This is a genomic window from Curtobacterium aurantiacum (assembly GCF_018598555.1).
Lineage (GTDB): Bacteria > Actinomycetota > Actinomycetes > Actinomycetales > Microbacteriaceae > Curtobacterium > Curtobacterium aurantiacum.
This window is the reverse complement of sequence record NZ_JAHEWN010000009.1, coordinates 114,331-154,722: the sequence shown is the minus strand read 5'-3', so window position 1 is coordinate 154,722 and position 40,392 is coordinate 114,331. Positions and strand designations below refer to the sequence as shown.

37 protein-coding genes and 1 tRNA gene (1 of these 38 only partly in view) are annotated in these 40,392 nt (G+C 73.2%); 22 read left to right on the top strand and 16 right to left on the bottom strand.

The features are described 5' to 3' along the window. The first annotated feature begins 540 nt into the window (after positions 1-540). The 3 genes from KK087_RS10145 (at position 541) to KK087_RS10135 (ending at position 6,147) form a co-directional block, all read left to right on the top strand. Positions 541-612, top strand: a tRNA-Arg gene (locus KK087_RS10145). Between the two features lie 295 nt (positions 613-907). Further along, a complete protein-coding gene (locus tag KK087_RS10140; protein WP_214565016.1) occupies positions 908-4,804 on the top strand; it encodes a Pls/PosA family non-ribosomal peptide synthetase in 3,897 nt (1,298 codons plus the stop codon). Positions 4,805-4,818: 14 nt separating this feature from the next. Beyond that, positions 4,819-6,147, top strand: a complete 1,329-nt coding sequence (locus tag KK087_RS10135; protein ID WP_307860035.1) for a M1 family metallopeptidase — start codon at positions 4,819-4,821, stop codon at positions 6,145-6,147. A gap of 46 nt (positions 6,148-6,193) precedes the next feature. On the opposite strand, the gene KK087_RS10130 is transcribed toward KK087_RS10135, so the two are convergent. After that, positions 6,194-6,463, bottom strand: a complete 270-nt coding sequence (locus tag KK087_RS10130) for a helix-turn-helix domain-containing protein (protein ID WP_027465796.1) — start codon at positions 6,461-6,463, stop codon at positions 6,194-6,196. Between the two features lie 32 nt (positions 6,464-6,495). Between KK087_RS10130 and map the strand changes: the two genes are divergently transcribed. Beyond that, positions 6,496-7,263 (top strand): type I methionyl aminopeptidase, encoded by a 768-nt coding sequence (gene map, locus KK087_RS10125; protein ID WP_214565015.1) that lies wholly within the window; start codon positions 6,496-6,498, stop codon positions 7,261-7,263. Here the strand turns inward: map and KK087_RS10120 are convergent. Beyond that, entirely contained in the window at positions 7,247-7,801 is a 555-nt protein-coding gene (locus KK087_RS10120) for a 4'-phosphopantetheinyl transferase family protein (protein ID WP_214565014.1), read from the bottom strand. The genes map and KK087_RS10120 overlap by 17 nt on opposite strands. A gap of 72 nt (positions 7,802-7,873) precedes the next feature. Continuing rightward, entirely contained in the window at positions 7,874-8,077 is a 204-nt protein-coding gene (locus tag KK087_RS10115) for a hypothetical protein (RefSeq protein ID WP_017885770.1), read from the bottom strand. A 284-nt stretch (positions 8,078-8,361) separates the two neighbouring features. Between KK087_RS10115 and KK087_RS10110 the strand changes: the two genes are divergently transcribed. The 5 genes from KK087_RS10110 to KK087_RS10090 all read left to right on the top strand — a co-directional run bounded on the left by KK087_RS10110 (position 8,362) and on the right by KK087_RS10090 (position 13,741). Beyond that, the gene (locus tag KK087_RS10110; RefSeq protein WP_214565013.1) at positions 8,362-10,215 is read left to right on the top strand and encodes a TPM domain-containing protein; all 1,854 of its coding nucleotides are present in this window, start codon (positions 8,362-8,364) and stop codon (positions 10,213-10,215) included. A 113-nt stretch (positions 10,216-10,328) separates the two neighbouring features. Then, positions 10,329-11,054 (top strand): PspA/IM30 family protein, encoded by a 726-nt coding sequence (locus KK087_RS10105; protein WP_214528541.1) that lies wholly within the window; start codon positions 10,329-10,331, stop codon positions 11,052-11,054. A 44-nt stretch (positions 11,055-11,098) separates the two neighbouring features. Continuing rightward, entirely contained in the window at positions 11,099-11,920 is an 822-nt protein-coding gene (locus tag KK087_RS10100) for an arginase family protein (RefSeq protein ID WP_214565012.1), read from the top strand. A gap of 55 nt (positions 11,921-11,975) precedes the next feature. After that, positions 11,976-13,379, top strand: a complete 1,404-nt coding sequence (locus tag KK087_RS10095) for a dihydrolipoyl dehydrogenase family protein (protein WP_214565011.1) — start codon at positions 11,976-11,978, stop codon at positions 13,377-13,379. 2 nt (positions 13,380-13,381) lie between these two features. After that, positions 13,382-13,741 carry a Fe-S oxidoreductase gene (locus KK087_RS10090; protein WP_214545581.1) on the top strand — a complete coding sequence of 120 codons (360 nt, stop codon included), beginning with the start codon at positions 13,382-13,384 and terminating at the stop codon, positions 13,739-13,741. Positions 13,742-13,897: 156 nt separating this feature from the next. Here KK087_RS10090 and KK087_RS10085 read toward each other — a convergent pair whose 3' ends face one another. Both KK087_RS10085 and KK087_RS10080 read right to left on the bottom strand, forming a co-directional pair. Next, a complete protein-coding gene (locus KK087_RS10085; protein WP_214528544.1) occupies positions 13,898-14,716 on the bottom strand; it encodes an ABC transporter ATP-binding protein in 819 nt (272 codons plus the stop codon). After that, on the bottom strand, positions 14,716-15,615 hold the full coding sequence (locus KK087_RS10080; protein ID WP_307860034.1) for a siderophore-interacting protein: 900 nt from the start codon (positions 15,613-15,615) through the stop codon (positions 14,716-14,718). Before KK087_RS10080 ends, KK087_RS10085 begins: the two co-directional genes overlap by 1 nt. A gap of 66 nt (positions 15,616-15,681) precedes the next feature. Between KK087_RS10080 and KK087_RS10075 the strand changes: the two genes are divergently transcribed. From KK087_RS10075 to KK087_RS17655, 7 genes are all read left to right on the top strand, one after another. Next, complete coding sequence (locus KK087_RS10075) at positions 15,682-16,629, top strand: alpha/beta fold hydrolase (protein WP_214545580.1); 948 nt, start codon at positions 15,682-15,684, stop codon at positions 16,627-16,629. 58 nt (positions 16,630-16,687) lie between these two features. Then, on the top strand, positions 16,688-18,232 hold the full coding sequence (locus KK087_RS10070) for an ABC transporter substrate-binding protein (protein ID WP_214565010.1): 1,545 nt from the start codon (positions 16,688-16,690) through the stop codon (positions 18,230-18,232). A gap of 46 nt (positions 18,233-18,278) precedes the next feature. Further along, the gene (locus KK087_RS10065) at positions 18,279-19,232 is read left to right on the top strand and encodes an ABC transporter permease (protein WP_214565009.1); all 954 of its coding nucleotides are present in this window, start codon (positions 18,279-18,281) and stop codon (positions 19,230-19,232) included. After that, positions 19,229-20,095, top strand: coding sequence for an ABC transporter permease (locus KK087_RS10060; protein ID WP_214545578.1), 867 nt, complete (start codon positions 19,229-19,231; stop codon positions 20,093-20,095). The genes KK087_RS10065 and KK087_RS10060 overlap by 4 nt, the downstream gene beginning before the upstream one ends. After that, entirely contained in the window at positions 20,092-20,886 is a 795-nt protein-coding gene (locus tag KK087_RS10055) for an ABC transporter ATP-binding protein (protein ID WP_214565008.1), read from the top strand. Before KK087_RS10060 ends, KK087_RS10055 begins: the two co-directional genes overlap by 4 nt. Next, entirely contained in the window at positions 20,883-21,668 is a 786-nt protein-coding gene (locus KK087_RS10050; protein WP_214528550.1) for an ABC transporter ATP-binding protein, read from the top strand. The genes KK087_RS10055 and KK087_RS10050 overlap by 4 nt, the downstream gene beginning before the upstream one ends. 231 nt (positions 21,669-21,899) lie before the next feature. Further along, complete coding sequence (locus KK087_RS17655; protein WP_214565007.1) at positions 21,900-23,378, top strand: aminotransferase class I/II-fold pyridoxal phosphate-dependent enzyme; 1,479 nt, start codon at positions 21,900-21,902, stop codon at positions 23,376-23,378. A gap of 16 nt (positions 23,379-23,394) precedes the next feature. Here KK087_RS17655 and KK087_RS10040 read toward each other — a convergent pair whose 3' ends face one another. Then, a complete protein-coding gene (locus KK087_RS10040) occupies positions 23,395-25,188 on the bottom strand; it encodes an N-acetylglutaminylglutamine amidotransferase (RefSeq protein WP_214565006.1) in 1,794 nt (597 codons plus the stop codon). A gap of 131 nt (positions 25,189-25,319) precedes the next feature. Continuing rightward, positions 25,320-26,765, bottom strand: a complete 1,446-nt coding sequence (locus KK087_RS10035; protein WP_214565005.1) for an amidase — start codon at positions 26,763-26,765, stop codon at positions 25,320-25,322. 40 nt (positions 26,766-26,805) lie between these two features. Here KK087_RS10035 and KK087_RS10030 point away from each other — a divergent pair, with 40 nt between their 5' ends. After that, positions 26,806-27,105: a hypothetical protein gene (locus tag KK087_RS10030; protein ID WP_307860033.1), complete on the top strand. Its 300-nt coding sequence runs from the start codon at positions 26,806-26,808 to the stop codon at positions 27,103-27,105. 36 nt (positions 27,106-27,141) lie between these two features. On the opposite strand, the gene KK087_RS10025 is transcribed toward KK087_RS10030, so the two are convergent. Beyond that, positions 27,142-27,558, bottom strand: coding sequence for an HIT domain-containing protein (locus KK087_RS10025; RefSeq protein WP_214565004.1), 417 nt, complete (start codon positions 27,556-27,558; stop codon positions 27,142-27,144). A gap of 52 nt (positions 27,559-27,610) precedes the next feature. On the opposite strand from KK087_RS10025, the gene KK087_RS10020 reads away from it, so the two are divergent. Together KK087_RS10020 and KK087_RS10015 are read left to right on the top strand one after the other, a co-directional pair. Then, on the top strand, positions 27,611-29,284 hold the full coding sequence (locus KK087_RS10020) for an ABC-F family ATP-binding cassette domain-containing protein (protein WP_214528556.1): 1,674 nt from the start codon (positions 27,611-27,613) through the stop codon (positions 29,282-29,284). Positions 29,285-29,313: 29 nt separating this feature from the next. After that, on the top strand, positions 29,314-30,237 hold the full coding sequence (locus tag KK087_RS10015; protein ID WP_214565003.1) for a L,D-transpeptidase: 924 nt from the start codon (positions 29,314-29,316) through the stop codon (positions 30,235-30,237). A gap of 39 nt (positions 30,238-30,276) precedes the next feature. On the opposite strand, the gene KK087_RS10010 is transcribed toward KK087_RS10015, so the two are convergent. Genes KK087_RS10010 through KK087_RS10000 form a run of 3 tightly spaced genes read right to left on the bottom strand, consistent with a single transcriptional unit; the run spans position 30,277 to position 33,800 of the window. Beyond that, positions 30,277-31,590, bottom strand: coding sequence for a cytochrome P450 (locus tag KK087_RS10010; RefSeq protein WP_214565002.1), 1,314 nt, complete (start codon positions 31,588-31,590; stop codon positions 30,277-30,279). 27 nt (positions 31,591-31,617) lie between these two features. Further along, entirely contained in the window at positions 31,618-32,220 is a 603-nt protein-coding gene (locus KK087_RS10005) for a gluconokinase (protein ID WP_214565001.1), read from the bottom strand. Further along, positions 32,217-33,800 (bottom strand): GntP family permease, encoded by a 1,584-nt coding sequence (locus tag KK087_RS10000; RefSeq protein ID WP_214565000.1) that lies wholly within the window; start codon positions 33,798-33,800, stop codon positions 32,217-32,219. The genes KK087_RS10005 and KK087_RS10000 overlap by 4 nt, the downstream gene beginning before the upstream one ends. A 206-nt stretch (positions 33,801-34,006) precedes the next feature. On the opposite strand from KK087_RS10000, the gene KK087_RS09995 reads away from it, so the two are divergent. Then, positions 34,007-34,705 carry a FadR/GntR family transcriptional regulator gene (locus KK087_RS09995; RefSeq protein WP_214564999.1) on the top strand — a complete coding sequence of 233 codons (699 nt, stop codon included), beginning with the start codon at positions 34,007-34,009 and terminating at the stop codon, positions 34,703-34,705. Between the two features lie 134 nt (positions 34,706-34,839). On the opposite strand, the gene KK087_RS09990 is transcribed toward KK087_RS09995, so the two are convergent. From KK087_RS09990 to KK087_RS09970, 5 genes are all read right to left on the bottom strand, one after another. Then, entirely contained in the window at positions 34,840-35,445 is a 606-nt protein-coding gene (locus KK087_RS09990) for a GNAT family N-acetyltransferase (protein WP_027465815.1), read from the bottom strand. 9 nt (positions 35,446-35,454) lie between these two features. Further along, a complete protein-coding gene (locus tag KK087_RS09985; protein ID WP_214564998.1) occupies positions 35,455-36,138 on the bottom strand; it encodes a uracil-DNA glycosylase in 684 nt (227 codons plus the stop codon). Between the two features lie 5 nt (positions 36,139-36,143). After that, positions 36,144-36,863, bottom strand: a complete 720-nt coding sequence (locus KK087_RS09980; protein WP_111056349.1) for a Type 1 glutamine amidotransferase-like domain-containing protein — start codon at positions 36,861-36,863, stop codon at positions 36,144-36,146. Continuing rightward, positions 36,860-37,387, bottom strand: a complete 528-nt coding sequence (locus KK087_RS09975; RefSeq protein ID WP_214564997.1) for a phosphoribosyltransferase — start codon at positions 37,385-37,387, stop codon at positions 36,860-36,862. The genes KK087_RS09980 and KK087_RS09975 overlap by 4 nt, the downstream gene beginning before the upstream one ends. A gap of 136 nt (positions 37,388-37,523) precedes the next feature. Then, the gene (locus KK087_RS09970) at positions 37,524-38,297 is read right to left on the bottom strand and encodes an SDR family oxidoreductase (protein ID WP_214545488.1); all 774 of its coding nucleotides are present in this window, start codon (positions 38,295-38,297) and stop codon (positions 37,524-37,526) included. A gap of 123 nt (positions 38,298-38,420) precedes the next feature. On the opposite strand from KK087_RS09970, the gene KK087_RS09965 reads away from it, so the two are divergent. After that, on the top strand, positions 38,421-39,512 hold the full coding sequence (locus KK087_RS09965) for an acyltransferase family protein (protein ID WP_214528565.1): 1,092 nt from the start codon (positions 38,421-38,423) through the stop codon (positions 39,510-39,512). A gap of 309 nt (positions 39,513-39,821) precedes the next feature. Then, positions 39,822-40,392 carry the 5' end (the start) of a bifunctional o-acetylhomoserine/o-acetylserine sulfhydrylase gene (locus tag KK087_RS09960; RefSeq protein WP_214564996.1) on the top strand. 761 nt of this gene lie beyond the right edge of the window, so the window shows 571 of its 1,332 coding nt (coding positions 1-571); it begins with the start codon at positions 39,822-39,824; the stop codon falls past the right edge of the window.

The following is a 40,392-nucleotide window of genomic DNA, read 5'->3' as shown; positions in this document are numbered from 1 at the left end:
CGGTGCGCGCCTGCTGCGCCGCACGCAACACGGAACCTCGCACCAGCTCGCGTCGCTCGCACCGTGCGGGTCGGCCGCCTGGTGCGAGGTTGCGCGCATGGTGCGCGACTGCAGCACCGCACGGAGCACGCAACCGGGCCCGCGACGCTCGCACCGTGCGGACGGGAGGCCCGTGGCGGGCCCCCACCGCGCCTCCAGGCCGGCGGCGGCCACGCACGGTGCCGGGTCCGCCGTCCGGTGCGAGGTTGCGCGCGCGGTGCGCGCCTGCTGCGCCGCACGCAACACGGAACCTCGCACCAGCTCGCGTCGCTCGCACCGTGCGGGTCGGCCGTCCGGTGCGAGGTTGCGCGCGCGGTGCGCGCCTGCTGCACCGCACGGAGCACGCAACCGTGCACGGGCCCGCGACGCTCGCACCGTGCGGACAGGAGGCCCGTGGCGAGCCCGCACCGCGCCTCCAGGCCGGCGGTTCCCCCGTCCACACCGCGACACGCGCTGTCCAGGACCACCCACCGGACCTGCTACGGTTGTTCACACCCCTTGGCCCCCATAGCTCAGGGGATAGAGCACTGCCCTCCGGAGGCAGGGGCGGAGGTTCGAATCCTCCTGGGGGCACTGTCACATTGCCGCGCGAGCAGTTGTCTTCGCTTCGCTCAGTCAGCTGCGCGCGATGTCGCCCGCGGCGACCTTCTCCCGTTGAGACTCCTCCGGGTTCGTCGCCGGTCTCGTGGTGATCGTCCTCGTCGAGTGAGCAGAAGACGACGGGTCGGCGTGGGGACCACGGCGTGTCCTGCTCACTTGGTGGCGGGCCCCCGCCGCCGCCCGCGCCACCCCGTGTTCCCGAGCAGGACACCTCGGTCCCCTAGGATCACGGGCCGGTCGTCCAGCACGCGACCGGGAAGAGGCTTCGATGACCACCGCCACCGGGAACGCGCAGCTCGAACTCGCCCGAGGCGGCGACGCACCCGCCCCACGGACCCTGTTCGACGTCCTCGCGGCGACCGCGGCGACGCACCCGGATGCGACCGCGCTCGAGGACCCCGCCGGCAGCGTCGACTACGCGGCCCTGCTCGTCCTCGTGCGCGCGCAGGCCGACGACCTCGCCCGCCGCGGTGTCCGACGCGGGGACCGGGTCGGGGTGCGCATCCCCTCCGGCGGACGTGACCTGTACCTGTCGATCCTCGCCGTGCTGGCCGCGGGAGCCGCCTACGTCCCGGTCGACGCCGATGACCCCGAGGAACGCGCGACCCTGGTGTTCGGCGAGGCCGGCGTCGTCGGGGTGATCGGCGCGGGCGGTGTCCTGCGCGACCGTGCCGGTGCCGAGTTGCCGGTGACGGACCCCGCGGCGAGCGCCGAGCTCCCCCGTGAGACCGACGACGCGTGGATCATCTTCACGTCCGGGTCGACCGGGGTGCCGAAGGGTGTGGCGGTCACCCACCGCAGTGCAGCGGCGTTCGTGGACGCCGAGGCGCGGATGTTCCTGCAGGCGGCGCCGATCGGTCCGGGCGACCGGGTGCTGGCGGGACTGAGCGTGGCGTTCGACGCGTCGTGCGAGGAGATGTGGTTGGCGTGGGGGCACGGTGCCGCGTTGGTGCCGGCGCCCCGGTCGTTGGTGCGGACGGGGGTGGACCTGGGCCCGTGGTTGATCGCGCACACGATCACGGTGGTGTCGACGGTGCCGACGCTCGCGGCGCTGTGGCCGGACGATGCCCTCGAGCAGGTGCGGCTGGTGATCTTCGGCGGTGAGGCGTGCCCGCCGGAGCTGGCGGCGCGCATCGCGAGTCGTGACCGTGAGGTGTGGAACACGTACGGGCCGACGGAGGCGACGGTGGTGGCGTGCGGGTCCCTGCTCGACGGGAGCCAGCCGATCCGGATCGGGTTGCCGTTGGACGGGTGGGACCTGGCGGTCGTCGATGCATCGGGCGCCCGTGTGGCGCCCGGAGGTGTCGGGGAGCTGGTGATCGGTGGGGTCGGGCTGGGGCGGTACCTCGACCCGGCGAAGGACGCGGAGAAGTACGCGCCGTTCCCGGAGCTCGGGTGGGAGCGGGCGTACCGGAGCGGGGACCTCGTGCGGTACGAGCCCGAGGGGCTGGTGTTCCAGGGGCGTGCGGACGACCAGGTGAAGCTCGGTGGCCGGCGGATCGAGCTCGGGGAGATCGACGCTGCGCTGCAGGCCCTGGACGACGTGGCGGGTGGTGCTGCTGTGGTGCAGCGGACGCCGGCGGGCAACCAGGTGCTGGTCGGCTACGTGGCACCGGTGGCGGGTGCGACGGTCGACGTCGCGGCGGCGAATGCCCGCCTGCGTCAGGAGCTGCCCGCGGCGCTGGTGCCGTTGGTGGCGGTGGTGGACTCCCTGCCGACGCGGACGTCGGGCAAGGTCGACCGCGCGGCGCTGCCGTGGCCGTTGCCCGGTGCGTCGGACGCGGCGATGCTGCCGGACACGGTGGCGTGGATCGCGGAGCGCTGGTCGGCGATCCTGGGGGTGCCGGTGGCGAGCGTCGACGACGACTTCTTCGCGCACGGCGGTGGGTCGCTGACGGCGGCGCAGCTCGTGTCGGCCATCCGCGAGCGGTTCCCGACGACGACGGTGGCGGACGTGTACGACCACCCGCGGATCGGGGCGTTGGCGGCGGCGCTGGACGAGTCCGGCCCGGTCGAGGCGTCATCGCGTGACGTCACGCCGGTGCCTCCGGCGACGGGGTTGCTGATGACCCTGCTGGGGCTGCCGGTGCAGGTGCTCCGGGGGTTGCGGGTGCTGACCTGGACGGCCCTGGTGGCTGCGGTGCTGCACGCCACGACGCTGCCGTTCCTGCCGGTGCTGCCCTGGCCGGCGCTGGTGCTGGCGCTCCTGGTGTTCGTGACGCCGATCGGCAAGATGGCGCTGACGGTGGTCCTCGCCAGGCTGCTGCTGGCCGGGGTGCGGCCGGGGTCGTACCCCCGTGGTGGGGCGGTGCACCTGCGGGTGTGGCTGGCCGAGCGGATCGCCGAGGCGGTCGACGGCCCCTCTACCGCGGGTGCCCCGTGGATCAGCTACTACGCCCGGGCGCTCGGTGCGCGGGTCGGCAGGGACGTCGACCTGCACACGCTGCCGCCGGTGACGGGGATGCTCACGATCGGCAAGCGTGCGTCGGTCGAGCCCGAGGTCGACCTGGCCGGGCACTGGCTCGACGGTGACGTGTTCCACCTGGGGCACGTGCGGATCGACGACGACGCGGTGGTGCGGAGCCGGACGACGCTGCTGCCGGGTGCGCACGTCGGTGCGGGTGCCGAGGTCACCGCGGGTTCCGCCGTCGGCGGCCCGGTCCCGGCGGGCGAGCGCTGGGCGGGGGCACCGGCGGAGCGCATCGGGTCGGCTCGCGACGACCGGGAGGCCCGCCCCGCGGCCCGTCGACGCTGGCTGCTCGCGTACGGGGCCGGGTCCCTGGCCGTGGCCGGGTTGCCGGTGGTCGGCGTCGCGGTCGGACTGCTGGTCACCCTCGCCCTGGTCGGGCGGGCGACGACCCTGGGCGAGGCGGTGCTCCGTGCGCTGGTGACGGTCCCCCTGGCGACGGTCGTCGCGGGCACGGTGTACGCACTGCTGGTGGTGGTCGCGGTGCGGTTGCTCGGCATCGGGCTGCACGAGGGCCGGCACCCGGTGCGGTCCCGGATCGGCTGGCAGGTGTGGTCGACCGAGCGGGTGCTCGACGCGGCGCGCACGCTGCTGTTCCCGCTGTACGCGTCGCTGGTGACGCCGGTGTGGCTGCGGCTGCTCGGTGCCCGGGTCGGGCGGGACACCGAGATCTCCACGGTGCTGCTCATCCCCGCGCTGACGCAGATCGCGTCGGGGGCGTTCCTGGCGGACGACACGATGGTGGCGACGTACGAGCTCGGCGGCGGTCGGGTGCGGATCGGCCGGTCGAAGGTGGGCCGTCGGGCGTTCCTCGGCAACAGCGGCATGACGGGCGCAGGACGCTCGGTGCCGCGTGAGGCCCTGGTCGCCGTGCTGTCCGCCGTGCCGAAGAAGGCCAAGCGCGGGTCGTCGTGGCTCGGGTCGCCCCCGGTGCGGCTGCGGCGTGCGGCGACGGAGTTCGACGAGGCCCGCACGTTCCGCCCGTCGCGTCGGCTCAAGGTCGCCCGCGGCTGCTGGGAGCTGTTGCGCCTGGTGGCCCCGATGGTGTCCGCAGCGATCGCCCTCGGCGTCGCCGGCACGCTCCTGGCGCTGTGGACCGCGGTCGGGGTCGGCTGGACCGTGCTGCTCGCGGGCCCGGTGCTCATCGCCGCCGGAGCCGTCGCCGCCGTGGTGTCGACGATCGCGAAGTGGGCGTTCGTCGGTCGGATCACCGCACGGGAGCACCCGCTGTGGTCGTCGTTCGTGTGGCGGAACGAGGTGCAGGACACCTTCGTCGAGACCGTCGCCCGGCCGTGGTTCGCCGAGCAGGCCACCGGCACCCCGGCCCTCGCCGTCTGGCTGCGGAGCCTCGGTGCGACGATCGGCCGTGGCACCTGGCTCGAGACCTACTGGCTGCCCGAGGCCGACCTGGTCACCATCGGGTCCGGGGCGTCGGTGGCACGGGGCACGGTCGTGCAGACGCACCTGTTCCACGACCGGGTGATGCAACTCGACACCGTCCGGCTCGACGCCGGCGCGACGCTGGGTCCGCACAGTGTCGTCCTGCCCGCCGCGGGCATCGGTGCCGGGGCGACCGTCGGACCGTCGTCGCTCGTGATGCGCGGCGAACAGGTGCCGACGGGCTCCCGCTGGTCCGGCAACCCGATCGCTCCCTGGACAGCGGCAGCCCCCTCGGTGACAGCTCCACCGGCGCCATGAGGTTGACTGTCTCCGTGCCCTCCGATCCCGCCGCCGACCCGTACACCCCGCACAGCGGCGACCGACGCTGGAGTGCGGAGCACTACGAGCTCCGGCTCGACTACCGCGTCGCCACGAACCGGCTCGACGGCACCGCGACGATCACCGCGCGCGCCCTCGAACCGCTCGACAAGGTCGTGATCGACCTGCACGGACTGACGGTCGACCGCGTCGACGTCGACGGCCGACGGGCGAAGAAGGTGTCGACCGCCACGCACAAGGTCACGGTCACCCCGGCCGACCCGATCGCCGCCGACACCGTGTTCAGCGTGCACCTGCGGTACCGGGGCACCCCGCACCCCGTCCGCAGCGCATGGGGACAGCTCGGGTGGGAGGAACTCTCCGACGGCGTGATCGTCGCCGCGCAGCCCACGGGAGCGCCGTCGTGGTTCCCGTGCAACGACCGCCCCGACGACAAGGCCACGTACCGGATCGAGATCGCGGCCGAGGCGGCGTACGACGTCCTCGCGAACGGCGAGCTGCTGGCGAAGGAGCGCGACCGCGTCGGCACCCGCTGGACCTACGCCACCACCGAGCCGATGGCGACGTACCTGGCGACCGTGCAGATCGGCCGCTACCGCACCACGAAGCTCCGCACCGGCGGGGTCCCCGTCACGCTGCACCACCCCGCCGACCTCGCCGCGGCCGCGAAGACCGACTTCGGCCAGGTCCCCGAGATGCTCGCGCTGTTCGGTGACCGGTTCGGCCCGTACCCGTTCGCGGCCTACGGGGTCGTGGTGACCGACGACGACCTCGAGATCCCGCTCGAGGCCCACGGCCTGGCGGTGTTCGGCCGGAACCACGTCGACGGCGAGCACGGCACCGACCGCCTCATCGCCCACGAGCTCGCGCACCAGTGGTTCGGCAACTCCGTGACCGTCACCCGCTGGCAGGACATCTGGCTGCACGAGGGGTTCGCCTGCTACGCCGAGTGGCTGTGGTCCGACCAGCGCGGCGACGACTCCGCCGACGCGCTGGCCGAGCGGTACCGGCAGGGCCTGCTCGGGCAGCCGGAGGACCTGGTCGTCGGCGACCCGGGCGCGAAGGACATGTTCGACGACCGCGTCTACAAGCGCGGTGCCCTGGCCCTGCACGCCGTCCGCCGCACGTTCGGCGACGACGCCTTCTTCACCGGGCTGCGGAGCATCACCGAGCGGCACCGGCACGGATCCGTCACCGTGCCGGACGTGCTCAGTGCGTTCGCGGACGCCGCCGGCCGTTCCGTCGACGACGTCCGCGCCGTCACCGGGCCCTGGATCGACGAGGCGTCGGTGCCGGCGCTGCCCGCGCCGCGCGCACGCTAGCGGGCTCCGCTGCCGCGTCGGCCAGCAGGCTCCGTCGCCGCGTCGGCTAGCCCGCCAGCTCACCGTCGGCCGGGTCGCAGCTGACCTCCGACCACACCGCGTCGAGCGACAGCCCGACCACGCCGGCGACCGAGGCGATCGTCGAGAACGCCGGCGTCGCGATGCGCCCGGTCTCGATCTTCCGGAGCGTCTCCGGCGAGATCCCCGCGGCCAGGGCGGTGTCGACGATCGACCGCGGACCACGGGCACGACGGAGCAGCGCACCGAGGCGACGACCGCGTGCGACCTCGTCGGGGCGGAGTGGGAGACGGACCATGACCACATAGTAATACCGGTATGATCATCGGCGTGATCGAGATCCTGACCCCCGCCGAGGTCGACAAGGGCCGCGCCACCGGAGCCCTCGTCGGCACGATCCTGCAGACCCTGCGCGAACGCACCCGCGTCGGCACGAACCTGCTCGAGATCGACCGGTGGGCGAAGCAGATGATCGAGGCCGCCGGCGCCGACTCCTGCTACGTCGACTACGCCCCCTCGTTCGGCCGCGGCCCGTTCGGCCACCACATCTGCACGGCCGTGAACGACGCCGTCCTGCACGGGCTGCCGCACGACCAGGTGCTGCAGGACGGCGACCTGCTGACCCTCGACCTCGCGGTGTCCCTGGACGGCATCGCCGCCGACGCCGCGATCAGCTTCGTCGTGGGCACCCCGCGCCCCGAGGACCTCGCACTCATCGACGCCACCGAACGCGCGCTGGCCGCGGGCATCGCCGCCGCCGGACCGGGCGCCCGCATCGGTGACCTGTCCCACGCGATCGGCACCGTGCTCGAGGCCGCGGGCTACCCGGTGAACGTCGAGTTCGGCGGGCACGGCATCGGCTCGACCATGCACCAGGACCCGCACGTGTCGAACACCGGGCGCCCCGGCCGCGGCTACACGCTCCGGCCCGGGCTCCTGCTCGCCCTCGAACCGTGGGTGATGGCGGACACCGACGTCCTGGTCACCGACGCCGACGGGTGGACCCTGCGGAGTGCCACGGGAGCGCGGACCGCCCACACCGAGCACACCATCGCGATCACCGCGGACGGCGCCGAGGTGCTCACGCTCCCCCGCTGACCGTCCCGACCACGTCGACGGGCAGGCCACCCGCCGCGACGACGAGCACGACGCCCGGCGCGGGGTACACCACGGTCACCGGCTGTTCGGCGCCCTCGAAGCGGGCGGTGCCGGAGACCACGTCGACGTCGACCGCGAGCGGGTCGACACGCAGTCCGCGTCCGTCGCGCTTCAGCACCGCTTCCTTCGCGGCCCAGGCGGCCGTCAGGGCGGCGGGGTCCCCCGCGGCACGGCGCAGTTCGTCCGGTGTGAAGGCGTCCAGCGGTGCGGCAGCCAGGCGGGACACGCGTTCGACGTCGACACCGAGCGGTGACGGTCCGACCGCGAGCGCGACGACCCCCGGTGCGCGCGAGAGGCTCACGCCGACCGGGACGCCCGCGGCGCTCGCCCACGGACGACCGTGGTCGGTCCCCGCGCAGTGCGGGCAGACGCGCCCCGCGCGCACCGCGACCGGCTCGACGCCGGTCACCGACGCGACGGCGGCGACCAGGGCCTCCCGGTCGTCCGCTGGGTCAGCAGCAGGCGTCCGGAGCGTCACCGTGACGGCCTGGAGGCGCGACCCAACGACCGGGGCGGCGCCCGTCGGTCGTGTGGCCCGGCCCAGAGCGGATCAGGCGTGCGTCAGCGCGATGAGCGCGACGTTCATGGTGCTGTACTGACCCTCGGAGCGGGTGGCCTGGCGCACACGTCCGCGCAGGACCTCGTAGCGACCGTCGTGCTCGCGCACGAAACCGATCACACCCGTCGCCGGAGTCGACACCCGGTGGTAGCCGTCCTCGAGCGGGACGACCTCGGTGCTCGTGGTGCGTTCCATCGTTCTTCCCCTTCCGTTCATCCTCGAACAGTGGCGCCAGCATACCCCGGTACGGGGGACAAGACGTTCACAGGAAGCACGGTCCGGAGCGTTCCCCCAGAGTCTGTCCGTGCCCCTGCGTGGCCTGGATAGACTCCGGGCGACAGCGCACTCGTGGCGCGGTCCGGTGCGGTGCCACGGGGTACCGACCGGTGACGGACGGAGGACGGATGCGAGCGGTCCAGCACGGATCGGGCACGGACGGATCGATCGGGCACAGGGGGACAACGCGGCTGTGGAGCCGCGTGACGGCGGCCCTCGTCGCGATGCTGATCGTCCTGGCCCCGGCAGCGACCGCCCACGCCACGGCGCCCGTCGACCTGGGCGGGGCGTACGTCCTCGACGAGGCCGATGCGCTGACCGCATCCCAGCAGGCGCGGGTCGAGCAGGCCGTGCAGGACCTGTACTCCGAGACCCAGACGCAGCTCTTCGTCGTGTTCGTGCCGTCCTTCACCGACCCCACCGACCACACCGAGTGGGGCCGAGCCGTCCTCGAGCAGAACCAGATCGACACCGACGGCATCCTGCTCTCGGTCGCGGTCGACGAGCGCAACTACGACGTCCAGCAGACGAACGAGACCGCGATCTCCGCGTCCGACGTGCAGAACGCCGTCGACGACTCGCTGCTGCCCAGACTCAAGCAGGACGACTGGTCCGGTGCGGCCGTGGCCTTCGCCGACGGGCTGACCCAGTCGCAGGCCCCGGTCGACCTGACCTGGCTGTGGATCCTGCTGCTCGTCGTGGTCGTCGGGCTCATCGTCGTGGTCCTGGTCATCCGGACCCGGAACAAGCGCCGCACCGCCGCAGCGACCAAGGCGCAGGAAGCCTCGCTCGCCGACCTCGAGCGCACCGCAGGCGGAGCACTGGTCACCATCGACGACGAACTCCGCACCGCCGAGCAGGAGGTCGGGTTCGCCAGCGCTCAGTTCGGCCCGGACGCTGCCAAGCCCTTCGCCGACGCCGTGCAGGCCGCCCAGCGCGAGGTCCGCAAGGCCTTCACGATCCGGCAGCAGCTCGACGACGAGATCCCGGACTCCCCCCAGCAGCGCGCCGAGTGGGCGAACCAGATCATCGTCATCTGCGAGCGGGCACACGCCGCGATCGAGGAGCAGACCGAGGCGTTCGACCAGCTCCGCTCGCTCGAGGACGGCATCGAGGACGCCGCCGCGTCGCTCGCCCAGGCCGTGGCCGCCGCACCGGCCTCGGTCGGAGCCGCTGCCGCTGCACTCGACCGCGTCCGCGCCCGCTACACCGGCCGCACCCTCGCCACCGTCGCCGACAACGTCGACCAGGCCCACCAGGTGCTCGCCTTCGCCACCGAACGCTCGAACGCCGCCACCGCGTCGATCGCCGCCGGCGACAAGGGCGAGGCGGTCGTCGCCGTGCGGGACGCCCAGCACGCCCTCGCCCAGGTGCAGCAGCTCACCGACGGTGCCCTCGCCGCCGAGCAGTCCTTCGACGAAGCCACCGCCCGTGCCGAGGCGATGCGCATCGACATCGAGGGCGACGTCGCCGCCGCTCGCAGCCTCCGCTCGGGCGGTCCGGACCTGGCCGCCGCCGTCACCCGCGCCGAGGCCGTGCTCCGGCAGGGACTCGACCCGAAGGACCCGGTGGCCGCCGTCGACGCGCTGACCAGGGCGAACACCGAGATCGACCGCGCCATCGCAGCGGCCCGGGGCGCCGAGGAACAGCGCCAGCGAGCCACGCAGGCGCTCGACGCAGCCCTCCGCGACGCCCGGAACCGGATCAGCCAGGCCCGCGACTACGTCTCGCTGCACCGCGGGGGCATCGGCCCGACCGCCCGGACCCGCTTGTCCGAGGCCCAGCGCGCCTACGACGACGCCGTCGAGCTCGCCCCGAGCAACCCCGGCCAGGCGCTCAACGCCGCCCGCGCGGCCGAACAGTACGCCGCCGCCGCGATGGACGCGGCGAACGACGACCTCGGTGGCTGGGGCGGCGGGCAGGGCGGCGGCGGCGGCGCCCAGCTCGGCGGACTCGTCACCGGGCTCGTCCTGGGTGGCCTGCTCGGCGGTCGCGGCGGCAGCTACGGCGGCGGCTCCTTCGGGGGCGGCGGCTTCTCCGGCGGCGGCCGCTTCTGACACGGCAGACTCCCCCGCTCTCCACACGGCCGGACCTGATCCGACCTCCGGCACCCAGAACCAGACACGACCCGACAACACCGTCCACAGGACTTCCACGAAAGGGAACAGCAATGGCCAAGCAGACCATCTTCGGACGCATCTCCACCCTCGTGCGCGCGAACATCAACCAGATCATCGACGACGCCGAGGACCCGCAGAAGATGCTGGACCAGCTCGTGCGCGACTACACGAACAACATCGCGGACGCGAAGACCGCGATCGCGCAGACCATCGGCAACGTACGCCTGCTCGAGCAGGACCACGAGGAGGACAAGAAGGCAGCGGTCGAGTGGGGCCAGAAGGCCGCCAACGCCTCCGCCGCCGCCGACAAGTACCGCGCCGAGGGCAAGTCGTCCGAGGCCGACAAGTTCGACAACCTCGCCAAGATCGCCATCGGCAAGCAGATCGCCGCCGAGCAGGAGGTCAAGGACGCCGAGCCGAACCTGGCGTCGCAGAACGAGGCCGTCGAGAAGCTCAAGACCGGCCTCGCCGGCATGGAGCAGAAGCTCGAGCAGCTCCGCGCGAAGCGGGACAACCTCGTCGCCCGCTCGAAGACCGCCGAGGCACAGACCCGCGTCAACGACGCGCTCGGCAACATCGACGTGCTCGACCCGACGAGCGACCTCGGCCGCTTCGAGGAGAAGGTCCGTCGCGAGGAGGCGAAGGTGCTCGGCCAGCAGGAGCTGCAGTCCTCCAGCCTCGACGCGCAGTTCGAGAGCCTCGAGGACGTCGGCAAGGACGCCGAGGTCGAAGCACGGCTCGCCGCGCTCAAGTCCGGCGGATCCGCGAGCATCTGACGAACGCCCTGACGACGCCGGACCCCAGCTGACAGACTGAGACGATGCACTTCCTCGTGGTCGGTCAGTGGCAGGGTTCGGCGTCGTCGCGCGCGATGCGTCTCGGTGACGGAGCGTCGGCGATCGCTGCCGACCTCCCCCGGGCTTCCACCACCGTGGTCGACGTCCCGGCCGGGGCCGGCGACCGTCTCGAGACGGCCGTCGCCCGCTACACCTCGGTGCTCGCCGTCGCCGAACGCGTCGCGGAGGAGACCGCCGTCGCGACCGAACCCGTGCTCGTCGTGGGCGGTGACGGTGCCAGCGTCCTCGGCGCGACCGCAGCCCTCGCACCGGACACCGCGTTCGTGCGCATCTCCGGTTCGAGCGGCTACCGCGCCCTGAACCGCGCTCAGCCCGTCGCCGCCGAGACCGCGGCCCTCCGCTTGCTGGTCGACCGCCCCGACGACCTGTTACCCGGCCTGCCGGTCGTCCCCGCGTCGTCGGTCGTCGTCGCGGGTGTGCGCGGGGTCGAGGACGCCGAACGCGCCGCCCTCGACAAGGCCGGTATCGTCCACCTCGACGTCGACGCCGCCACCCCGGACGCCCTCGCCGCCGCGGTCGAGCGCACCGGCGCCTCGTCCGTCTTCGTGCACGTCGACCTCGACGTCCTCGACCCGTCCGAGGTCGACGGACTCCTCGAACCCGTCCCGTTCGGCCTCGACGGCGCAGCGCTCGTCGAGCGCATCCAGGCCGCGACGCGGGGCCGCCGCCTCGTCGGCGCCGCGCTCACCGGATTCGCCCCCGTCGACCCGGACCGGGCGGTGGACGACCTCGGCGTCATCCTGCGTGTCGTCGGAGCGGTGACCAGCGCCTCCCGGGTGGGCTGACCACACGCCGGACGCGACCGGCGGACGCCCCGCCGTCCCGCGTACGCTCGGCAGCATGACGGACTACGACCTCATCGTGATCGGAGCCGGCGCAGTCGGCGAGAACGTGGCGGACTACGCCAGGAAGCGCGACCTGTCGGTCGCGATCGTGGAGGCCGAACTCGTCGGCGGCGAGTGCTCGTACTGGGCGTGCATGCCCTCGAAGGCACTCCTGCGCAGCGGACACGCCCTCGCCGCAGCCAAGCGGCTCGACGGTGCGAAGCAGGCGGTGACCGGAACGCTCGACGCCGCCCACGTGCTCGCCCGCCGCAACTCGTTCACCTCGGACTGGAAGGACGACAGCCAGGTGTCGTGGCTCGAGTCCGCCGACATCGACCTCATCCGCGGGCACGCCCGGATCACCGGCCCGAAGACCATCGAGGTCGACGGCGAGACGCACACCGCTCGCGCCGCCGTCGCCGTCGTCACCGGGTCCCTGCACACGCTGCCCCCGGTGCCCGGGCTCGCCGAGGCGAAGCCGTGGGGCACCCGCGAGGGCACGAGCGCCCAGCAGGTCCCCGAGAGCCTGCTCGTCATCGGCGGCGGCGTCTCCGGCTCGGAGCTCGCGACCGCGTGGGCCTCGCTCGGGGCGAAGGTCACCCTCGTCGCCCGCCACGGACTGCTCGGCGGCATGGAGCCGTTCGCCGGCGAACTCGTCGCGGACTCCCTGCGCGATCTCGGCGTCGACGTGCGCACCGGTGTCAACCCGGTCCGCGTCGACCGCGACGAGCACGGCCTGGTCACGACCGAACTCGACGACGGCACCACGGTCATCACGAGCGAGGTGCTCGCCGCCACCGGCCGAGCCGCACACACCCGCGACCTCGGGCTCGAGACCGTCGGGCTGACCCCGGGCGATTGGCTCGACGTCGACGACACCATGCTCGTGCACGGCACCGACTGGCTGTACGCCGTGGGTGACGTCAACCACCGCGTCCTGCTCACCCACCAGGGCAAGTACCAGGCGCGTGCCGCCGGCGAGGCGATCGCCGCCCGGTACCAGGGCACGCCGCTGCACACAGAGCCGTGGGGCGCGCACGTCGCCACCGCCGACCACGCCGCCTCGCCGCAGGTCACCTTCACCGACCCGGAGGTCGCGAGCGTCGGCCTGACCGAGGCGAAGGCCCGCGAGCAGGGGCTGAACGTCCGTGCCGTCGAGTACGACCTCGGCGCCATCGCCGGGTCCTCCCTGCAGGCCGACGGCTACACGGGCCGGGCGAAGATGGTCGTCGACGAGGACCGCGAGGTCGTCGTGGGCGTCACGTTCGTCGGCCAGGACGTCGCCGAGATGCTGCACGGCGCCACCGTCGCCGTCGTGGGCGAGGTCCCGATCGACCGCCTCTGGCACGCGGTGCCGGCGTACCCGACGATGAGCGAGATCTGGCTCCGCCTGCTCGAGACGTACGGCCGCCCGGCCTGAGCGTGCGCAACCCGCTGGTCGACTCCCCCGTGTCCCGCGCGGGGTGGGTGTTCGCGACGGCCGTCGGGCTCGCCGTGGGCGTCCCGCTGTCGACCGGGAGGATCCGGGTGGAGGACGGGCTCGTGGTCTGCGCGGGGCTGCCGCGCTGGGTGTTCCGGCGCGGCGGCACCTGCGTCGGCTCGGTGTACCTGACGCGCGACAACGACGGCCCGCGGGTGCTCCGACACGAGCGGGTGCACGTCGAGCAGTGGCGGCGGTACGGCATGCTCATGCCGCTGCTCTACGCGGTCGCCGGGCGGGATCCGCTGCGGAACCGCTTCGAGGTCGAGGCCGGCCTGGAGGACGGCGGCTACGTGCGCTGACGCGGAGGTCGAGGGTCGAGGTCGCACGACCCGCCGCGCGCATCCCCGAGGTCGCAGGACATGCCGCTCGTCGAGCGTCGAAGTTCCACTGATCGCCTGCGGGGCGCGCGAGGTGCCGAGATTTCGGAACCTCGGGGCCGCGACGCCGCCCGCGCGTCAGGCGGCGCGCCGCCGGGGCACCACGAGGGGCGTGCCGGTCTCGGGGTCGGGGACGACGACGCACGGCAGGCCGAAGACGTCCTCGACGAGGTCCGCGGTGAGCACCGACGACGGCTCCCCCGCCGAGACGATCGCCCCGTCGCGCATCGCGATGACGTGGGTGGCGTACCGAGCGGCCTGGTTCAGGTCGTGCAGCACCGCGACGACCGTTCGACCGGCGGCGTGCAGCGTGGAGGCCAGTTCGAGCACGTCGTACTGGTGCGCGATGTCGAGGAACGTCGTCGGCTCGTCGAGCAGCACGATGTCGGTCTGCTGCGCGAGCACCATCGCGATCCACACCCGCTGCCGCTGCCCGCCGGACAGCTCGTCGACGCTCCGGTCCGCCAGTTCCACCGTCGACGTCTGCTCGAGAGCGGCCTGCACGGCCTGCCGGTCGGACCCGGACGACGGGTGCAGCAGGTCCTGGTGCGGGAACCGGCCCCGGGACACGAGGTCGCGCACGGTGATGCCGTCGGGCGCGATCGGGGTCTGCGGGAGCATGCCGACCCGCCGGGCGACGGCCTTCGGGCGGTACGAGTCGATCGGCGCCCCGTCGAGGAACACCGTGCCGGCACGCGGCTTCAGGGTGCGGGCGAAGGACTTCAGCAGCGTCGACTTGCCGCACGCGTTCGGGCCGACGATGACGGTCAGTTCGCCGTCGGGGATGTCGACGTCGAGCGAGTCCACCACCACACGGTCGTCGTAGGCCAGGGTCAGCCCACGGGCCCCCAGCGCGGTCGTCGGGACGGTACCGGTCACGGCACCCGCCGCCGGCATCAGTGCTCGGCCTTGCCGTGCCGCCAGTAGCCCATGAACGCGACCTGCTTGCGGTCGATGCCGACGCCGCGCACCAGGTGGCGGCGGAGTTCCTTGACGCAGCCGGCCTCGCCCGCGATCCAGGCGTAGACGGGGCGCTCGTCGACGGGGGCGGGGACGTCCCACAGCACCTGCTCGTCGACGTCGACCTCGGTGAGCTCGGCGGCCGGCTCGCACGCGGCGGCGGACGGCGCCACGGTGGACGCCCAGGCGTGCACCTGGTCGGTCATCCGGACCCCGTGGGTGGCGCCGTTGCGGGCGATCCAGCGGACCTCGACCCCGGCGGGTGCGGTGACGGGCAGGCGGTCGGCGTCGGTCGGGACCTCGATGAACACGTGGCCGACCGTGGAGACGTCGAGCGCCTCGAGGATGGCGCAGATGGCCGGGGCGGCGGTCTCGTCACCGGCGAGCAGGATCCGGTTCGCGTGCCCGGGAGCGAACTCGGCGGCCCCGGTCGGCAGGTCCTCCGGCGACTCGGGGACGCGCGGCCCCACGATGCGCAGCTCGTCACCGACGCGGCAGGCCGACACCCAGCGCGACGCCGGACCGGTGTCGCCGTGGGCGACGAAGTCGATGTCGAGCTCACGGGCGTCCGGCCGGAACGAGCGGACCGTGTACGTGCGGAGCGGGTTGCGGACCTCGTCCGGCAGCGCACGCCAGGCGGCGTACCAGTCCTCGTCCTCGGGCAGTTCGGAGAAGCCGATGCCGGGCAGGGGCAGCACGATCTTGATCCGCTGGTCGAGACCGACCGAGGAGAAGTCGGCGAGCGCGTCGCCCGTCAGCGTGACCCGGACGAAGTTCGGGGTGAGCGACGTGACGGCGGCCACGCGGACGGAGAAGACGCGATACCGGGTTGCCACGGAACCGAGTATGGCATGCCTTACCTAACACCTCCAGGTCCCCGGAACGGTGCGAGGATCGTCCCCGTGTCCGAAGCCCCCGACGACGAATTCGCCGACCTGCACGCCCTCGCCAGCGCAAGCGGCGTGCACGCGCCGCTCCGCGCCTCCAGGCAGGTGGTCCGCACCGCGGACGGGCAGGAGATCTCCGCGATCCGGTGGGGCGACGACGGCCAGGAGGCGCGGGTCACCTACCTGCACGGGCTCGGCATCGACGCCCACAGCTTCGACACCACGGCACTCGCCGTCGGCGAGCCAGCGGTCGCCCTCGACCTGCCCGGTCACGGCCGGTCGTCGTGGCGAGAGGACGCGGACTACGCGGCGGCCGCGACGGCGCCGAGCGTGCTCGACGCGCTCGACGCGCTCGCGGTGCCCCCGGGGATCGTCGTCGGGCACTCACTCGGCGCGATCCTGTCCGCTCGACTCGCGGCCACCGCGCCGGAGCGGGTCACCGGACTCGTGCTCGTCGACATGTCGCCGGACTTCGCGCAGCGTGCGGTCGACCGGATCGCCCGCGCGCTCGAGGCCGAGGAGCCGTTCGAGTCCCTCGAGCAGGTCGTCGACCGGGCGATCGAGGCGCGGGTCGGCGACGACCGGCAGGTGCTGCTGCGCGAGGCCCGGCACACCACGTCCCTGGGTGCCGACGGGAGGCTCGTGCGTCGGCACCACTTCCCGCACCTGCCCGCCGGCCGGACGTCGTCGGTGGGGCGCTTCGCCGACGCGTGGCCGGACCTCGAGGCCCTGCGCGTGCCGATCCTGCTCGTCCGCGGCGACCGCGGGTACGTGTCCCCGAAGCTGCACGCCGGGTTCGCCGAACGCCTGCCCGACGCCGAGATCGTCACGGTGACCTCGCGGCACGCGGTGCAGAACCAGGCACCCCTCGAACTGGCGTCGGCGATCCGGGCATGGGGCCAGCGGCACGGATTGTTGCACCCGATCGAAGAACCGTCGCCCGACGGCACCAGCCGCCGGTAACCTCGTGCGAGCGCGAGGCCCGACCACCGACCTCGCGCCCGGAAGGAACCCCCACCCCATGAGTCCGCTCCTGCCTCGTCGCACCGCGCGCACCTCGCGCATCGGGCGCGCTGCCCTCGCCGCCACCGCGGTCGCCGTCGTCTCCGCCCTCGCGCTGACCGGCTGCTCCGGATCGTCCGACACCACCGGGGGGAAGGACGCCACGGTGCGCGTCGGGCTGGTGCTCGAGCCCACGAGCCTCGACATCCGCACCCAGTCCGGTGCGGCGCTCGACCAGGTGCTCATCGACAACGTCTACCAGGGGCTCGTCGGCCGGACCGCCGAGGGCGACGTCCGCGACGTGCTGGCCTCGTCGCACAGCATCTCGGACGACGGCCTGACCTACACGTTCACGCTGCGGGACGGCACGACGTTCCAGGACGGCAAGCCGGTCACCGCGGCCGACGTCGTGTGGTCGCTCGAGCAGGTGAAGTCGAACGACTCGTACGTCGACTCGGCCAAGCTGGCGGGCGTCACGTCGATCACCTCGCCGTCGGAGGACACCGTCGTGCTCAAGCTCGCGAAGCCCGACTCCGACCTGCTCTGGAACCTGACCGGCCGCTCGGGCCTGGTGCTCGAGAAGGCAGCGGACAACGACCTGTCCGACAGCGCGAACGGCACCGGCCCCTTCGAGGTGTCGGACTGGAAGCAGGGCGACTCGCTCACCTTCGACCGCAACGAGGACTACTGGGGCACGGAGGCGAAGGTCGCGAAGATCGTCTTCCGGTACATCACGGACCCGTCGACCGCCGTCAACGCGATGGCGAACGGCGACCTCGACGTCCTGAACCCGGTCGACGGCACGCTCAAGAGCCAGCTCGAGGGCACCGACGACATCACGCTGCACAGCGGCAAGACCACGGACAAGTACACGCTCGCGTTCAACGACCGCAAGGAACCGTTCACGGACAAGCGGGTGCGGCAGGCCATCCGGCAGGCGATCGACGCGAAGGCGCTCATCAAGGCGATCGGTGGCACCGGCGTCGAGCAGGGCGGCCCGATCCCGGAGCTCGACCCCGGGTACGAGGACCTGACCGACATCGACGCGTACGACCCCGCGAACGCGAAGAAGCTCCTCGCCGCCGCCGGGCAGCAGGACCTGAAGCTGACGCTCACCTACGCGAACATCTACCCGACCACGATCGGCGACGTGCTGAAGTCGCAGCTCGCCGACGTCGGGATCACGCTGACGGTCAAGCGCGTCGACTTCGCCACCTGGCTGTCCTCGGTGTTCCAGGCACCGAAGTCCGGCGAGCGGGACTTCGACTTGTCGATGGTCGACCACGTCGAGGCCCGTGACTTCGGCAACTGGGCGAACCCGGACTACTACTTCGGCTACGACAACGCAGAGGTGCAGGCGCTCTACGCCCAGTCGATCGCGGCGACCGACGAGGCCACCAAGACCGAGGCCCTGCGGAAGGCGGCACGCATCGTCAGCGAGGACGCGGCCGGCGAGTGGCTCTACACGGCGACCGAGATCACCGCGGTGCGCTCCGGTGTGACGGGCTTCCCGGTCGACGGCGGGAACTCGCGCCTCGACCTGGCGAAGCTCGCGGTCAAGTGAACCGGAGCGGCCGCGGCGGGGTGTCCGTCCCCGTAGCATCGGTGTCGTGACCCGGTTCCTCATCGGGCGGGTGCTCCTGCTCGTCGTCGGCCTGCTCGTGGCGAGCGTCATCATCTTCGCCACGCTCCGCGTGCTGCCCGGTGACGTCGCCCAGGTCGTCGCCGGCACGCAGTCGACCCCCACGCAGGTCGAGCAGCTCCGGCAGCAGCTCGGACTCGACCGGCCCGTCGTGGTGCAGTACCTCGACTGGATCGGTGGGGTGTTCCGCGGTGACCTCGGCCGCTCCCTCGTGACGAACGGCGCCGTCGCACCGGAGATCGCGCAGAAGCTCGCGATCACCCTGCCGCTCGCCGCGATGTCGCTGGCGACCGCGCTGGTGATCGGCGTTCCGCTCGGCGTCGTCGCCGCGATCCTCCGCCGCCGTCCGGGTGGCGCGGTCATCGGGTTCGCGGCGCAGGCGGTCGCCGCCGTGCCCGTCGTGTGGGCCGGCATGCTCCTGGTCGCCCTGTTCGCGGTGACGCTGCACTGGTTGCCGACGCAGGGCTTCCCGCTGGACGGCTGGTCGGAACCCGGGCGGGCGTTCGCGTCGCTCGTGCTGCCCGCGCTGACGATCGGTGCCGTCGAAGGGGCCGTCATCCTCCGGTTCACCCGGTCCGCCACGCTCTCCGTCCTCGACGCCGACCACCTGCGCACCGCCGCCGCCGTCGGGCTCACCCGGACGCAGGCGCTGCTCCGCCACGGCCTGCCGAGCGTCGCCCTCACCGTCCTCGCCGTGCTCGGGGTGCAGATCGCCGGGCTCCTCGTCGGCGCGGTCGTCGTCGAGCAGCTCTTCTCGCTGCCCGGGGTCGGCCGGATGCTCGTCACCGACGTCGGCCGCCGTGACATCACGAAGGTGCAGTCCGAACTGCTCGTGCTCACCGGACTCGTGCTGCTCGTCGGGTTCGCCGTCGACGTCGTGCACCGCACCCTCGACCCCCGCCAGCGCGAGGTGCAGGGATGATCCGCCGCCTGCTGTCCCGCCCGACCGGGGTCTTCGCCGTCGTCGTGCTCGGCCTGCTCGTCGTGCTCGCCGCCGTGTCGCTCGTGTGGACGCCGCAGAACCCGTTCCGCGCCGACCCGTTCCACCAGTGGGAGGGTCCGAGTGCCGCGCACTGGTTCGGCACCGACGCCGCCGGCCGCGACATCGCGAGCTACCTGCTCGCCGGCACCCGCACCACCGTGCTCGTCGCCGTCGGCTCCGGCGTGATCGCGAGCATCGTCGGCGTCGTCCTGACGGCCGTCGGCTCGCTCACCGCCCGCTGGGTGCGCGAGGGGACGGCGGTCCTGCTCGACATCCTCGTGGCGTTCCCGACCCTGCTCACGGCGATGCTCCTGACCGCGGTGTTCGGCGGGTCACTCGGCGTGGTGATCGTGAGCGTCGGGCTGTCCTTCGGCGTGACGATCGCCCGTGTGGCCCGCGGTGAGATCCGGCGGATCGCCCGGAGCGACTACGTCACGGCTGCCCGGGCCTCCGGCGTCGGCGGCGCGGGCGTCCTGTTCCGGCACCTGGTGCCGAACGCGGCACCGCTGTTCACCGTGCAGCTGTCCCTCGCGATGGCCACGGCCGTGCTCGCCGAGGCCGGGCTGTCCTACCTGGGCTACGGCGCCGGGTCGGACACGGCGTCCTGGGGCAGCCTGCTGTCCGACCTGCAGACCTACATCGGGGTGCACCCGTGGAGTGCGACCTGGCCGGGCGCGGCGATCGCGCTCGTCGTCGCCGCGCTGTCGCTGCTCGGCGATGCGGTGCGCGACGCCTCGGACCCGCGACTCACGACGAGCGACCGGACCGATCCCGGCACGACCACTCCGGGGGTGACCGCATGACCGACGCGACCACCGCAGCCTCCGGGCTCGAGGTGCGCGGATTGTCGGTCCGCATCACGGGGCGGACGATCCTGGACGACGTCAGCTTCACCGTGCCTCCCGGAGCGCGCGTGGGCGTGATCGGCGCGAGCGGATCCGGCAAGTCCATGACCTCGCTCGCCCTGATGGGGTTGGAGCCCGCCGGTGCCGTCGTCACCGGCAGCATCCGCCTGGACGGGACCGAACTCGTCGGCCTGCCCGACCGCGAACGCGCGCGACACCGCGGATCGGGCATCGCGATGGTGTTCCAGGAGCCGGGCACCGCGCTCGACCCGCTGCGCCGCGTCGGCGCGCAGATCACGGAGCCGCTCCGGCTGCACCGCGGACTCGATCGGCGCGCCGCCCGCGTGGCAGCCGTCGACCTGGCCGCATCCGTCGGCCTGCCCGACCCGGAGTCGCTGCTGCGGCAGTACCCGCACCAGCTGTCCGGCGGGCAGCGGCAGCGGATCTGCATCGCCATGGCGATGGCGGGCGAACCGTCGTACCTGGTGGCCGACGAACCGACCACGGCGCTCGACGTCACCACCGAAGCCCGCATCCTCGACCTGTTCGAGCACCTGTCGGCGGGCATGGTGTTCGTCACCCACGACCTCGCCGTGCTCGCGCGGATCGCCGACACGGTGGTCGTGCTCGACGCCGGCCGGGTGGTCGAGCAGGGCCGCGTCGCGGACCTGCTCGCCGCACCGCAGCACCCCGCCACGGTCGCGCTCGTCGACGCCGCCCGCGCCACCGCCAGGAGGACCGCCCCGTGACCCTCCCCGTCCTCGAGGCCACCGGTCTCCACCGCACCTACCGGCTCCCCCGCCGCGGGCCGTTCGAGCCCGGCCCGGTCCGCACCGCCGTCGACGGCGTCGACCTGACGGTGGCCCCCGGCGCACGGCTCGGCATCGTCGGCGAGTCGGGTTCCGGCAAGTCCACCCTGGTGCGGCTGCTCGCCGGCCTGGAGGCGCCTTCCGCCGGCACCGTCGCCGCCTCGGGTCGTCCGGTGGTCGCGTCCCGGTCCGCGCGTGCGTTGCGCTGGTTCCGTCGCGAGACCGGGGTGGTGTTCCAGGACCCGTACGCGTCGCTCGACCCGAGGATGCGCGTCGGGTCGATCGTCGCGGAGCCGCTGCGGGCGCTGCGCATCGACGGCCGGCACGAGGACCTCGTGCGTGCCGTCCTGGAGCGCGTCGACCTCCCCGCCGACACGGTCGACCGGTACCCGCACGAGTTCTCCGGCGGGCAGCGGCAACGGATCGCGATCGCCCGGGCCGTGGTGCACTCGCCGCGGGTCCTGTTCGGTGACGAGCCGATGAGCGCCCTCGACGTGGTGGTCCGGGCCAGGGTGATCGAGCTGTTCCGGTCGCTCGCCGACGACCTCGGGCTGACGCTCGTGCTGGTGTCGCACGACATCGGCGTGGTGCAGCGGCTGTGCGACACGGTCGCGGTGATGTCCGACGGCAAGATCGTCGAGCACGGGCCGGTGTCGCTCCTGGACGCGCCGCAGCACCCGGTGACGCAGGCGTTGGTGGCCGCGGCGCCGACGCTGCCGTAGGGCGGGGCGGGGCACGGCGTGGCGGGCGGGGCGCGGGTGCAGACGTGGAACGACACCGTCGACGTCGTACGACACCGACTTCGTCGTCCGTGTGCGCGTGCAACCGTTGCGGACGCGCTGGTGCGACAGGGTCGATGTCGTACGACGACGACACCGTCGCACCTGACCACCGCGCCCGACGCGCCCGGCGGCCTGAGCCAGCGGTGAACGCCGGTCGGGTACACGGGAACGATGAGCGACGACCTCGACCAGACCGACGCACCGTTCCTCGACGCGCTCCGGGACTACCACGCCCGTGACCGCTACGGCTTCTCACCGCCCGGACACCGGCAGGGCCGCGGCGTCGACGCCGACACCCTCGCGGTGCTCGGCAAGGACCCGTTCCGCGCCGACGTGCTGGCGAGCGGCGGGCTCGACGACCGGAAGTCCTCGAACGGGTACCTGGCCACCGCCGAGGCCCTGATGGCCGAGGCCGTCGGAGCCGACACGGTGTTCTTCTCGACGTGCGGCAGCTCCCTGTCGGTGAAGGCCGCGATGCTCGCCGTGGCCGGGGTGGAGGGCGGGATCCTGGTCAGCCGCGACGCCCACAAGTCCGTCACCGCCGGGCTGGTCTTCTCGGGGCTGCAGCCGTACTGGGTGGAGCCGAGACTCGACCGTGACCAGGGCATCTCGCACCCGCCGTCGCCAGCGGACTACGCGAAGGTCTGGGACGAGCACCCGGACGCCGCGGCCGCGCTGGTGGTCAGCCCGACGCCGTACGGCACCTGCGCGGACATCGCGGGCATCGCCGCGGTCTGCCACGACCGCGGCAAGCCCCTGATCGTGGACGAGGCCTGGGGCGCCCACCTGCCGTTCTCGGAGCAGCTGCCGACGTGGGCGATGGACGCGGGAGCCGACGTCTGCGTGACGAGCGTGCACAAGATGGGCCTGGGGTTCGAGCAAGGGTCGGTGCTGCACCTCCGCGGCGACCTCGTCGACCACGACCACCTGTGGGCCTGCGCCGACATGCTCATGACGACGAGCCCGAACGTGCTCGTCTACGCGGGCATGGACGGCTGGCGTCGGCACATGATGCGTGACGGTGCCGGGCTCATCGCGCAGACGATCGGGCTCGCCGAGCGGACGCGGGACGGCATCGATGCGATCGACGGCATCCACGTCCTGCACGACGAACTGCTCGGGGCCGAGGCGTCGCACCAGCTCGACCCGATGCGGATGCTCCTCGACGTGGAACCGCTCGGCATCACCGGGTACCAGGCGCACGACTGGGTCCGCGAGCACCACCGGCTCGACCTCGGGCTCTCCGACCACCGGCACCTCGGCATCGACGTCTCCCTCGCGGACGACGACTTCACGACGAGCCGCCTGCTCGACGCACTGCGCTCGCTCGCCGCGGCAGCACCGGACCTCCCGCAGACGCCGCCCGTCCGGATCCCGGACCCGTCCGGCCTGCTGCTCGAGTCGGTGATGACGCCCCGCGAGGCGTTCTTCGGCGAGGTCGAACTCGTCCCGGCCGAGGACGCAGCGGGACGGATCGCGGCCGAGCAGGTCACGCCGTACCCGCCCGGGATCCCGGCCTTCGTGCCCGGGGAGCGCCTCACCGCCGAGATGATCGACTACCTGCGCAGCGGCCTCGAGGCGGGGATGGTGATGCCCGACCCGACCGACGGCAGCCTCGACACGATCCGGGTGGTGCGCGAGACCAGCTGACCCGCACGGGCCGGCGTCAGCGGATCCCCTGGCGCTGCAGCCAGAGCTCCAGGACCGCGAGCAACCAGAGCGTCGTCCCACCGACCCGCGTCCGGTACCGCCGCGGGTCCTGGAGCAGCGCCGCGGCGGCCTCGGGTCGGACCAGACCGCGTGCCCGCGCCTCCGGTCCGAGGAGCGCGTCGCGCGCGACCGCGAACACCTCACCGTCCAGGTTCCGGACCGCAGGCACCGGGAAGTACCCCTTCGGGCGGTCCACCACGCCGGCCGGCAGGAGTCGGCGACCGATCGCCTTCAGCACCCCCTTGCCACCGTCGGCCGCCTTCAGCTCCGGAGGGCACGCAGCGGCCAGCTCGACGAGGTCCTGGTCGAGGAAGGGGACCCGCGCCTCCAGGCCCGAAGCCATGGTCATGCTGTCCACGCGCTTCACGGGGTCGTCGACCATGAGCACGTGCGTGTCGAACCGGAGCACCGCGTCCAGCGCGGTCTCCGCGCCCGCCGCTCCCAACCGGTCCTGCAGGAGCACGTGGCTGACGTCGGTCGCGGGCAGCACACCCGGCTCCAGCAGGGCGTGCGCGGTGGCGCTCGGGTCGACGAACGCGCGGGTGAACGCGGCGAGCGCCCCCGGTCGGGTCGCGCCGACGGCAGGCCGGTGGTACTCGTACCCGGCGAAGACCTCGTCGGCGCCCTGCCCGGACTGCACGACCTTCCGCGACTCGGACACGCGCTGTGCGAGCAGGTGGAACGCTGCGACGTCCTGGGTCGCCATCGGCTCGGTCATCGCGTCCACCGAGTCGAGGAGGGCTGCGGGCAGGGTCGAGGCGGGCACGTGGATGCGGGTGTGGGCGGTGGCGAAGTGGTCGGCGACGGCGTCGGAGTACGCGAACTCGTCGCCGGACTCACCGCCGGCCGCGTCGAACCCGATGCTGTAGGTCCCGGTGGTGCCGGCGCCCTCCTCGGCGAGCAGCGCGACCAGCAGGCTCGAGTCGAGTCCTCCGGACAGCAGGACCCCGACGGGGACGTCCGCGACGAGGCGGCGACGGACGGCGACGCGGAGGGCCTCCTCGACGGCGTCCTCCCAGTCGCGGGCGGTCCAGCCGGCGTGCTCGGGATGACGTTCGTAGTCGGGTGACCAGTACGTGCGGTCCGTCGTGCGGGTCCGGCCGGTCGTGCCGTCGCGCTCGATCGTCCGCACGGTCGCGGCCGGCAGCTTCTGCACCCCGCGCAGCAGGGTGCGTGGTGCGGGGACGATCGAGTGCCAGCTGAGGTAGTGGTGCAGTGCGATCGGGTCGAGCGCGGTGTCGACGCCCCCGGCCGCGAGGAGCGCTGGCAGCGTCGAGGCGATCCGGACGCCGCCGTCGACCTGGGCGAGGTACAGCGGTTTGATGCCGAGCCGATCCCGTGCCACGACGACCCGGTCGCGGGCACGGTCGACGAGCACGACGGCGAACATGCCGACCAGGTGGTCGACGAACGCGTCGCCCCACTTCGCGTAGGCGGCGAGCAGCACCTCGCTGTCGCCGGTGGTGCGGAACGGGTAGTCGGCCGCCAGGTCGCGGCGGAGTTCCTCGTGGTTGTAGATGCAGCCGTTGAACACCATGGTGACGTCCTGCACGGCCGACGTCATGGGCTGCGCGGCGCGGTCGGACAGGTCGATGACGCTGAGCCGCCGGTGGCCGAGGACGGCCCAGCCGCCGTCCCACACCCGGCCGCCGTCCGGCCCGCGGTCCTCCATGCACGCCGCCATCCTGCGGACGGCGTCGATGTCCGCCCGTCCCCCGTCGAACCGCACGTCCGCGGCCAGTCCACACATCCGGTGCCTCCCGTTCCGTCTCGACGGAACTCGGACCCGCCCTGGCGCTGGTCCAGTCCACGCGGTGGTCGCGCAGAGCGGACGGCGACGGCGGACGGGAGGCACGGTGCGGGCCCGCCCCGGGGCTCGCGTCAGGCGGTCCAGGCGGCCGGGTGCCGCCGCTGCCAGCGGACCCGGCGCTCGAGCTGCGCGCCGATCGCGAGCAGGACGCGCTCGCCGCCGGGCCGTCCGATGAGCTGCACGCCCATCGGGAGTCCGCCGCCGTCGGGGTGGTCGTCCTCGGTGACCCCGACGGGCAGGGTGATCGCGGGGAGCCCGGACACGTTCGCCATCGAGGTCCACGGCGAGTAGGCGCACTGGCGGCGGAAGTCCTCGTCCGGGTCGTCGCCGTACCAGCCGAGCGGCCGCGGCGTCAGCGCGAGCGTCGGGGTGAGCACGGCGTCGAACCGGTCGAACGCGCCGATGAGCGTCGTCGAGAAGGTGTCGAGGGTCGTCATCGCGTCGAGGACCCGGGTGCCGGTCAGCGCCTGTCCGCGCGCCACGAGCCACGCCACGAGCGGGGTCAGCGACGACAGGTCGATGCCGGGCACCTGCGGCAGGCGGGCCGCCGAGCTCTCCCACGCCACCCGGAAGGCGTCGGCGTACGGCACCCGGGGCATCCGGACGTCCTCGACGCCGTGCCCGACCTCGCCGAGCACCCGCACGGCGGTCTCGACGACGGCCCGGGCTGCGGGGTCGACGACCACGTCGACGGTGTCGTCCCAGGGTGAGCCGTCGAGCAGCCCGACGACGAACCGTCCCTCGCCACGGACGGCGGCCGCGGTGAACGGCCCCTCGCCGACGTCGGGGGTGACGAGGGCGTACGGCGACGGTTCCGGTAGGCCGGTCGGCGCCACGAGCGCGTCGAGGAGCATGCCCGCGTCGGCGACGGAACGCGTGAGCGGCCCGGCGACGGACAGTCCGCCGACACCGGAGCGGCCAGGCATCGACGGCACGCGCCCGCGGCTCGGCTTCAGGCCGACGAGTCCGGTCGCCGCGGCGGGGATGCGCACCGATCCGCCGCCGTCCGAACCGACCGCGGCCGGCAACAGTCCGGCGGCCACGGCGACGGCCGCGCCGCTCGACGACCCGCCGGGCGCACGCGTGGTGTCGTAGGGGTTCCGCGTCACACCGAACCGGGTCTCGGACGACGAGGACATGCCGAACTCCGGCGATGCCGTCTTGCCGAGGCTGACGGTGCCGGCCGCGTCGAGCGCGGCGACGAGCGGGTGGTCGGCCGACGCCGGCCGCTCGGGCAGGCTCGCGGTACCGCTCCGCGTGGGGACCCCGGCGCGGTCGTACAGGTCCTTGTCGGCGGACGGGAGGCCCCACAACGGTCTCGACGTCGGCACCAGGTGGCCGAGGCGATCGGCTCGGGCCCGGGCCGCGTCCGCGGTGACCGTCACGAAGGCGCCGAGTCCGGCGTCCAGGCGTTCCACGCGGGCCAGGTAGTGCTCGGTGACCTCGAGGGCGGTCGCCTCGCCCCGGCGGATCCAGTCCCAGAGTTCCTGCGCGGAGAGGTGGTGGAGTTCGAACACGGTTCCGAGCCTAGGCGGCGGTGGCCCGTATCCTTCGACGGTGGACACCACCCTGCCCTCCGGCACGACGAAGCGCCGGATCGAACTCCGGCTCGTGAAGCCCCTGTTCGCCTGGTTCGCCCGACCGACCGTCACCGTCGACGGGGTGGGGCACCCGGCGCAATGGGGCACCGGCACGTGGGCGGTGCCGGACGACGGCGACACCGTGATCGGGGTGTACCTGTACAACCGCGTCTGGCGGTTCGGGGCGGCATCGGTGCCGGTCGACGGCGCGAGGGCGCTGGAGTACCGGGGCGGGCTGCTGCCGGTCGGTGCGGGTCGGTTGGTGCCCCGGGGCTGAGGGTCGGGTCGGGCTGGGCAGGGTCTGCTCGGGCGGCTACTCGAACATCTCGGCGAGGAGCGCGTGCGGGTCGCCGTCGACCACGTGCGACGATCGTCGCTCCGGCCAGTGCGTCGTCGCGTCGTCCGGCCAGCAGGGCACGACGTGGAGGTGCAGGTGCAGCACGCTCTGGCCGGCGTCCGCGCCCGATGCCTGCAGGACGACGGTCCCGGTCGCGCCGAGTGCCCCCTTCATCGCACGGGCGACACGCTGCGCCAGGGCCGTGGTGGCGGCGAGCGCCGTGGGGCCGGCGCTGAGCAGGTCGGCGGTGTGCTCGACCGGCACGACCAGGGTGTGACCGGGAGCGAGCGCTGGACCGGCGAGCGGTGCGAAGGCCACCGCGTGCTCCTCGCGTTCGACCCACACGGCGGGTTCCTCACCGGCGATCACGGCACAGAAGACGCAGGAGTCCATCGGCCCAGTCTGCTGCACGTGGGGTGCCCGCTCCGCGTGGGACGATGGGCGCATGACCGCCACGCTCGTCGCCAAGGGCCTGTCCGGCGGGTACGCCGCTCGCACGCTGTTCGACTCCCTCGACCTGACGGTGGCCCCCGGCGACGTGATCGGCGTCGTCGGTGTGAACGGTGCCGGCAAGTCCACGCTGCTCCGGCTGCTCGCCGGGGTCGACGAGCCGCTGGCCGGCACGGTGTCCCTGGCGCCGACGGACGCGTTCGTCGGGTGGCTCCCCCAGGAGCACGAGCGCATCGCGGGCGAGACCGTCGCGGACTACATCGGGCGGCGGACCGGCTGCGCCGAGGCCACGGTGACGATGGACGCAGCGGCCGCGGCGCTCGGGGACCCCGATGCCGGCGACGCAGCGGCCGACCGGTACTCGGCGGCGCTCGACCGCTGGCTCGCCGCAGGGGCCGCCGACCTGGACGACCGGATCCCGGCGGTGCTCGCCGACCTCGGCCTGGAGCCCGGCACCGGCGACTCCGGTGCGGACGGCGTCGGCCCGGACTCCCTCATGACGGCGCTGTCCGGTGGGCAGGTCGCCCGCGTCGGGCTCGCCGCGCTGCTGCTCTCGCGGTTCGACATCGTCCTGCTCGACGAGCCGACCAACGACCTCGACCTGGACGGCCTCGACCGGCTCGAGGCGTTCGTGCGCGGGCTGCGCGGCGGGGTGGTGCTCGTCAGCCACGACCGGGAGTTCCTGGCGCGCTCGGTGACCTCGGTGCTCGAGCTCGACCTGGCGCAGTCGTCGAACCGGCTGTTCGGCGGCGGGTACGACTCGTTCCTCGAGGAGCGCGAGATCGCCCGGCAGCACAAGCGTGACGCGTACGACGAGTTCGCGTCCACCAAGGCCGACCTGGTCTCGCGGGCACGGACCCAGCGGGAGTGGTCGAGCCAGGGCGTCCGGAACGCCATGAAGAAGAGCCCGGACAACGACAAGATCCGCCGCCGTGCCGCATCGGAGTCGAGCGAGAAGCAGGCGCAGAAGGTCCGGCAGATGGAGTCCCGCATCGCCCGGCTCGACGAGGTCGAGGAGCCGCGCAAGGAGTGGCAGCTCGAGTTCACGATCGGCAGTGCACCCCGGTCGTCGGCGGTCGTCGCGACCCTGTCCGACGCCACGTTCACGCAGGGCGACTTCACCCTCGGCCCGGTGTCGCTGCAGGTCGACGGCGGTGACCGGATCGGGATCACCGGTCCGAACGGCGCCGGTAAGTCCACCCTGCTCCGGGCGCTGCTCGGCAAGCAGGCGCCGACGACGGGCACCGCGTCGCTGGGGTCGAGCGTCGCGGTCGGCGAGGTCGACCAGGCCCGTGCGGCGTTCACCGGCGACCAGCCCCTCGCCGCCGCGTTCGAGGCGATCGTCCCCGAGTACACGACCGCCGACGTCCGGACGCTGCTCGCGAAGTTCGGGCTGAAGGCGGACCACGTCGGCCGGCCGGCCTCGGCGCTCTCCCCCGGCGAGCGCACCCGGGCCGGACTCGCGCTGCTGCAGGCCCGCGGGGTGAACGTGCTCGTCCTCGACGAACCGACGAACCACCTCGACCTGACGGCGATCGAACAGCTCGAGCAGGCGCTGGAGTCCTACGACGGAACCCTGCTGCTCGTCACACACGACCGGCGCATGCTGGAGACCGTCCGACTCGACCGGCAGTGGCTGGTCGAGGGCGGCCGCGTCACCGAACGCTGACGGACCGACCGACCGAGGGGGAACGCACCATGCGACGGAACACCTGGATCGCGACGACGGCGGGCGTGCTGGTGATCGCCGTCGCCGCCGTGGTCGTGGGGGTGACGGTCGGGTCGCCGGGGCCCGAGCCGACCCGTGCTGCGCGCGCGACGACGACGCCCACCCCGAGCCCCACGCCGGAGCCGACCCGGACCCCGACCCTCGCGGCCGTCCCCGCCGCACCGTCCGACGCCGCCCTGGCCGCACTGCCGTTGGCGTTCCACGACGCCGTCGTGCCGCAGCTGCTCGACGGCGGGGACGTGGAGCCCGAGGACACCTGGCAGATCGCGACCCCGCGCACGCCCCTCGTCGCCCTGTACGCGAGTCCGTCGAGCCGCGCCCGGCCGGTGGCGACCCTGTCCCACCTGGTGTCGACGATCAACCGGCCCGCTGCGACGGCGATCTGGGGCCGTTCCCCCGGCAAGGACGGCGGGATGCTCCTGGTGTCGACGCCGTCCCGCAACCGCACCCCCGGCGACGGCGGTGACCCGGACGCCCCGAGCGCGACGTTCGCGTGGGCCCGGGCCGCCGACTTCACCATCGTGCGCACCGACCGGATGATCACGGTCGACGTCGCCGCCAGCACGGTGTCCGTCGTCACGAGGAAGGGCGCGGTGACCGCGACGGAGGTCGCACGGCTCGGCACCCCCGAGGACCCGACGCCCACCGACACCGCCACCTACGTCGAAGCCGCGTACGTCGACACCCGCGTGGCGTACACGCAGGGCAACCCGATCATCCTGACCGGGGCGCACTCGTCCCGCATCCCGTCGTACGGCGGCAACGCGGCCCTGACCGCGTTGCACTACTACCCGGACCCGACGGGCAGTTCGCACGGCTGCGTGCGGATCTCGGCGGAGATGACGAAGACGCTCGCGGCGCTGCCCGTCGGCACCCCGATCCGGTTCACCTGAGCGACCGGTCGGCGGGCACCGGGGCCGGAACCTGCCGGGTCAGTGGAAGGGGCAGCGGCCCCGGACCTTCCCTCCAGACGCCGGCTTGGTGGGCAGCCGTCGGCGGTCGACCTGCAGCCCGTCGTCGAGGATCGTCACGCGCGGGTCGCTCAGCACCGACACCGCGGCCGCGAGGGCCGCGATCGCGACCTTCTCGCCGGGGCACCGGTGACCCGTCGCGACCTCGGCGCCGCCGTGCGGGACGAACGTCGTGATCGCCTCGAAGTCGTCCACGCCGAGGAACCGCGACGGGTCGAACGCGCCAGCGCGGTCCCAGGAACGCTCGTCGGTGTCGGTGCCGGTGATGTCGAGCACCACCCGTCCGCCGGCGGGCAACCGTTCGCCGTCGAGCTCGACGTCGGTGGTGGCCCAGGCGGGCAGCATCGGCACGAACGGCGCGGTCCGGCGGATCTCCTGCGCGAAGGCGACGGCGAGCGGGCCGTCGACGCGCGGACCATCGACGTGCTGGCCGTCGACGCGCGGCCCGTCATCGATGTCGGCGGCCGCCGCGCTCTCGGCAGCGATCCGTGCCCGCCACTCCGGCCGGTCGTGCAGCTCCTTCGCCGCGAACGCCACGAACCGGGCCACCGCGATCGCCGGTCGGATGCTGTTCTGCAGTTCGATGCCCGCCAGGCGCGCGGGCAGCAGCGCACCGGAGGGGTCACGGTGCCACGCCCACTCGTACAGCGCGGTGTGCGGCTCGGGTGTCAGCCGGCCGCCGCGGACGGCCTCGACGAGTCGCCGGGCGTGCCGGTCCGACCAGTGCCGGTTCAGCACGGCCTGCAGGTACTCCGTCGAGTACGGCACGCCGAACCCGTCGACGATCTGGGCGAGCCTCGCCGCCCAGCGCGTCTTCGCCGCCGGGGTCCCCGGCAGGCCGGCCCACCGCATGACCGCACGGCCGATCGCGCCGACGGCCGCGTCGTACGCCGACCGGGTGCCGCCAGCGATCCAGGAGTCCCGTTCGGCGGCCCACTCCGCCGTCAGCAGTGGCGCGAGCCGCCGCACCTGCTCGTCCTCGTAGGCGACGTCGACGAAGGTGGCCTTGCGGTGGTGGTGCTCCGGGCCGTCGAGACTGTGCACGGAGCCGACGCCGAACAGGGTCCGCTGCACGATGGCCGGCATCGCCCCGTGCCGCGCGGTCCGGTCGCCGTCGTAGAACAGCCCGACGCCCTCGGCGCCGCGCACGAGCAGCGCCGGACGTCCGAGCAGTCGGAAGCCCACGGCACGCGCCCCCGGCCGGGTCCGGCGCCACAGGTGGGCACCGAACCCGTAGCCGCGGGTCAGGAGCGAGAGGGAGTCGTCGAGTGCCATGCGGCCATGCTGCCGAGCGCTGCCCGATCAGGCTCTCGGGATCGTGACCAGTCCGAGCCGTTCGACGACCTCGGCGCTCTCGGCTTCGGGGGTGCGGTCGGCGGCGATCGTCACGTGGGCCTCGTCGGGCTGCGGCGGCTCGAGCGTGGCGAGCTGCGACTGGAGCAACGACGTCGGCATGAAGTGCCCGGAACGCTGCGACATCCGCTGCTCGATGAGCGCCCCGTCGCCGGCCACGTGCACGAACACCACGCCCGGGGCGCGCAGCACGTCGCGGTACGAGCGCTTGAGCGCCGAGCAGGTGACCACGCCGTTCGTCCCGGCGTCCAGGTGCCCCCGGATCCACGCGGCGACGACGTCGAGCCAGGGCCAGCGGTCCTCGTCGGTGAGCGGGGTGCCGGCGTGCATCTTGTCGACGTTCGCCGGCGGGTGCATCGCGTCGCCCTCGGCGAACTCCCACCCGACCTGCTCGGCGACCATGGCGGCGACGGTCGACTTGCCCGACCCGGACACCCCCATCACGACCAGGACACGAGCATCCAGCCCGGCAGCACCGGCACCCCCGGCACCAGCAGCACCAGCGGCAGCAGCGGCAGCAGCGGCAGCACCGTCGTCCACTGCGCCACTCATCGGATGAACACCCCGGCCAGCAGGACCCCGAGCAGGCCGAACACCGAGATGAGGCACTCGAGCACCGTCCACGTCTTGAACGTCTGCCCCACCGTGGTGCCGAGGTACCCCTTCACCAGCCAGAACCCGGCGTCGTTGACGTGCGACAGGAACACCGAGCCGGCACCGATCGCGAGCACGAGCAGCGACGTCATCGGCGACGACAGGTCGGCGGCGATGGGCGCCATGATGCCGGCGGCGGTCACGGTGGCGACCGTGGCCGATCCGGTCGCCACGCGCACCAGGGCCGAGACGACCCAGGCGACGAGCAGCACCGAGATGCCGGAGTCCTTGACGGCGTCGGCGATCACGCCGCCGATGCCCGTGTCGATGAGGACCTGCTTGAACCCACCGCCGGCGCCCACGATGAGCAGGACCCCGGCGATCGGGGGCAGCGCACTCTCGAGGGACTTGGCGACGGCCGAGCGGTCCATGCCGCCACCGATCGCGAAGAAGACCATCGCGTAGACCGCCGCGATGCCGATGGCGATCATCGGCGATCCGAGGAAGTCGAGCAGGCTCACCCACGAGCCCGACGCGTCGGGCGCCGTCGCCTCACGGATCGCCTGGGCGAGCATGAGCACCACCGGCAGCAGGATGCCGACGAGGGCGATGGTGAACGAGGGGCTCCGCGGCTCGCTGATGACGCGCGTGAAGTCGCTCTTGCCGTTGGGCAGGGATGCGGTGTCCTGCGTGGCGGGGCCGCGCCGGGCCTCCCGACCGGGGTGCGCCGGGTCGTCGGCGAAGGCGGCGGACCCGGAACCCGACCCCGAGGCGGGGCCGGCGGTGGCGACCGCGCCACGCGACCCGAACATGTCGGGGACGGGGATGTCGACCCAGCGGGCCGCGAACCGGGCGAAGAGCGGCCCGGCCAGGACGATCACCGGGATCGCCAGCACGATGCCGAAGGCGAGCGTGGTGCCGAGGTTCGCACCGACGGTGGAGATCGCGACGAGCGGGCCGGGGTGGGGCGGGACGAACGCGTGCATCGTCGACAGGCCGACCAGGGCGGGGACGGCGATCTTCATGATCGGCACCTCGCTCCGCTTGGCGACCAGCACGATGATCGGGATGAGCAGGACGAGCCCGACCTCGAAGAACATCGGCAGCCCGATGAGCGCCCCGATCAGGGCCATCGTCCACGGCAGGGCCGCCTTCGACGACCTCCGCACCAGGGTGTCCACCACGCGGTCCGCCGCGCCGGAGTCGACGAGCATCTTGCCGAACATCGCCCCGAGCCCGACCAGGATGCCGACGCTCGTCATGGTCGCGCCGAAGCCGTCGCCGAAGCTCGTGACCGCCTCGTCGGGCGCCAGGCCCGCGCCGATGCCGACGCCGAGCGCGCCGATCGTGAGCGCGATGAAGGGGTGCACCTTGAGCCATGTGATGAGCGCGATGATCAGCACGATGCCGACGAGCGCCGCGATGATCAGCTGCGGGATCGAACCGGACGGGTCGACCCTCTCGGTGGTGCCACCGCCGGCGGCGAGCACCGCACCGACCGGGTCGGCGAGCACGTGGTCTGGGAGAGCGTGAGGCATCAGCGCCCCTTCCTGGAGTCGCTGCTGCGCGGCTCCGTCGCCTTCGTGTCGAGGGTGGACTGGCGCGACGAACGCCGACCCTCAATAATCTGATTAATCAGACTATACGACGTCATCCCGCGCGCCAACCGCCCGTCCACGGAGTCTGCCGCTTCGATGGGACCGGCGTCACGCCCGTCGCGTGACCTGTACTGCATGGAGGAACGATGCCCATCGCGCGCGGACTGCACGCCCACGTGCTCGACACCCTGGGCCAGCGGATCGTCGACGGCGCCCTCCCCACAGGCGCCGTCGTCCGGCCCGAGCTGGTGGCCGACGAGTTCGGCGTTTCCCGGTCGGTGGTGCGCGAGGCACTCCGGGTCCTCCAGTCACTCGGCCTGGTCGAACCCCGGCAGCGGGTCGGCACGCTCGTCCGCGACATCACGGCGTGGGAGCTGCTCGCCCCGACCGTCATCCGGTGGCGCGGCACCTCGCCGGCGTACTTCGTGCAGCAGCGCGAGCTCGTCGAACTCCGGCTCGGGGTCGAACCGGTGGCGGCGTCGCTGACCGCCGGTTCCGACGGTGCGGACGCCGTGCTCGCCGCCGCCCGGGACATGCTCGACGCCTGCGGACGCGAGGACAGCCGCGCCTACCTGGAGGCCGACGTCCGCTTCCACCGGGCACTGCTCACCGGGTCGGGGAACGCCGTGTTCACGCACTTCGCCGGCACCGTCGAGGCGCTCCTGCGCACCAGGACGTCGGAGTCGCGCGACCCCATCACACGCTGGACGCGCGAGGCAGCGCTCCGGCACGAGGCCGTCGGGCGCGCAGCGGTCGACGGTGACGCGGACGCCGCGGCGGCGGCGGCCACCGCGCTGCTCCGCGTGACGCGCGACGAGTTCATCACCGAGGCCCCGGCAGGCTGACGCGACCGCCAGACGGCCTGGAGGCTCGTGCCGGGGCCCGCCACGGGCCTCCCGTCCGCCCTGCAGCCACGTCTCGAGCGTGACCGACGCCCGTCAGGTGTGTCGCGTCGGTGCCGGTGCCGGTGCCGGTGCCGTCAGCGTCGGCGGGCGAACAGCCGCGGCCCGCGCAGGCGGAGCCGCATCGTGACGGTGCCGAGCCAGCGGTCGTACTTGTAGCCGACCTTGCCCATCCGGCCGACCTCCTCGAAGCCGAGCCGCTCGTGCAGCCGGATCGACGCCTCGGCCTGCCGGTCCGCGATGACCGCGACGACCTCGCGCACGCCGGCCGACCGGCACTCGTCGAGCAGCGCCTCCATCAGGGCACGGCCGAGTCCCTTGCCACCCGAGGCCGCACCGAGGTAGATCGAGTCCTCGACCACGTGGTTCGAACGGTCCCTGGGGTTCCACGCGTCGACCAGGGCGTACCCGAGGATCTGCCCGGCGGGGTTCTCCGCCACCAGGAACGGCAGCCGGCGCTTCCGGATGTCGTCGTAGCGCTTCTTCCACGCGGCGTAGGTGAACGCCGCCGGGTCGAAGGTCACCGACGAGTTGCGGACGTAGTGCGTGTGGATCTCGCGCACGTGGGGCAGGTCCCCCACCTCGGCCGCACGGATCCGGTACTCGAAGGCCGTCTCGGTCGCCGCCGGGGCACGCAGGTGTCGCGGCAGGACCCGCCGTCGCTGGTATTCCTCCTCGAGCACGTGCCGAGCCTACTGAGCGGGCAGCGTCCAGTCGACGGGCGGTGCGCCCTGCGACTCGAGCAGGGCGTTCACCTGCGAGAACGGGCGGCTGCCGAAGAACCCGCGCGACGCGCTGAGCGGGCTCGGGTGCGCCGACGCGACGACGGGGGTGTCACCGAGGAGCGGTCGGACCGACCCGGCCTGGGCACCCCACAGCACGGCGACGAGCGGGGTGCCGCGGGCGACGAGCGCGCGGACGGCCTGGTCGGTCACCGCCTCCCACCCCTTGCCGCGGTGGCTGCCGGCCTCGCCCGCCTGCACGGTGAGCACCCGGTTGAGCAGCAGGACGCCCTGGTCGGACCAGGCCCGCAGATCGCCGTGCGGCGGGGGCGCCACGCCGAGGTCGTCGGCGAGCTCGCGGTAGATGTTCGCCAGGCTCCGCGGCACCGGGCGGACGGCGGGGTCAACCGCGAACGACAGGCCGATCGGGTGGCCGGGCGTCGGGTACGGGTCCTGCCCGACGACCAGCACCTTGACGGCGTCGAACGGGCTCGTGAACGCGCGCAGCACGTCGCCGCCGGCGGGCAGGTAGTGGCGGCCCGCAGCGCTCTCGTCACGCAGCCACGCGCCGATCCGGTGCACGTCGGGCTCGACCGGTGCGAGGGCCTCAGCCCAGCCGGGGTCGACCAGGTCGGCGAGCGGCCGTGGTTCCACGTCGGCTACGCGCCCATGGTGGCGACGGCCACCGACTCCTCGCCGGCCATCACGCGCCAGACGCTGCCGGTCCCCCGGACCTCGAGCGCGCCCTCGCCGACGACGAGCGTGGTGTCCTCGTCGATCGCGAGCCCGGCGGTGACGAACTCGGCCTCGGCGCTGGCGATGAGCCGCGCGAGCGTGCCGGCCTGCACCGCGTGCACGTCGATGGTCAGGTCGACCAGGCCGAGGCCCTCGCGGAGCTCGACCTCGTCCAGCCCCTCGGACGCCGCTTCGGGGCAGATCTCGACGCCGCCGATGCGCCAGCCGCCCACGAGGGCACGGTCGGCGGCGATCATCGCACCGGCCGAGTAACCGAGGTAGGGCAGACCATCGGAGACGAGCAGGCGGAGCTGGTCGACGAGCGGGGCGATCGCCGCCAGGTAGTCGGGGGTGACGCCGCCACCGACCACCAGGGCGTCGACGTCGCTCAGGACGGTGGTGTCGAAGACCTGACCGGCCGCGACCTCGGTGACGAGCACCTCGGCCGTGCGCGGGCCGCCGAGGACCTCGGCGATGTCGGCGGTCGACGACGGACTGCCGCCGTCCGGGCCCGCCACGGAGAGCAGGGCGATGCGCGGGACGCTCCGGCCGACCGCTGCGGAACGGGCGGTGGCCTCGGCGAGGAACGGCGCTGCGGCGTCCGAGGCGGCGAACAGACCGCCGCCGACCAGGTGGATGCTCACGACTCGGCCGTCACGGGAGCGAGGGCGCTCCACGGGAACGTGATCCAGCCGTCGACCCGACGCCACACGTGGTCGGGCTCGAGGACGGTTCCGGGCTTCGAGTACAGGCAGGCGCTCCGGACGTCGGCACCGGCGTTCCGGATGATGTCGACCACCAGGCGCAGGGTGCGGCCGGAGTCGGACACGTCGTCGACGACGAGGACACGCTTGCCGGCGAGGCTCAGGGCGTCGAGGGCGGGGGCGAGCACGACCGGCTCCTCCAGCCGCTGCTCGACGTCGGTGTAGAACTCGACGTTGATCGAGCCGCACTCCTTGGTGCCGAGGGCGTACGCGACGGCGCCGGCGATGATCAGTCCGCCGCGGGCGACGGCGACGACGACCTCGGGCTCGAAGCCGCTGGACAGGACGTCCTTGGCGAGCAGGCGTGCGGCGTCACCGAACTCCAGCCAGCCGAGCACCTCGGGCCCGCTCGTCACGGTCACGGTCGACGGAGCCGCGGGCTCGGGTTCGCTGCTGATCGGCATCCGACCACGGTACCGGCAGGGAGCCCGCGCCCGCGACCCGCGACCACCGCCCGGGCGCTGCGCGGGCCCGGCCCCCGGCGGTGCGGGGGCCCGGCCTGCACGACGCGGGGGCTGCGCGACCGGCGCGCGGGTCGGCTCAGCGCGGCGTCAGCGGGCCGCGCGCCAGCTTGTGCTGCGCCGACTGCGCCACCGGCCGGATCGTCACGAGGTCGAGGTTCACGTGCGCCGGCAGCTCCACCGCGTGCACGATCGCCTCGGCGACGTCGTCGGCCACCAGCGGCTCCGGCACGTCGTCGTACACCGCGGCCGCCTTCTGCTCGTCCCCGCGGAACCGGGTGAGCGCGAACTCGTCGGTCTTCACCATGCCCGGCGCGATCTCGACGACACGGATCGGCTCACCGTTCAGCTCGAGCCGGAGCGCGCCGACCAGGGCGTGCTCGGCGAACTTCGCGGCGTTGTACCCGCCGCCGTTCTCGTACGCCACGAAGCCGGCGGTGCTCGTCACGGTGACGATGTCCGCTCCCCCGGACTCGCGAGCCCGGTCGCGCAGGTGCGGCAGGAGCGCCGAGACGACCCGCTTCGTGCCGATCACGTTGACCTCGAACATGGCACGCCAGTCGTCCACGTCGGACTCCTCGACGCTCGCCGAACCGAACGCCCCACCGGCGTTGTTCACCAGCACGTCCGCGCCGCCGAGGCCCGCGACCCGGGCGGCGAGGGCCGCGACGTCGTCGGCGCTCGTGATGTCGGCGACCAGGGTGTCCGCCCCGGTCTCCGCGGCGAGCGCCTCGAGCTTCGCCGCGCGACGGGCCACGGCGAGGACGTCCCACCCCCGCGACCGGAACAGCCGGACGGTCGCCGCCCCGATGCCCGAGCTCGCTCCGGTGACGACTGCGCGCCGTGCTGCCATGTGATCTGCCTCCTGCGTCGGTGTCCGGGGCGACTGGTGGCCCGGTGCGTCCACCGTAGCGAGCGGCACGGTCGCGGCACCGCAGCGGGCCGTGCAGGTCACGATCCGGTAACGTGACCGGCGATGACGACGGATGCCGCCCCTCCCGCCCCCTCGGCCCCGGCGACGCAGCTCGAGCCCGGTCGAGCCCCGCGCCGGATCCCGATGTGGGACACCGCGCGGTTCGTCGCGGTCACGCTCGTGGTCATCGGCCACGCGATCCAGCGCCAGACGCCGGCGAGTGAGCACGCGCTGGCGCTCTACACGTTCATCTACGCGTTCCACATGCCGGCGTTCGGCGTGATCAGCGGCTACTTCTCGTCGGCGGACACCCCGACGGCCAGGCGGATGCGCCGGACGATCACGGACATCGTCGTGCCGTACATCATCATGCAGACGATCTGGACCGTGGTGCAGGGCATCGTCGAGGGCGGTAAGGACTTCAACCCGACGAAGCCGACCTGGACCCTGTGGTTCCTGCTGGCCCTGGGCATCTTCAAGCTGATCCTGCCGTACCTGGCGCAGCTGCGGTGGCCGCTGTTCTGGGCGGTCGTGTTCAGCATCGGCGTGGGCTACTTCGACAACGTCGACTCGACGCTCTCGCTGTCGAGGGCGATCAGCCTGCTGCCGTTCTTCCTGCTCGGCTGGCAGGTCAAGCAGTGGGGCGTCTTCGACCGCTGGTACGAGGCCTCCCGCCGCACGGTCGTCCGGGTCCGGATCGCCGCCGTCGTCGTGTTCGCCGCGTGGGCGGTGTCGTGCGCGGTGTGGATCCCGCAGTTCAAGGAGTTCGACCTGCACCACTGGTTCTTCTACGACGACTCCTACTCCGGGCTCGGCGAGGACGCCTGGTGGGCGGGTGCGGTGCGCTTCGGCCTGATGCTGCTCGCGAGCCTGCTGACGGCGTCGTTCCTGGTGCTCATCCCCCGTCGGAACATCTGGATCACGCAGTTCGGCGCCGCGACGATGTACGTGTACCTGCTCCACACGTTCGTCCTCTACCCGATCCGGGAGTCCGGCGTCCTGGCCGGCGAACACTCGGCCTGGCCGTTCGTGCTGCTCATGGTCGCGATCGCGTGCGTCGTCAGCCTGTTCCTGGCGCAGCCCTTCGTGCGGCGCGGGATGCGGTGGCTGCTCGAGCCGAAGGTCGACTGGCTGTTCCGCCGCGAGCGTGCGTAGCGGTGCCCCTTCGCACCGTGCGCGTTTCTCCTGCCGGTGCGAGCTTGCCCACTCCGTGCGGCGCGGCAGGGCCGCACCGCACAACCAACCTCGCACCGCCTGACGGCGACAGCACGGTGCGGACCTGCGTCGCACTGCTCGGCCTGGAGGCGCGGGGCGGGCCCGGCGGGTGCGTTACGTCCCGAGGCGGGTGCGGTGGTGCGGGCCCGGCCACCTGCGTACCGTGACACCCGACGCACAGCAGCGCCGAGCCTCCAGGCCGAGCGCAAGGCGACCCGACGACCAGCCGCACCGGACAGGAGCACCAAGATGACCGAGCACGACGCCGCGCAGTGGCAGTTCGAGACCACCCAGGTCCACGCCGGCGCGCAGCCGGACCCGACCACGGGCGCCCGAGCGACGCCGATCTACAAGACGACCTCGTACGTCTTCGCGAACTCGGACGAAGCGCGCGACGTGTTCGCGCTCGCCAAGCCGGGCAACATCTACTCGCGGATCACGAACCCGACGAACGACGTCGTCGAGCAGCGGATCGCCGCGCTCGAGGGCGGCTCCGGGGCCCTGCTCGTCGCGTCCGGCCAGGCGGCGGAGACGTACGCGGTGCTGAACATCGCCGGCGCGGGCGACCACATCGTGTCGTCGTCGTCGATCTACGGCGGCACGTACAACCTGTTCAAGTACACGCTGGCGAAGCTCGGCATCGAGACGACGTTCGTCGAGGACCAGGACGACCTCGAGGAGTGGCGCCGCGCGGTCCGCCCGAACACGAAGCTGTTCTTCGCCGAGACCATCGGCAACCCGAGGATCAACGTCCTCGACGTCACCGGCGTCAGCGACGTCGCGCACGAGTCCGGTGTCCCGCTGATCGTCGACAACACGA

Excerpts from the sequence above, each read along its gene's own strand:
- KK087_RS10140 (WP_214565016.1), top strand. The coding sequence starts at position 908 with ATGACCACCGCCACCGGGAACGCGCAGCTCGAACTCGCCCGAGGCGGC.
- KK087_RS10130 (WP_027465796.1), bottom strand. The coding sequence starts at position 6,463 with ATGGTCCGTCTCCCACTCCGCCCCGACGAGGTCGCACGCGGTCGTCGC.
- KK087_RS10115 (WP_017885770.1), bottom strand. The coding sequence starts at position 8,077 with ATGGAACGCACCACGAGCACCGAGGTCGTCCCGCTCGAGGACGGCTAC.
- KK087_RS10105 (WP_214528541.1), top strand. The coding sequence starts at position 10,329 with ATGGCCAAGCAGACCATCTTCGGACGCATCTCCACCCTCGTGCGCGCG.
- KK087_RS10100 (WP_214565012.1), top strand. The coding sequence starts at position 11,099 with ATGCACTTCCTCGTGGTCGGTCAGTGGCAGGGTTCGGCGTCGTCGCGC.
- KK087_RS10095 (WP_214565011.1), top strand. The coding sequence starts at position 11,976 with ATGACGGACTACGACCTCATCGTGATCGGAGCCGGCGCAGTCGGCGAG.
- KK087_RS10085 (WP_214528544.1), bottom strand. The coding sequence starts at position 14,716 with ATGCCGGCGGCGGGTGCCGTGACCGGTACCGTCCCGACGACCGCGCTG.
- KK087_RS10070 (WP_214565010.1), top strand. The coding sequence starts at position 16,688 with ATGAGTCCGCTCCTGCCTCGTCGCACCGCGCGCACCTCGCGCATCGGG.
- KK087_RS10060 (WP_214545578.1), top strand. The coding sequence starts at position 19,229 with ATGATCCGCCGCCTGCTGTCCCGCCCGACCGGGGTCTTCGCCGTCGTC.
- KK087_RS10055 (WP_214565008.1), top strand. The coding sequence starts at position 20,092 with ATGACCGACGCGACCACCGCAGCCTCCGGGCTCGAGGTGCGCGGATTG.
- KK087_RS17655 (WP_214565007.1), top strand. The coding sequence starts at position 21,900 with ATGAGCGACGACCTCGACCAGACCGACGCACCGTTCCTCGACGCGCTC.
- KK087_RS10040 (WP_214565006.1), bottom strand. The coding sequence starts at position 25,188 with ATGTGTGGACTGGCCGCGGACGTGCGGTTCGACGGGGGACGGGCGGAC.
- KK087_RS10025 (WP_214565004.1), bottom strand. The coding sequence starts at position 27,558 with ATGGACTCCTGCGTCTTCTGTGCCGTGATCGCCGGTGAGGAACCCGCC.
- KK087_RS10020 (WP_214528556.1), top strand. The coding sequence starts at position 27,611 with ATGACCGCCACGCTCGTCGCCAAGGGCCTGTCCGGCGGGTACGCCGCT.
- KK087_RS10015 (WP_214565003.1), top strand. The coding sequence starts at position 29,314 with ATGCGACGGAACACCTGGATCGCGACGACGGCGGGCGTGCTGGTGATC.
- KK087_RS10010 (WP_214565002.1), bottom strand. The coding sequence starts at position 31,590 with ATGGCACTCGACGACTCCCTCTCGCTCCTGACCCGCGGCTACGGGTTC.
- KK087_RS10005 (WP_214565001.1), bottom strand. The coding sequence starts at position 32,220 with ATGAGTGGCGCAGTGGACGACGGTGCTGCCGCTGCTGCCGCTGCTGCC.
- KK087_RS10000 (WP_214565000.1), bottom strand. The coding sequence starts at position 33,800 with ATGCCTCACGCTCTCCCAGACCACGTGCTCGCCGACCCGGTCGGTGCG.
- KK087_RS09995 (WP_214564999.1), top strand. The coding sequence starts at position 34,007 with ATGCCCATCGCGCGCGGACTGCACGCCCACGTGCTCGACACCCTGGGC.
- KK087_RS09975 (WP_214564997.1), bottom strand. The coding sequence starts at position 37,387 with ATGCCGATCAGCAGCGAACCCGAGCCCGCGGCTCCGTCGACCGTGACC.
- KK087_RS09970 (WP_214545488.1), bottom strand. The coding sequence starts at position 38,297 with ATGGCAGCACGGCGCGCAGTCGTCACCGGAGCGAGCTCGGGCATCGGG.
- KK087_RS09965 (WP_214528565.1), top strand. The coding sequence starts at position 38,421 with ATGACGACGGATGCCGCCCCTCCCGCCCCCTCGGCCCCGGCGACGCAG.